The organism is Clostridium zeae, assembly GCF_017312485.1.
GTDB lineage: Bacteria > Bacillota > Clostridia > Clostridiales > Clostridiaceae > Clostridium_AR > Clostridium_AR zeae.
Map to the genome: position 1 here is coordinate 230,686 of NZ_BMBA01000002.1, position 57,671 is coordinate 288,356.

Genomic DNA, 57,671 nt, shown 5'->3' on the forward strand with positions numbered 1-57,671 from the left:
AGATCCTTCTTCTTTTCTTCTATTAAATAATCAATACCATAAAGTGCAACTCTTCTATAGTCACCAATTATTCTACCTCTTCCGTAAGCATCAGGAAGTCCAGTTAAAAGTCCTGCTGATCTAGCAGCTCTTGTTTCATCACTATATGCATCAAAAACACCTTGATTGTGAGTCTTTCTATACTTAGGGAAATTTTCAGTTATATCTTTATCTAACTCATAACCATACGCCTCTAAAGATTGTTCTACCATTCTAAATCCACCAAATGGATTTACTATTCTCTTAAGTGGTGCATCTGTTTGTAATCCAACGATTACTTCGTTATCTTTATCTATATATCCTGGTTCATAGTTATCTATGCCTGAAACTCTATCAGTAGCTACATCTATAATACCTTTTTTAATTTCTTCAACTATAAGATTACTTGAGATTTCCCAAACCTTTTTTGTTTTATCTGTTGGAGCAGCTAAAAAGCTTTTATCTCCTTCAAATAATGTATAGTTCTTTTGAATAAAGTTTCTTACGTCAATCTTTTCTTGCCATGTACCTGCTTTAAAATCATCCCATTGTTTATACATGAAAATCCTCCTTGCTGTAGCTTTATTGCTACATTAAAAGTTCTATTTATATCATAAAATATGTATTTGATCTTGTAAAAATATTATACCATATTAGTATACATTTGTTAAGAGATTATTTCACTTGATATGTATTTTCATTTACCTTTTTTATTATTTTATTTAATTTTAAGTTATATACATGATAATTTTAAAAAAATATCTCATATTTTATATTAAACAGATCATATATCGCTTAATACTTTGTTTATTTTTTAACGATATATTTTATAACAACTTCAAATTGTTGTAATAGTTATTATTTTAACACAAACATTTTTTGCTAATTTAATAATAAAGTTCGTATTTACACTTTAATAATAAATTATTAAATCAAATATTGCAAGAGAAAGAGGATACATTTTCTTTTAAAAATCGCATCCTCAATTGGAACTACTTTCATGATTATTTTATATTTCTACTTCCAGGCTTTATATATGGTATGCCTTCCTTACATAATGGGCATTCATCTTTCTCGTAAGACTCAATCTCTAATTTTATCGCACTATACATAGGATAATCAGTTACTTTTGATGTAGTTCTATCAACTATACATACCACCGCTACTACTTCACCGCCAAAACTTTCTACAACCTTTGCAGCTTCCTTGAAGGATTTGCCTGTTGTAACTACATCTTCTGTTATAACCACTTTTTGTCCAGGCTTTATAGAAAAGCCTCTTCTTAGTGTCATTTCCCCATTTTCTCTTTCTGTGAAAATTGCTGGTTTCTTCATTTGTCTTCCTAATTCATAGGCTACTATAACCCCTCCCATAGCAGGTCCTACAACTAAGTCGAACTCAATATTTGAAAGCTGATTCGCAACAACACTTAATACTTTTTCTGCTTTATCAGGATGTTGTAGTAACTTTGCACACTGACAATATCTATTAGAATGCTTACCCGATGAAAGTAAAAAATGTCCTTCTAGTAGTGCTTCAACTTCTTTTAATATTTCTAAAACCATAATTTCTTATCTCCTTTTAATTAAAAATTGTAACTAAAAAATATTTAACTTAATTTATTTATAATTTAAAAATTTTATCATCATATTAATTCTTTGCGTAAGCTCATTAAAGCATCGGATGTATAACCACTTAATTTCAAGTACCATACCCTTTAGATGATTCCTATTATCTCATTGATATTTTTAATTCCCTGAGCTTTTAGGAATTTCTCTATTTCTTCAATTATTTCTGGCGCTGCTGTTGGATTTACGAAGTTTACGGTTCCTATTTGAACCGCCTTAGCTCCTGCCATTAAGAATTCTATAGCATCGTTGGCATTCATGATTCCTCCTAATCCAACTACAGGTATATCCACTGCTTTAGAAACTTCATACACCATTCTAAGTGCAATAGGTTTTATTGCTGGGCCTGAAAGTCCTGCAAAAGTATTATTAAAAACTGGTTTTCTTTTATTTATGTCTATTGCCATGCCTTTTACAGTATTTATTAATGATAGTGAATCAGCTCCAGCTTTTGCACAGCTTAAGGCCATTTCAACAATATCTTCAGCATTTGGTGACAGTTTCACCATTAAGGGCTTCTTCGTAACCTTTCTTACTTTAGATACAACATCATATGCCACCTCTGCTTTAATACCAAAAGCCATACCTCCAGATTTAACATTTGGACATGATATATTTAGCTCAATCATATCTATATCAGTTTTATCTAGTTTCTCAGCACCTTTTTCATAATCTTCAACAGTACTTCCACCTAAATTAGCTATTATATTGGTATTCAAAAGTCTCATCTTAGGTAAAACTTCAGTTATAAATGAATCTACCCCTGGGTTTTGCAAACCAACACTATTCATCATACCAGCTTCCGTTTCAAACACTCTTATTCCATCATTACCTTGTCTGCTATTTAATGTTAGACCTTTAGAACTTATGCCTCCTAAAATTCCTACGTCATAAAAATCTCCATATTCTTCTCCAAAACCATATGTGCCTGAAGCAGCAATAATTGGATTTTTAAAATCTATCCCATTTATATTCACTTGTAGCATAGCTTCATCCTCCTAAAGTTCTAGATCATGACCATTAAACACAGGGCCATCTTTGCAAGTTCTTTTGTTACCTTCTTTTGTTTTGCAGGTACATACAAGACACGCTCCCACACCACAAGCCATATGTTTTTCCATAGATGCATATATATCTACATTATTTGCTTTTGCTCCATCAATTACCTTTTTCATCATTACCTCTGGTCCACAGCATAATACTGTATCGTACTTTGAGTAATCTATAATTTCTGTTACAAAGCCTTTGTGTCCATAGGTTCCTTTATCCGTAGCTAAGAATACTTCATCTACAAAATCATTTAATTCTTCAATTAAGTAAATGTCATCTCTAAAGCCTGCATATAAATCTATAATTTCTGAAATCCCTTTATTCTTTATAATCTTAGACAACTGAAGCATTGGAGCTATTCCTATTCCTCCAGCAACTAATGCAACCTTACCATACTGCTTATTTTCATCGAATCCGTTCCCTAAAGGACCAATTACCTCTATAAATTCATCTCTTTTTAGCTCTTTAAACTCTTCAGTACCTTTTCCTACTACAGCATATAAGAATGATATAACACCATCTCTTTTTTCACAGATTGATATAGGCCTTCCAAGAAGGGCTTTTTTAGGTTTTAACATATAAAATTGGCCCGAAACTATATCATCATCACAAGCTAAGGAAATCTTATAAATGTTACTTACTAAGTTTACATTATCTATTATCTTAACTTTTTTATAGTTAGCCTTCATTTTTAGCCTCCAATCCAAGCACTGCTGTCTTTATATCATCTCTCATTCTTATAGTTTCTTTCCTTGCGCTATCCTCAAAGTTGGTGAAATTTTCTTCTTCTTTATATGCAAGTAGTATCTTTCTTGAGGAATTTACCACACCACCATTGCCATTTTTCAGTGAAAGAGCAACATCTTCTGCCTTTCCACCTTGAGCACCATATCCAGGTATTAGGAAGTATGAGGATGCAAGGCTTTTTCTAAGCTTTCTTGCTTGTTCTCTATGAGTACATCCAACTACAACTCCAAGAGAACTGTAACCACTATCCCCTATATAATCTTTACCTAAGGTTTCTATCATACTACCTACATGTTCGTAAACTTCATCCTTACCTTCTATGATGCAGTCTTGTATATCACCGGAGCCACTGTTTGAAGTTTTAACTAGTGCAAAAATCCCCTTATTATGCTTCTCTAGATATGGTAAGTACGGTTCTATACTATCCATCCCCATATATGGATTTAAGGTTATGAAATCACTTTCAAATTCTCCTGTAAAATGTGCTTTTGCATACATTTTTGCAGTTGCAGCTATATCCCCTCTTTTTATATCTGCAATTGTAATCAAATCTCTACCTCTAAGATATCTTAAGGTTTTACTGTACGCTCTAAGTCCGCTCATCCCCAACGCCTCATAATAGGCAATTTGCAGCTTAAAACACGCTGCTACATCAGAGGTTGCATCAATTATTCTCCTATTATATTCAAAGATAGCATCCTCAATATTTACAAACTTGCTTAGTAGTTGCTGTGGGATGTAGCTTATATCTGTGTCTAAACCAACACAAACTACCCCATTTTTTTCTACCTTTTCATATAATTTATCAACTATTTGATTACTCATTTTTAGCTTCCTCCTGCCTATCAAAAATTATCTTTCCAGCTTTTATTGTCTTTTCGATTACTCCATAAAACTCCCATCCTAGAAATGGAGTGTTCTTACTTTTTGAGAGTATATCCTCTTCTTTAACTTTGAACTTCTTCTCTAGATCAAGTATTACTACATCCCCTTCATACCCAGGACAAATCTTACCTTTATTTAACTTCAAAAGTTCAGCTGGCTTTGAGCTCATCATCTCACTAAGCTTATTTAAATTTATATATTTTTCCTTTACAAGCTTGGTGTAACATATAGGAAAAGCTGTCTCAAGTCCAATAAGTCCAGGTGCACCTTTTTCTTTATCCTCATATGAATGAGGTGCATGATCAGTACCAATTACATCTACATCTCCATGTTCGATAGCCTTAACCAAGAAATTCACGTCTTCCATAGGCCTTATTGGAGGATTAACTCTGTAATTTGAAACATCATCACTTAATGCTATATGATGAGGAGTTACTTCGCATGTAACCTTTGTTCCATCACACTTTGCATCTATTACATATTTCATAGCCTCTTTTGTACTTACATGAGCCATATGAAGCTTAGCTCCAGTATACTTTGCAAGACTAACATCTCTCCAAGTCATCATATTTTCTGCAAGTCTCATATCTATATCAGAAAATTCATGACTTTCAGCATGAGATATTACAAGCCAATCCATTTCCTTAGCTTTCTTCATAGCTTCCATCATAATTCTAGAATCTGAAACTCCCTTACCATCATCGGATATGGCCTTCACTTCATCAGAGAATTCTTCTAAATGTGTTATTGTTTGTCCATCAAAATTCTTTGTTATAGACACACATTGATGAACATCTATTAGATTAGCTTCTTCATTTTTCTTATAAACATAATCTAGAACTTCCTTTGAGCTGCAAATAGGGTTTGTGTTCGCCATCAAATTAACTGTGGTATATCCGCCTTTGGCAGCTGTTCTCGATCCAGTGTATAAATCTTCTTTATAAATAAAGCCTGGTTCCCTAAAATGTGCATGCATATCAACAAATGCAGGCATAACAGTTAGTCCTTCAGCATCTACAATCTCACATTTTTTATCGCTTATATTACTAGATATTTCTTCAATCTTTCCGTTCCTTATATATATATCACCATAAAAACTATGACTAGCATCTATAATGTTGGCGTTCTTTATCAGCAAATCCATAATCTATTCCTCCAGTCTCATCGTAAGTTTATGTTCCTCATCACAATAACTACATCTATACGTACCCTTATCTCTGTTAGTCAGTACAAATTTTTGAGGGATATAATCCTCTACAGTAGTAATACATCTTGGATTTTTACACTTTATTAAATTTTCAACTACACTTGGAAGTTTGGGTTTAAGTTTTTTTACTATACTTTCACCTTCAACAATATTTATTGAAATTGAAGGTGATATAAGTCCTAATATCTCATAGTCGATATCTATTACATTATCAATCTTTATAATATCTTTTTTACCCAATTTTTTACTCTCCACGTTTTTTATAAGTGCTACAGAGTAATCTGCACTGTCTAAGTTTAGATATTTATATATGCTGTTTCCCATTCCAGCTGTGATGTGATCTATAACAATACCTTTTTTTATACTAGTAACTTGAAGCATTATCTCACCCCCAAAAGCTTTGCAATAAGTGCCATTCTTGCATACATTCCGAATTTAGCTTGTTTAAAATAACATGCTCTTTCATCTTCATCTATAGAATAGTCAATCTCATTTACTCTAGGTAGTGGATGCATTATCATAAGATCCTTTTTAGCCTTCTTTAATTTTTCTTTATCTAAAATATAGCTATCTCTAAGTCTTAGATATTCTGCTTCGTTAAAGAATCTTTCTTTTTGTACCCTAGTCATGTAAAGTATATCAAGCTGTTCCATTGAGTTCTCTAAAGTTTCCACTTCTATAAACTCAATATTATTCTTTTTTAAAACTTCTTCTCTTATATAATCAGGAATCTTTAATTCACTTGGAGAAATTAAGATATATCTATTATTGTCATATCTTGACATGGCTTTTAGTAAGGAATGTACTGTTCTACCAAACTTTAAATCCCCGCATATACCTATAGTCATATTATTAAAGGTACCTTTAAGCTCTTTGATAGTCAGTAAATCAGTTAATGTTTGTGTAGGGTGTTGATGACCTCCATCTCCAGCGTTGATAACTGGAACTTCGGAGTATATAGACGCTACCTTTGCTGAGCCTTCCTTTGGATGTCTGATTGCAATTATATCTGAATAGCAGCCCACAGTTCTTATTGTGTCTGCAAGACATTCACCTTTAGAAACAGAACTTGAATTAGGTTCTGAAAATCCAATTACTTTACCGCCGAGTCTCATCATAGCAGCTTCGAAACTGAATCTTGTCCTAGTACTTGGTTCGTAGAAAAGAGTTGCTAGTAGTTTGCCATCGCAGACTTTAGAAAATTCTTCTGGACATGACATTATGTCACTTGCTAATTTGAATATTTCTTCTAATTCTTCTTTAGATAAATCCATAGGATCTATTAGACTTCTGCCTTTTAACATATTCATCTCTCCTTTTTAACATCTCGGTGTTAATTTAAAGAAGGAAAACTATATAGAATGCTAATATTATTTTGCCCATCTGCCTTTTAAAAGTATAGTGTAGAAATTATGGCAGGCGACATATTCTTATTTTTTATTCTTTAACTTATATTATGTTTTAAGTCTGTTAGCATAATTTCCCACAGATCTCATCGAATTATAATTTCCTAAAGAATAAAAAAGCCTTCCTAAAAAGGAAGGCATAATATCGCTACGGTAGTAAACAGATAAACCCCAAATCACCTATGTTACATAAGGTACTTAACTACTTATAATTTTGCTTGGTTTATCCTAATTTTAGCATTAATATAACTTCCTTATTGATCTCTCTGGATCAAGTTAAAGGTTAATTGTTACACATAGGATATCACTTATTGCCTATACTGTCAACTTTTATTTAGGGGGTATTTTCGCTTACCTCAAAGCACTACAACCCGCATTCTATGAGTAACTTTTTAAATAGTTATATTTTTTTATTTTTAACTTTTTCCATATATAACATGGCAAATTTCTTACTTTTTAAACAGTTAAATTTTTTTCTTTCCTTACTCTTTTATTTGAAAATTTCTGAATTATACTTTAATACTATCCTTCACAACTTGTCCATCAAGTATATCAATCCTTCTGTTGCAATAGGCTGATATATTCTCATCATGAGTCACTATTATGACAGTCTTACCTCTCTTATTTATGTCTACTAACAGACTCATCACTTCTCTGCCGTTCTTTTGATCCAAGGCTCCAGTAGGTTCATCAGCAATTACTATCTCTGGTTCTGTCACCAAAGCTCTTGCTATGGCAACTCTTTGCTGCTGCCCACCAGACAACTGGTATGGATACTTAAATCTATGTTCCTTTATCCCTAGAGATTCTAGCATGTTTAAAACTCTTGAATTGATTTCCTTCCTTGAAAGCTTATCTTTTCTCTCAGAATATAAATTTTTATATATTAATGGAAGCTCTATATTTTCTTGAACAGTATAATCATCAATTAATGCAAATTGCTGAAAGATAAATCCTATACTATTATTTCTAGTATGCGCCATCTCTAAGGAACTTAAGCTTTCAACTTGTCTTTTATCAATATAATATTCTCCAGAAGATGGTTTATCCAAACAGCCTAAGATATTTAACATTGTGGTTTTGCCTGACCCAGAAGGTCCCATAATAGCAACCATTTCTCCTTGTTCTATGTTTAAAGATACATTCTCCAAAGCCATAGTCACAGTTCCATAAGTAATGTATTTTTTCACTACATCTCTGATCTTTATTTGACTCATTTAACTCACTTCCCTCCATTTAATTACATTTTAAGCTTCTCTAATTAACTCTATCGGTTCTAGTTTAAAGGTTTTAATAACTAATGGAATTACAGAAATAAGCATAAAAACTCCTGCAACAAAATATGCTATACCTACAACTTTTAAATCTATTAATATTTGAGGCACAAAATGCTCAACACCAAAAGCGCATAAGTAAGCAGCTACTCCAGATATGATGTACAATAATACCAGTTCTAATCCAAACATAATGGATAAATTACTTTTTCTAGCTCCTAAAGCAAATCTTACACCAATTTCTTTTTGTCGTTTTATTAAGGTTGAAAAAGAAACACTTAAGATCCCAAAGGATGATAGTAAAAGCATTATTATTACATAAAAAATTCCAGTATAATCTTTTTTAGCATACTGCTCTAATTTCGCATATCTATCTCCCACATTTATCATTGTAATATTATGAGTCTTTATCTTTTCAGTATATTCTTTTTGCATCGTCTCTACATCAGCATTATTTTTCAGCTTTAATAGCAATGTCTGAAAAGCCTCTCTAGTTCCATCGGCATATGCAGGTAATTTTGAGGAAATAACTACATATCCATTGTTTTGTAATCCCAATTCAATAACCCCATCCTGTTCTGTAGGCTTAGTTGGGTCTAATACTCCTACTATTTTATACTTTATAGGTTTATGAGTTTTATAATCCATCGCACCAGGTAGCTCAACAATAGAACCAATTGGATTTTTCTTTTCTAAAGGTGGTCCTATCAAAAGTGGTACTAATTCATCTTTATTTTCATTGTTTTTATAATAACTCTTTAAACTCTCTCCTTTTGTAACTTTATAATCATAAAAATCAACTGCATTCCTATCATCAAAAATAGTTAAGAGATTTAAAACGCTTGCTTTAAGTTCTCCTGGATTATTAGCATTAGGCCTTATAACATCAACATAAGTTTTTCCTATCTTATCTACTCTATTATCTTTCTCGAGTAATTTACTCAGTTCTAAAGTAGGCATCCTACTCCCTTTATCTTGTCCAATAAAACTGTTTTTTGTTAAATTATCCTCATTAACAAATTCCATCGCATCTTCATTTACTCTGAAAATCTCTGGGGCAATTACCTTTAAAGCTTCATCTACATATGAAAAACTATATTCAAGCCTGCCTAAAATTAATAGCATAATAAAAAAGCATAAAAACAGTTCAATTATCAATAATATATTTCTCTTTTTTTGTTTGAGGAATGATCTCCAAGTCATTTGCAAAATCTCCAATTATAAACCCTCCTTAATTAAATAGCTTTTATAGCATCTGCCGGATTCATATCCAAGGTTTTTTCTACAGGTATTAGTGATGCAAAGTACCCTATGAACAAAGCCAACCCTAAGCTAACGGTAAAATTTATCCAGGATAGATTAAATGTAAATTCATATTTATTAACCACTGGTTCAGCAAAATTTAATAATAGAATTTGTACTAAGAGTGCTAGCATCGAAGATATTACAGCAACTAAAAGCATATCTTTCTCTACACTCCTTTTTATATAAGCATCATTAGCTCCCAATACCTTCTTTATGGATATTTCCTTCTTCCTTCCGTCTATCCAAAATATAGATATATTAATAATATTAATTAATGCTACAATAAGTAATGGCAAGCTTATTACTACCACATCCATAAATACTTGACTAAAGGGTACCGTCAAATTAATATCGTTCTGCACATCATATCTGAAATTATTGTTAAATTTCCAACTCAAATCACTTAATACGTCTTTTATACGACTTTCATTTACTCTGAATAAAACATTTATACTAAGCTGACTTTTATCACCGTTTCTAGCTATTGTCTTTTCATTAAATTTACTGATATACTCTTTCGGCAGCGAACCGATAGGAATATATGTTACCCTATCGAAATTGGTATCCATATATTTTTTCCCTATTATACCTGTAACTATATATTTATTATTGTAAAAATCAATTGAATCTCCTATTTTAACTTTAAGTTCCTCTGCAATTGCACGGCCTAATACTACTCTTTTTGAGTTATCTTTGCATTCCTCTGGAGTAATAAATCTTCCAGAATATAAAGCCGGCTGCCAATCTGTTTTTTTCTCATAATAAAAAGGAACCACCTGTCCTTGACTAACTTTTTTATCTTTCACAAACTCTTCAATATCCAACTTCAAAACATCAATCTCTGAAGTTTTCCCTAATTCTTTTAATAGATTAATAGTATTGGTTTTATACACCCCATCATCTTCGTTATGTATATATATGGCCGTCCTATTCTCTAATTTACCAAAATTGCTTTGATTGTATTCGAAAGCCTTCTTCTGAATACCGCTTATTAATACCGATACAACAAGTATAGATATTACATATCCAATTACAATTATCACAAATTGTATTGGTCTCCGTTTCCAACTTCTTCGTGTATTTCTTAACATAATATTTCTCCAATTTACTTAAAATTACTTTGCTGATGATGCACCTACTATTATTGCGCATACGTTTGCACGATTCAAGAAATACCGTTCGTTTGTTTCTGACAAATATCACCATTAAATAATAATATGCTAGTTAAGTTAGAAACTCCATACATAATCCAATTTAAAAGCACTATACTTTTCTACGAAAAGATAAGCTTTTCACTCTATATTGTGAATGTTTTGCCTTAATACTGGCTCCTATACAAAAAGTCCTCTATATTCATAAATTTTATGAATATAGAGGACTTAAAATTTTTCATCTATTTAATATTTTATTATATGCGTTGTCAACTTATCGTATAAATTTATAGTTAATTTACTATTGACGACATCAAGTCAACTAATTCGCTTTCCTTTGGCATCCATATATTGTTTTCTTTAGTAAAGGTCAAAGTCATAGTCTTAGGATTTTCAACAAGAACACCATCAGCAATTTTTCCACCAACAATTTTAAAGGATTCTTGGTATATATCTTTCTCAGTCATAGATGGATTAGCTACATACTTTTTCTTAAGCTCATCTTCAGCTGTTTTTGCTATCTTCTCCATATCGAATCCATTTAATTTCACTTCTACCTTTGCAGTATCTTTATCTTCAGATATTTTCTTTACCTCATATTTTACTTTTTTTAACCCTGTAAGTATATCGCTTTTAAACTTATCTTTTACTTCGTTAGTTAATATGTTTTCATCCACCCCTGCAGATGAGATCCCCTTCATCAATCCATTTTCAAAAGCATCTCTTATACCAGTATATTCTTTTTCAGATATACCTACCTTATCTATACTACTCTTATCATCTTTTATCACTACATCCAAAATTATTTTCGCACTCTCTTCTGGAGTTGTTTTTGGTCCACCGCAAGATATTAAAGCTGCAGCTGAAAGCATGATGGTCAAAAATAGAATACTAATCCTTTTTAAATTTTTCATGTAGAGTCTCCTTATAAATTAATGATTTAAGTAAAAAACCACCCACTCAATTTCAACAATACTCTTAAAAATATCAATAAATTCAAGTAGGATTTTACCAAAGACTTTTACCTATTTCCCTAAGTAATTTATTTACTTAATCATTATATTAATATAAGGATAATGTGTTACTGAAAGTTAATTATAGTTTTAAAATTAGGGGATGTTTAATAATATTGTTGAAATTAAGCGGTTATGCAGGAGATGCTATATGAGCGAGCTATTAGAATTAAATGATTTTTTCAGATGGAATGGCTCTAAAAATCGCTAATTGTTCTTTATTAGTGATTTTTTTACGCATCTGCCTTTTCTGAACGTATGTGAAGAAATTCTGGCAGGCGATATATTTTTACTTTTTACTTTTTAATCAGATAGTATTTTTATTTTATTAAATTTAAGATATAAAATCTTTATAGAATGCGTGGATTTTTAAAAAGTAAAACTGTACTGTTCGAACGTAGTGAGTTTACAGTTTTAGCCATGGAATATGATAAAATCATATTAATTCTTTGCGAAGGCTCATTAAAGCATTGGATGAATAACCACTTAATTTCAAGATTCATTTTTAGAAAATAATTTCAGAAGGATATTTCCATTTGTTTATTTCTTCTAAACTTACCCTATCTGGTTCTTTTCCCAAATTTAGTATAAGAGCTCTATAATATATTTCTGCTAATTCCTCAACATAACTGGCTTTTAAAAGTGCCTCTTCTATATTCTCATCACAAGTAACAACTCCATGACTTTCTAAGAGAATTGCATCGGATATCTGAATTGGATCTATTACACTATGGGCGAGAGCTTTTGTTCCAGGTGTTGCATATGGCGCCACTGGTATAATTCCTTTTTTTAAACCTAGTACAGAGCACTCATATACAATAGCAGAGATTTCTTTATTTAATACAGCAAAAGCTGTGGCAAACTTCGAATGGGTGTGAACTACTGCCTTTACGTCATTTCTAGTTTTATATATCTGCAAATGCATAAGTAATTCACTAGTTGGTCTTAGGTTAGCCTTACTTTCAATAACATTTGCCTCTAAATCTACTACACAAATTTCATCGTAACTTAATTTATTACGATCTTTTCCTGCTGGTGTCACTACAACAAATCCTGTTTCTACATCGAAAATACTGAAGTTTCCAGACTTGTGCTTACAGAGCATAAGTCTATCTGCTTCTTGTGCCACCTTTAACAAATCTTCTTTTAACTTTTCTAACATCTTCTCTCCCTCTCATAAACAATGTTTTTATATTCTTACTTTACTAATTTAAAAAAAATTAGTAGCACGATTTATTTTTATATTATCATGCTACTAATTATATAAAGCTTTATCTACCCTCTATTTGATTGTCCATAATATGAATTAGCACCATGTTTTCTTAAGAAATGCTTGTCTAATAAATTGTTATCTATTGAACCTATATCTGAATTTAAATTCAAAGTGTCATAAGCCATCTTACAAACTTCTTCTAATATAACTGCATTATGAACTGCGTCATCGGCATTTTTTCCCCAAGTGAATGGTCCATGACTATAAACCAATACTCCAGGCATTTGATTTGGATCTATATCCTTAAAAGTTTCAACTATAACATTACCAGTCTCTTCTTCATATTGTCCCTTTATCTCAACTTCATTTAGCTCTCTAGTACAAGGTACTGTTCCGTAAAAATGGTCTGCATGAGTTGTACCAAGAGCCGGAACACTTTTTGTAGCTTGAGCCCAAGTAGTAGCCCATTGTGAATGAGTATGGACTATTCCTCCGATGTCTTTAAAACTTTTGTATAGAACTAAATGTGTAGGTGTATCTGAAGATGGTCTTAAACTTCCTTCAACTACATTTCCTTCTAAATCTACTACAACCAAATCCTCTTCAGTCATATCATCATACTCAACTCCACTTGGCTTAATTACAACTAATCCACTTTCCCTATCTATAGCACTAACATTTCCCCAAGTAAACTTAATCAACCCATACCTAGGTAAATCCAAATTTGCTTTTAATACCTTTTTCTTTAATTCTTCTAACATTATAATATACCTCCATTATCCCTCAAACTGTTGGTATCACTATATATTTATATAATTTTATATTTATATAATCATATATTGATATAATTTTATATCCATAAATTTTTATATTTTTATATTTAGTTGTGGTTAATACTATCCTTTAAATTAAGCGTTTATACAGGAGATGCTCTATGAGCGAGCTACTAGAATTAAATGATTCTTTAATCATTTATTTTTCATATTTTGCAATCTGTTCTAATCTCTTAGTGTGGTGTTTACCTATGAACTCCGTACGAAGCCAGGTATCCACAATCATAAGAGCCAATTCTTCTCCAATTACTCTCCCACCTAAGCACAGTACATTTGAGTCATTATGTTCTCTTGTCGCTTTCGCTGTAAAACAATCTCCAACTAAAGCGGCACGTATTCCTTTCACCTTATTAGAAGCTATTGATACTCCAACGCCTGTACCACAGCAAAGAATTCCTTTGTCATAATTTCCTTTAGCAACTTCTTCGCTAACATTTATTGCAATTTCAGGATAATCAACACTTTCTTCTGAGAAGGATCCAAAATCCTTATACTGAATCTTGTTTTTATCCAGATAATTTTTTATTATTTCTTTAAGCCTATAACCGCCATGATCACAACCTAACGCAATCATTAAATCATCTCCTTGACTTTCATATCTGTACAATCTAAATGTATATATTCTTCTAAAAAACTTTTAAGCCTATCTAGTATGATATTAATTCCTCCCTCATAATCGGACTCTATATTTAAAGGCAATACTGGTTCATGTAAGGAAAGCCTTAGTAAGAACCATCCATCACCATTAGCTTTATCACAGTTTACTCTTATCCCTTCGTAATTTACTGTATCTATGCTCCATCCAGGTAAGTCCTTTATACATGCTCTAAGTTCGGATATTATTTTTTCACCATAAGCCCTAAAATCTTCTGTCTTTATTTTCAATCGAATATCCGAACTCTCCTTAGGCTCCTTTAAGTCATTTATAAGATAAGAGATATCCTTTCCTTCTTCCTTTAACTTGGCCACTTTTATTAATATCTTAGCAATCAAGTAAGCTCCATCATCTAAAAAGTAATTTTCCTTTAAGGCTGCATGTCCTGAGGTTTCGATTGCCAAATGACATTCCTTACCTTCATTATTTAAATGTTTAGCTTCATTTATAACATTTTTGTAGCCTCGTTTAAATCTATGATGAACCCCTCCTAGGTCAGCTATAAATTCACTTAAGCCTGTGGAGGTAACTGAATCAGTGACTATATAGGATTTTGGATGTTCTTCAAGCACAATGGACGAGATAAGAGCTATCAATGCATTCTTGTTTACTTCTTTGCCAGTTTTACTCACTATTGCTGCTCTATCAACGTCAGCGTCAAATATTATTCCTAGATCCGCTTTATGCTTTAAAACAGCTTTACTCAAAGCTTCCATAGCTGCCTTATCCTCTGGGTTAGGTATATGATTGGGAAACCTTCCATCTGGATCAATAAATTGACTTCCTTCTGTATCTGCACCTAAGCTTTCTAAAACCTTACTTACAAAAAACCCCCCAGCTCCGTTTCCTGCATCCACAATAATCTTGCTTCCTGCTAAAGGTTTTTCCACTTTAATTTCAGTATTAAAAGCTACTTCCTCTCTTATTTTATTAACTAAGATCTCTGCATACTGGTCAATAAAGTTTATTGACTTTACTTCTCCAATATTTGAAACAGTACTTTTGAAGTTTGCTGCGAGTTTTAATATATTGGTTATGTCCTCTTTTTCACAGCCACCATTCACTGTAAAAAATTTAAGTCCATTATAATAATAAGGAAGATGACTGGCAGTTATCATAATTGCTCCATCACACTTATAAGACTCCACAATAGTTGTCATAAACATAGCTGGAGTTGTACACATACCGCAATCATAGACTTCACACCCAGACTGCTTCAATACTTCTATTAATGTAGTTTTTAAACTTGGTCCTGACAACCTGGAATCCATACCTACTGATATCTTTACTTTTATCTTTACTTTATCTTCCTTATTTGATCTATTACTTTTTATCCATGCCGCAAAACCATATCCGATAGCTCTTACTTTCTCAATTGTAAGGTTACACCTAAGATTGTCATATTCAATAGCTACACCTCTGATATCAGTGCCACTTTGAAGTTTTTTTAGTTCTTCTATCATAACAAATACCTTCTTTTTATTAGGCTATGTTTAAGAATATTGTCGAAATTAATCAGTTATACAGGAGACTCTATATGAGCGAGCTAATAGAATTAAATGATTTTTTCAGATGGAATGGCGTTAATAAACTGTACTGTTCGAACGTAGTGAGTTTACAGTTTTAGCCATGGAATATGAGAAAATCGTATTAATTCTTTGCGTAAGCTCATTAAAGCGTCGGATGATTAACTAATTAATTTCAACATAGTGCTTTAACAGCGCCTTTTATGAAAAATACTTAGATACTTTAACTAATTTTACTGTTAAATTGCCTTAGAGTTTCGCAGACATCGCCGTTTTCAAACATCGCAGACCCTACTACTATATCCGTACACCCAAGTTCAATAACATTACTTATATTTTCTAGATTTATTCCTCCATCAACTTGGATTTCAAGATCTAAACCATTGCTTAATTTAAGTTCATTTAATTCTCTTATCTTTTCCTTCATCCCAGGAATAAAAGCTTGCCCTCCAAATCCTGGCTCTACAGTCATTACAAGAACCTTGTTAACCATTTCTCTCACATGTTTTACAGTTTCTATTGGCGTAGCAGGATTTAATGCAATACCAGCTTTAATACCAAAGCTCTTAATTGTGTGTATGGTTTTATATAAATGAGTACAAGTTTCTACATGTACTGTTATTGTGTCGGCACCTGCTTCAACTAATGAATCAATAAATATCTCTGGATTTGCAACCATTAAATGAACATCAAATTCTAGAGTATTGCTTATCTTTCTTAACATTTTTATTTGATCTGGTCCAAAGGCTATATTGGGAACAAAATTACCATCCATAACATCTATGTGAATAGCTTTTATTCCACCTTCTTCAAGGGTCTTTATATCTTTTTCTAAATTACAAAAGTTAGCGCCTAGTATTGAAGGTGATATCTTTATATCCATCTCTGCTCTCCTTTACTTAAAGTTCTTTAACTGTAGTTACTATATTTTCAACAGTTAGCTTATAATGTTTTAATATTGCCTCAGGAGTTCCAGACTGACCAAAAACATCCTGTAACCCAATTCTTCTCATGGTTGTTGGGCATTGTTCTGATAATACCTCTGCTACTGCTGAACCTAATCCCCCTACAACACTATGCTCTTCTACAGTTACAACCCTTCCTATCTTTCTAGCCAAATTAACTATAAGTTCACTATCTAAAGGTTTTATAGAGTGAATATTTACAACTGTTGCATTGATTCCATCGCTTTTTAGAACCTCTGCTGCCTCTAGAGCTTTTGCAACCATTATGCCAGTTGCTATTATAACTACATGTTCTCCATGTCTAAGTATTTCACCTTTTCCTATTCTAAAGTTATAGTCATCTTCATGCATTACAGGAGTTGCCGCTCTTCCTAATCTTATATAGACTGGTCCATAATATTCTGCTGCTGCGAGTATTGCTTTTTTTGCCTCTACTGCATCAGAAGGACTAATGACAACCATATTTGGAATGCTTCTCATAAGTGAAATATCCTCAATTGCCTGATGACTTCCTCCATCTTCACCTACAGTTACTCCTGCATGAGTTGCTGCAATTTTAACATTCAAATTTGGATAAGCTACTGAGTTTCTTATCTGCTCAAAGGCTCTCCCTGCAGCAAACATTGCAAAGGTACTAGCAAAGGGAATCTTACCACAAGCAGCGAGTCCCGCAGCAGTTCCTATCATATCTCCTTCTGAGATACCCATATCAAAAAATCTCTCAGGAGCAAACTTTTTAAATTCAATGCTTTTAGTAGCCTTAGCTAAATCAGCATCAAGAACTACTATCTTTTCATTTTTACTTAACTCTTTTAAAGCTTCTCCATAAGCTTCTCTAGTAGCTATATTCATCGTTATTCTCCTCCTTTAAGTTCTTTTATTGCTTGATCTTTCTGTTCTTCATTTGGAGCAGTTCCATGCCAAGAAGCCTGATTCTCCATAAATGAAACACCTTTACCCTTAATTGTTTTACATATTACTGCTGTAGGCACATTTTTAGCCTTTTTCGCATTTTCCAAAGCATTTTTTATCTGCTCTATGTCATGTCCATCTATAACTTCTACATTCCACCCAAAGGCTTTAAACTTTTTATCTACTGGATTTACATTCATCACTTCTTCATTTGATCCATCTATCTGTAATCCATTTAGGTCTATAAAGGCTAATAAATTATCTAATTTATAGTGAGCAGAACTCATTGCAGCTTCCCAAATTTGTCCTTCCTGCAATTCTCCATCACCTATGATCGTATATATTCTGTAATCACTTTTATCCAACTTTGCTGCTAAAGCCATTCCATTTGCTGCAGATAATCCTTGTCCTAAGGAACCAGTTGACATATCAACTCCTGGAGTTTTCTTCATATCAGGATGTCCTTGTAACATAGATCCAAATTTTCTTAAGCCTTTTAATTCTTCCTTAGAAAAATATCCTCTCTCAGCTAAAGTGGCATATAAGGCAGGAGCTGAATGTCCTTTTGATAAAACAAATCTGTCTCTTTCTGCCCATTTGGGGTTGTCTGGATTTATATCCATTTCATTAAAATATAGTACTGTAAGCATCTCAACTATGGATAAAGATCCACCTGGATGTCCAGATTTTGCTTCTCCTATCATATCTACAATATTAATACGTATGTTTTTCGCAATATTTCTAAGAATCAATGAGTTCATTTTAATCACCTTTCTAACTAAAATTGTACTAACACTTTATTAAAGTAAATTTTTCTATTTGCCATGTCTGATAGATACTGACCAACCTCTTCAACTCCAATTTTATGTGATATCATTGGTTTAAACTTTATTTGCCCTTTTGCCATAAAATCAAGAGTCGCATGCCACGCTTTACCTGGGTATGGAGATGTATATGAATTCCATGAGCCTTGAATCTTTATTTCTCCACGTAATACTTTTTCTATTCCATTTTCCTTCAATGGTAGATCAGAATGTGAGATTCCTAGGAAGACTATTCTCCCTTTCTTTTTTGCTACTAGAATTGCCTGTTCCTGTGTAAACTTACTTCCAGCAGTCTCTGCCACTACATCTGCACCACCTTTTGTTATTTCAAGGATTGTCTTTACTGCATCACATTCCTTTGAGTTAACAGCTATGTCAGCACCTAACTGCTTAGAAAGTTCAAGCTTTTCACTGAAAATATCTACTGCTATAATTTTTGAAGCTCCAAAAATCTTTGCCCATTGAATAGTGAACTGACCTATAGGCCCACATCCCATAACAACTACAGTATCACCAGGCTTAATTTCTGCTTTTTCAAGACCATGATATCCTATAGTTGCTGGTTCTACTCCTGCAGCTGTTTCAAAATCTAATCCCTCAGGTATTTTTAATATGTGTTCCTTTGGAACTTTTGTATACTCGGCAAAGGCACCATCACTTCCTGTTCCTATTATGTTATAGTGCTCACATAATCCATAATTGCCCTCTTTACAGTACTCGCATTTGCCACATGGAATTAATGGTGCTACCACCACTCTATCTCCTATATTAAAATCATTAACTGCTTCTCCCTTTTCAGCTATCTCTCCACAAAATTCATGACCTAAAACCAATGGATATTTTCTTGCACCACTGATCATTGCTCTAGGTAAATCAGATCCACAGATACCTGCGTATTTTACCTTTACAAGCACATCATCTTCCCCTATTTTAGGAATGTCTATCATCTCAAATCTTATATCACCTATCCCATGTATAACCGACGCCTTCATCTTTCCATTCATCACAGTCATTTCTCCTTTCCTAAGATCCTTTTTTTAAAGTTTTTCTTTCGTTAATATATAAGCAAACTCTGTGCCAACCATAATCTATAAATTCTAAAGCCAATCAATGTACCTACTTTCAAGTAATAATAACTTTTTTCTTACATTTTCCTAAAATCATATATATTTCATAAAATGTTTAACACTTTTGTATGTATTTTTCTAATGGCTACGTTTGCGGATATTCTTGAAATTAAGTTGTTATACAGGAGATGTTATATGAGCGAGCTATTAGAATTAAAGCATCGGATGTATAACCATTTAATTTGACAGTTACTTTAACAAATCCAGAGCAAAAAATAAAAGCTGTACAAAGGATTTACTTAAAAACCTTCATACAGCTCATTTTTAATTTATCTTACTATACAGCTTCTTTTATTTCTTCTTGAACATTTTTTCCTGCTTGTTTTTCTAAATAATCATATACCACATTTTTATTCTTTCTAAATAAAATTAGTAGTACTGCATATACAGCAACAGCCAATGCTATAAAGATAGGATTTTGACTTAAGAATGCTAAGAATACTAGTCCCATTAGAGGCTTTCCTAGGATGTTAAAGCTAGTTATCATTAAAGCTCCTACTGGTAAAGATACTCCTACACCAACTGCTATTTGAGTAAATAGTGGTGCTGTATAAGTACACATATATAAACCTAATCCAAACCATATTATGCCGTTAACTACTGTCTTTGCTATATTACCATTTGTTAATGCAATTATTCCTTGTACCATGAATGGTAAGGCTAATAAGTCAACTACTGGAAGAACCTTATTTCCTGGTAATACCATTGCTACTATTACCATTATTGGTATTAAAACAACTCCACTTATTAGTGTTGCTGGTTCTCCATAACCAGTAGCATCATTTACGCCCAAGAACCAAGTACGATTTACATTTGTATCCTTTTTAAGTGATTTTCTTGCAGCTTCTGTAATTGGAAGGAACGCCTGTGCAAAAAGTCCAGCTATTCTTGGGAATATAGCCATGATACAGCTTGTTGCAATACCCATCTTGGCTATTTCTCCCCATGCACTTAATGTACCTAAACTTGTAAAGTTACCTAATATTCCTATAAAAATACCTAATAATAAACCTAAAGAGATTGGTTCACCAAAGAAACCTAATTTTTTCTGCAAAGTCTGTGGATTTAACTTTATCTTATTGAAACCTATTAAATTTAGTAAAGGATCTATTGCAGCAGTAAAGATTGCTGCTTCAATATTATGCATTGCAATAATAGTACAGTTAGGGTATCCATAATATGTTGACCATCTTTTCGCCATTAATTCTGCTACCAATAAGCTATACATATTAAGTAATATCATACAACCTAATGCTAATAACATATTGTGGCTTACTACAAACACCATTGAGCCCCAAACTATATATGAGTAGTTGTTCCATAAATCTGAAGGTTGGAATACATCTGTCCATTTTAATAAGAATAATCCTGTCTGAACAATCAAACCAACAGCTAGAAAGATCATACCAGGTTCAGTTGAGAATGCAACCAACGCAGTTGCCTGCCAGCCTACATCAAATACTGGTAGGTGAATACCTGTATTATTAACCATCTTCTGAACTACTGGTGATATTATAGGTGTAAATGAATTTAATAATAGCGTAAATCCTTCAAGTCCTACCCCTGCATAAAGTGCTGAGAAGAAAGCCTTTTTTGTTTTTACCTTTAATATTTTAGCAATAATAAAGATCATTATAGGTACAAATACAGGCGCTCCAAAGGTGTCAAATACTTGTTTTAAAATTTGAAAGAACATATTAATACCTCCTCTATTTTACTTTTTTGATAACTCTTTAATAACTTTCATAACTTCATCTAAAAATTCTTCTTCCCCAAAACCAGTCAAGAATCCAACAGCATTTATTGTAGGTATGCCATAGTCTGCCTTAGGCAATGGACTAGTATGTGTTATGAAATCAAATCCACCTCCTTGAGCAAGGTTTAAAGCCTCTGTTGGTTTAGCCTCTGTTGCTGTAATTCTTATTCCTCTTTCTTCTAATTCGTCTTTAAGCTTTTCCGCTATCATTGAAGAAGTAACTGTACCTGAACCACATACTGATAATACTCTAAAAGTTTTCATAATTTTATCTCCTCTTTTTTATATTTAAACTGATAGACAGTCTAATAAATTTCTTATTTCTTGCTTTGATTCTGCATTTTGGATACGAATTAATAATTCTTTGTTTTGAAATACTGACATTAAGGTTTTTAGAAGTGTGACTTGGGCATTAGGATTTTTCACCGCTAGTAAAAATACTAGTTTAACCTTAGTCTTTTGCTCAGGATCAATCATCATATTGAACTCTACTGGTCGCTCTAAAGTTGCTATTGCAATTGCAGACTCGTTTACATGTCCAGGGTCAGTGTGTGGAATAGCAACACTAAAATCATCGATTGGCAATCCTGTAGGAAGTTTTTCTTCTCTACTTATTACTGCATCAACATAACTTTCTAAAACATATCCCTTAGATTTCATATTGAAACCTAATTTTTCTATAACCTCTCTCCATGAACTTGCTTTTAATTTTAGTTCGATTAAATCTAAATCCAACATCTCTTATTCACTCCTTAAGTTAATTTAATGTGTAATATATTTTTTCTTTAAATTTTTCTAAGCTTTCTGTTGCCTTAAGTTCATCTATAAACCCTTGATTTAAAAATGGTTTAAGCATACTCTTTACAATCTTCTTGTCATTGATCATAAGCGTCGGCAAGCACACTATCTGCACATTACCAAATCCCCAATTTATTGGCCTTTTCAGCTTTACAAAGACTATAGATGATTTTTTAACCTCTGAATTATCTCCATGTGGCATTGCTACTCCGCCTTTAAAAAATGTTGGTACAACCTCTTCTCTTTTAAAAACAGACTTCATAAATTCTTTGTTTACATAGCCTTTATTAATTAGGAGTGAACACATTATTTCAATAAGCTCCTTAGAGTTTTTAATGTCTGGCTCAAAAAGTATTAGATCATCATCAAAAATTGAGCCTATATTAGATTTACTATGGTTCAATACAAACTCTAATTCTCTAGAACCATGATTCATATAAAACGGATCGTAGGGGATAAAGTTAATGCCTTCAATCTCTGGATTTATAGTTCCTACGATTGCGATGATTTTATAATTACACTGTATTTCCTTGATTTTATCTTTCAGTTTCTCATCCATCATTCCAAGCTGGAAGATTTTTAAATTCGGATATTTTTTTTCATAAGATTCTTTTATAAATAAAGCAGTACCATCACCTGTCAAACATAGCGTAACTATGGCTTTTGGTTTTGAAGTTTCTTCCACAATTAAATTTGTATAGTTTGTCCTTGACCTAACTAGGCTAAAATAAATTTCATCAAGATCACAATCCTTGAGAGATGCTTTTCTAACTGCCTCAATTACACTAAGCAAATCCACCCTATCTATTGTTCGAGTTTTTATTCCTAGCTTTTCTGTTACTAGTTCACCAACTTTAACTAAAGATCCCATGTCAACTAGGAATATTATTCCCTTTCCTTCATCAACAATTTTTGAAAGTACTAATGCCTTTTCATAGATTATGGATGGACTTTCACTCAGTGGCATATCTATGGCTATAGGAAAATCTACATTTAACAATTGTTTTGTCACTTTAATTATTTCGGTTGCGATTTGCCCGTGAGACAGAACAATTACTCCAACCTTACTTTGATTAGGCTTTTTCTCTGTAACAGCATTTATATACATAGCAATAAATCCGATTTCATCTTCAGGTACTTTTATGTTCTTTTTCTCTTCAAGCTTTTCTGAAAAATTAAGTGCTATCTCATACTCATTTTTCAATTCCTTTTTGATTTTTGTAAGATTTATATTTATAATTTGCTGTTTTAGTCTAATTCTTTTTATAGCCTCTTCCAGGTGAATAGCTAAATATATAAATACGTTTTCATTTGAGCTATAGTCTACATTTGCATTTATAATATTAAGCTTAAGCTCTTTAATTAGCTCAATTAATTCAGCATCTACAAAATTAACTAATTCATTTAGGGTTACTAAGTGATTTTTTTCATTCTTGAAGCCTAAATCTTTAAATTTGTTCATTATAAATGCCCATAAGATTTCTTCACACTGGTTTGACGCCATCTCCAACTTTAAAAGTTCGTTATATTTCTTTTCTATTTGAGAATAGAAATCTTCAAGCTCTACATCTTTGTGTTTTACCTCTTTGTTAATCACTTCAAGTTTACTTCCTGAATGTGGTATAAATATTATGTCTTTAATATACTTTCTGACTTCAACAATATTTATGTCTTCAAGCATCAAGCCATTATCTACAATATTAGATTCAAGAACTTCGTCATACCCTATATTGATTATGTCTTCTTCTCTATTAATGTGTTTCATAAAGGCTCTAGCACAAATCACCTTTACAAGACTTTTTAACTGACCTATATTACCACCAAATCTTTTTAAAGATAGAATCTCAATTACTCTTCCTTCAACATAGATTTTATAATTTATCCTGTCACACTCTTGCTGGAAAAACTGTTTTATCAGATCAATTTTTTCAACGAAAAATCTGTCTTTTAATGAAGGTATTGCTATAACCATAGGAATTCTTCTTCTAAAGGTTAGCAAAAGTTCTGATTCAATATTTTCTGTAGTAGCTCCTATGAACATAATATTTACTTTTCTTTCATTCTTAGTTTCACCTAGTCTCCTAAAAGTTCCCCTATCCAAAATAGAGAATAGAATTTCCTGTCCTTTAGGCGGCAATCTATGAATTTCATCTAAGAAAAGTATCCCATTGTTAGCTTGCTCTACAAGACCTTCACTATCAGAATCCGCTCCAGTAAAAGCACCTTTTTTATAACCATAAAGTAAAGATAGTATAAGCTGAGGGTTATCGCCATAATCAGCACAGTTGAATATAACAAGCGGCATATCATTTGTTTCATTTCTATAGACCTTAGCAAAATTATACATACATTCTGCAAATTGAGTTTTTCCAACTCCACTTTCTCCAGTTATCAAGGTTGGTAGTCCAAATGGAGGGTAAAGAATGGCTGACTTTGCCTGTGCAATTGCTCTCTTAAGACTGCCATTATATCCTGTTAAACTTTCAAAAGGATCTAAGTTTTCTTCTACATCACTTACAACTTCTATATTTTTACCGCTTTCCTCCAAGATTTCTTCTACAACATGCCTTGAAATATCAAAGCCTTCTTGCAATAGTAACCTGGTTATCTTACTTATATTTACTTTTGGATCCTTCTTTAATATTTCATCTATAGTGTCCTCTAGATATGGCTTTCTTCTTTCTCTTGAATTTCCAATATTAAGTTCTTTCCTCAAGGCAGTAATGTTCTCTCTTGAAGTGGCTAAGAGTTTAGCAAGCTTAACATCGGTATAAGGATCTTTCTTATTTTCATTTTTTATTAGATTTAAAAACTTTTCCTTCAAACTCATATCAAGTCCCCCTACGCTTATTATATTTAGCAATTGTCGTGCCAACCATATTTCAAATCTTAACAACTCCTTCCACATAGCTTATAGCGCCAACAAAACCATCATGTATACATTTTCAAAAAACTACTTACGTTTTCGTATATACATTTTCCTAAAATTAAAATACATTTTTTTATTTCTATTACTTATTGTTAAAAGGTGCATCAAGAAAACTTACGATATTCAGGTTCGAAAATCGTTGATGTATAAATTTTAGGCATGTATAAATTAATAATTACCCTTTGAACACTAAAGTTTTGTGAATTATTATAAATTTAAAAATTCTATTTGTTGTTTTATACATCCCCATTACTAAATACTGTAAAGAACCAAAAAATCCTTTGTAATTCATATATTTAATGAATTACAAAGGATTTTTATTATATATAATAAAATATATATTTAAGATAAAATTTAGTCTATTGTAGGTAAACTAACTTTATGATAAAATTTACGATTTAACAATTAACATTTCTGATTAACTTCACAGTAATTACTATATAGTTCTCTTATGTCTTCTATCTTTTTCTTATATGTTTCTCCATCGTTTTTAAACAAAGCTGAAGTCCCTAAAACAAATACATCTACATTTTGTTTTCTTAGAGCCTCCATCGTAGTTTTATTTATACATCCATCTACTTCTATCATTGGTCTTTTATCAATATCTTCAAATCGTTTATTTAGCTTTCCTATCTTCTCTATTACTTCATACCTGAACTTTTGACCAGCAAAGCCTGGATTCACTGTCATGACCAAAATCATATCTACTACCTCAAATATATATGGTTTTATAATCTCCACAGGAGTATCTGGACTTATTGCCAGTACAGGTTTAATATTTTTTTCATTCAGCAAGTAAATATCTCTTTCTAAATTACTGCTTGCCTCAATATGAAAGGACATGAATTCTGGTTTTAAATATGAATACATCTTGATATATTTTTCAGGATTCATTGTTGCTAAATGTATGTCCAAGGAAATATTGGTAGAATTTTTAATAGCCTCCAAAACATATGGCCCCATGGCTAAATTATTAACAAAAACTCCATCCATTACATCGCAGTGTAGTAAGTCTATCTTTGCTTCTTCAAGCTTTTTTAATTCTCTATCTAAATTTAATTGATTTCCACACATTATTGACGCTGCTAGTTTCATCTATTTGCACCTCCATAATTTACAACAGAATGTTATCATGTAGGGAAACTTGATAACTTAAAGAACTCTCAGGAAGTATATAATTCTAAGATAAAATAAGATTCTTATCTTTTTTATTCATACTACTTACTTCTGACAAATCCAACTGTTCATAATTCTTTAGAAATGATGTTAAAGCATTTAGTATAATACTAGTACCGCCTTTACAATCTGACTCAATATTTATAGGTACCACTGGTTCATGTAGTGACATTCTTAATAACAACCATCCATCACCGTTATCTTTGTCACAATTGATTTTTATTCCTTCATAGTTTTTAGCCTCAATACTCCATCCTGGAATATTAGGCACATAATTTCTTAGCCCACTTATAACTTGACTTCCATAGCTGCTAAACTCCTCAGCTTTTATTTTAACTCTAACTTCCGTACTTTCTAAAGGTTTTTTTAGATTGTTTATTAAACTTTCTATCTTCTTTCCCTGTTCCTTTAGCTTTGCCATCTTAATCAATATCTTAGCTATAAGATAAGCCCCATCATCTAAAAAGTAGTTCTCCTTTAAAGCAGCATGTCCTGAAGTCTCAATAGCAAGTTGACTGTCTAAACCTTCTTCATTCATTCTTTTAGATTCATTTATAACATTTCTATATCCTCTTTTAAATCTATGATGACTTCCACCAAGTTCTGTAATAAAGTCCCTAAGGCCATTTGAAGTTACTGAATCTGTAACTATTATGGAACTCGGATGTTCTTCTAAAACTATAGCTGAAATCAGTGCTATCAATGAGTTTCTGTTTATTTCAGTTCCATCTCCACTAACTATTGCAGCCCTGTCCACATCCGTATCAAATATTATTCCTAAATCTGCTCTTGATTTTATCACTGCATCTCTTATTGATTTCATCGCATCCTTATTTTCTGGATTTGGAATATGGTTTGGAAACATTCCATCAGGATTTAAAAATTGACTTCCTTCAATATCCGCTCCTAATCTTCTAAGCACCTTATTTGCAAAAAAGCCACCTGCCCCATTTCCTGCATCCACAATTATCTTTAGTCCTTGTAACGGATTATTATAATTTGTTTGTGAATTAACTTCATTCCTTATCTTATTCACTAGAATATTTGAGTATTCTTCTATAAAATCTATTTTATTCAAACTACCTTTTGTAGTATAGATAAGCTCTGCTTCACAAGCAATATTCAAGATTTCGCTTACATCTTCTTTTTCACAGCCACCCTGAGGAGTAAAAAACTTAAGTCCATTATAATAGTAAGGCAGATGACTTGCGGTAATCATTATTGCTCCATCACATTTATAGCTTTCATGTATTGTAGTCATAAACATAGCAGGAGTGGTACACATCCCACAATCGTAAACATTGCACCCAACATTGATTAGCAAATCTATTACCTCTTCCTTAATGGAAGGACCTGATAGTCTAGAATCTATCCCTACAGCTATATTAATTTTCTTATTATCAGCATTTTTATTTTTTAACCAATTAAAGAATCCATGTCCTATAAATCTTGCAACTATAGGTGTAAAATTTACGCTATGCTCTAAATTTTCAATAGCTATTCCTCTTATATCTGTGCCGTTTTGAAGCTTCTTTAATTTTTCGATCATAAAAATTCCCCCTAGCTACTTAAATATATTGACGTTTAATTTCAAACTTAGATAATATATTATGTTTTAAAAACTGTTCTTAATACATCATATTACTTATTGAAAACATACAAATTTTCAATAATACCACTTACTTTTTCTAATATAAATAGTTAAACTTCACCGCGCTCAATATTGTCAATCATAGCCAATCTATTGCTGTGTCTTCCACCTAAGAACTCAGCATTAATCCAAGCATCAACTATATCAAGGGCTAAACCTTCTCCAATAACTCTCTCACCTAAGCATAATATATTTGTATTATTATGCTCTCTAGTAGCTTTTGCTGAGAAAGTATCTCCTACTACCGCTGCTCTTACCCCTTTAAATTTATTTGCTGCTATAGACATACCTATTCCGGTTCCACAGCATAATATTCCAAGTTCACATTCTTTTGATACTACTGCTTTTGACACTTTAATACAGTATTCAGGGTAGTCTACGCTTGCATCATTGAAAGTTCCACAATCTTGAACTTCAATATTCTTAGACAATAAATGTTGTCTTATTTTATTTTTGAGATTTATTCCTCCGTGATCACAACCTATTGCAATTTTCATATCTATATCAACCTTTCAATATTTACTAAATTCATAATTGTTGTAAATCTATTAATGACGTAGTATAATCTATAAAAGAATAGGAGAATACTCGCAATATTCTCCTACCTTTTTTATTAAAACTGTGGGGGCTATGGGATGTTTTTAATTTCATTAATTACTTTGTTAAACAAGTCTATGTTTTCAGCTAAATCTTGTTTAAATAGTGATGATCCTATGACAATGTCTCTAGCTCCACAATCAATAACATCTTTAATATTGCCAAGTGTAACGCCCCCATCTACCTGAATCGTAAAGTCATAATTATTTCTCTTCTTGATTTCATTAAGCGCTTTTATCTTATCCAAGGTAAATGGTATAAATGATTGCCCTCCAAAACCTGGCTCTACTGACATTATCAATATTCTATTTGCTATTGGATAAATATGCTCTAAGCAACCTATTGGTGTTGCCGGATTAATCGCTACCCCTGCTTTAATGCCAAAACTTTTTAGGTAATGTATGCTCTTATACAGATGTAGTGCTGCTTCAGCATGTATTGTAATGCTGTTTGCTCCAGCTTCCACTAGTGCTTCTACAAACTTATCTGGTTCTGTTACCATCAAGTGAACATCAAATTCAATATCTGTTAATTTTCTCAGTGCTGCTACTTGGTCTATTCCAAAGGATAGATTCGGAACATAATGACCATCCATAATGTCTATGTGTATTGATTTGATATCTTTATTATTAAAAACCTTAAAATCTTCTCCGTAATTACATGCATTGGCTGACAACAATGATGGTGAAATTATTGTTTCCATAACTTACTCCCCCACTTTTTAATTTTATATATCTCGTATTTTTATTAACCTAAGATTGTTGCTATAACTTCTTCTTTTAAGTGTTCTTTTGTAAGTCCATAGAATTCCATTAAATCCTTTGGTTTTCCTGACTGTCCAAAAGTATCTTTCATTCCTAATCTTTTAACAGAAGCAAGATTTTTTTCACTAACAACTTCACATACAGCTGAACCAAGTCCACCTATTATGCTATGTTCTTCTATTGTTATTATTTTTCCTGTCTTTTTAGCTTCAGATATGATTAGTTCATTATCAATTGGCTTTAATGTTGCCATATTAATAACTGAAACATCTATACCATCTACAGCTAATTCTTTGCTTACTTCCAAAGCCATTTCAACAGTTATTCCTGTAGCAATTATAGTTGCTTTGCTTCCTGATCTAAGTAACTCTCCCTTACCGATCTTAAAGTCACAACCATTTGGATGTATATCTTCTACAGCCATTCTTCCTACTCTTATATATACAGGTCCATAGTATTCAGCAGCTGCCTTTATAGCTTGCTTAGTTTCTTCTCCATCACTTGGGTTAATTACTACCATACCAGGTATACTTCTCATTAAAGATAAATCTTCTATAGCTTGGTGAGACGCTCCATCTTCTCCAACAGTTATACCAGCATGACTAGCAACTATCTTTACATTTAACTTAGGATAAGCAACTGAATTTCTGATTTGTTCAAAAGCTCTTCCAGCTGCAAACATTGCAAAAGTTGATGCAAATGGTATAAGTCCACAAGTAGAAAGTCCTGCTGCTGTTCCTACCATATTTGCTTCTGCTATCCCCATGTTAAAAAATCTTTCTGGTGCAACCTTTTTAAAATCTGCACTTTTAGTTGATTTAGATAAGTCAGCATCTAGTACTACTATATTTTCATTAACTTTTCCTAATTCTGATATAGCTTGACCGTATGCTTCTCTAGTAGCCATCTTCATATTAATTACCTCCCTTGATTTCCTTCAATGCTGCATTTAGTTCTTCTTTACTTGGTGCTACTCCATGCCATCCTGCATTGTCTTCCATAAATGATACGCCTTTTCCTTTATGAGTTTTTGCGATAATCATTGTTGGTTTTCCTTTTACAGTTTTAGCTTCTTCAATGGCATTATTTATTTGTTCAAAATCATGTCCATCAATACATATTACATTCCAACCGAAAGCTTTGAACTTTTCATCTATTGGATTGATATTCATAACTTCTGAGTTTTTACCATCGATTTGTAGACCATTGAAATCAAGAAAAGCAGTTAAATTGTCTAATTTATAATGAGCTGCTGCCATTGCTGCTTCCCAAACCTGACCTTCTTGGCACTCACCATCACCTAAAATTGTGTAAACTCTGTAATCTTTATTCTTAACTCTTCCAGCTAAAGCCATTCCATTTGCTGCTGATAATCCTTGACCTAGTGATCCTGTTGACATATCTATTCCTGGAACTGCCTTCATATCTGGATGACCTTGTAGTATTGAATGTATTTGTCTTAACTTACCAAGCCATTCTTCTGACACTATACCTTTTTCCATCAAAGTTGCATATAGTGCAGGTGCTGCATGACCTTTTGCTAAAACAAATCTGTCTCTATTTGGATCTTTTAAATCATTAAGGTTTATATTCATTTGCTCAAAATACAAAACTGTAAGTATGTCAGCTATTGATAATGATCCACCTGGATGTCCTGACTGAGCTTCTGTTATCATCACTAATATTTTTTCTCTTATTTTTTCTGAATGTACCTTCAATAAATCTGCATTCATAACAACACTTCCTTCTACAAATTAAGATCTAATAACTACTTTTATTTCAGTTCCTTGCATTGCTGCATCGATTCCATCTCTCCAGTCATCAAGTGGAACTATCTTAGTTACAAGCTTTTCTGTATCAACTTTTTTATTTTTTAATAATTCTAATGAAGTTACCCATGAACTTGGTTTTTGTGATCTACAGCCTATATAGTTTATTTCTCTTTGAACTATGACTTCTTGATTCATTTCATTCATGCTTTTAGCAAATATACCAACTTGAACAAAGTCACCTTTTTTCTTTACAAGCTTCAATCCTTGATTAACCGCATGGATTACACCGGAACAGTCAAATGCCTTATTAACTCCATAATTATTTGTTTTTTCCATAACTACTTTTTCTAAATCTTCTTGTAGTATATCCACTACTCTGTCGATTCCAAGTTCAGTAGCCAAATTCATTCTTTCTTTATCCTTTGTTACACCTGCAAGAATTACATAAGCTCCTTGAGATTTTGCCACTTGGCTTACTAGTAATCCTATAGGTCCTGGACCAAAAACTAGAACTACATCATCTTTTACTACTGTTGTCTTTTCCAAGGCAGCATGTACACAGCAAGCAAGCGGTTCTGTTAAAGATGCAGAAAGTGATGATACTTCCTCTGGTAATACGTGAACACTTTCTTCTCTAGATATTACGTATTCAGCAAAACTACCATTTACCTGAGTACCTATTCCTTTTCTTGATGGACACAAGTTGTAGTCTTTGCTCTTGCAGAAATCACATTCTCCACAAGTTTCAAAAGTCGTTTCACTTGTAACTCTATCTCCAACCTTAACTTTTTTTACTTCAGAACCTACTTCTACAACCACACCAGAAAACTCATGACCTAAAACTACTGGAGTTTTTATATTAGCATACTCTCCTTTAAAGGAATGAAGATCTGAACCACATATTCCGCTAAACTCAACCTTTATTTTTACCAAGTCCTTTTCAGCTGTTGGTTCAGCCATGTCTAATAACTCCATATTGTCATAGCCTGGCTTAGTTTTTGTTAATGCTTTCACTTATAAATCACCCCTCTAGTCTTGTACTATCATTATTTTGTTATATTCTTCTTTTCTAGCTCCTATCATTTCAAAAGCTTTAGCTGTATCTTCTAGAGAAAATCTATGTGATATAAGTTGTTTTAATTTAATCTTCTTTTGTTTTACATACTCGATACTTTTAAACCATTCTTGTCCTGGGAATGGTGCAGAATATGAATTCCAGAAACCTTGGATAGTCAATTCTCTTCTAAAAATACCTTCAAATGCTGCTTCTGATAGCTCAATTCCTGCATGTCCTATACCTTGATAACCAATTTTCCCTTTTTTCTTAGTAACAAGTAAGCACTGTTCTTGAGTTATCTTTGATCCAGCACACTCTATACAGATATCTACTCCAAATCCATTAGTTAATTCCATTATCTTTTCTACTGGATTTTCTTTTAAAGCGTTTATTCCAATATCTGCACCTAAACTCATAGCTTCAGATATTTTCTTATCTGATATATCTACTGCAATGATTCTTTCAACACCAGAAACTTTAAGCCATTGAATTGTAAGTTGTCCGATAGTTCCTGCTCCAAGAACAGCTACCGTATCCCCAAGCTGAGGATTTATATTTAATACCCCATGAAGTGCTACTGCCAAAGGTTCAATCATAGCAGCTTCTTCATAATCAATATCATCTATCTTTAACACATTAGATGCTTTTACATTTACATATTCTGCAAATCCTCCAAAAGAAGTAGCACCTAACATATCGTAACTCTCACAAAGTGAAAATTGTCCTTTTTTACAATACTCACATTGATGACATGGTTCTAATGGAACTGCAACAACTCTATCTCCAACCTCAAAACCTTTAACATTCTTACCTACTTCAGCTATATATCCTGAAAATTCATGTCCTAATATAGCTGGTACAGGATATTTCCATTTCTTTAGTGCTCTTGGAGGATCTGACCCACATATCCCTGCTGCCTTAACCTTTATCTTAACTTCATCATCTCCATAAGGCTTTATCTCGATATTTTCATACCTTATATCTCCTACTGAGTGCAATACTGCTGCCTTCATAATTTCCTCCTCCTACTTTTATTATTTTTATTATTTTATATATTTAAATTTTTAGAATATCGCTTTAGCTAATTCAGCAAATTTTAATATTAACCAGTTAAATAAGTTACCACCCATATCTAAACTTGATATTTGAGTTGCACCGTTTGGCATATGGAAGTTTGCATTTGCCATCATTGATGTATGAACATCTGCAAAGTTTGTAGCCATGAATAATGATATAGCTATTAATATAGTTCCAGTGATTACTGAGTGAACGATATTTCCTTTTCTAAATCCAACTATAAAAGCCATGTAGAAAGGTATAGTTGCTAAATCTCCGAAAGGTAATACTTTATTTCCTGGTAGTATTACAGCTAAGAATAATGTAATTGGAACTAGGATTAATGCTGTAGCCATAACTGATGGATGTCCAACTGATACAGCCGCATCTATACCGATGTATAATTCTCTTCCAGCATATTTCTTTTGAAGCATTTTTTTAACTGCATCTGATATAGGAATTAAACCTTCCATTAATATTTTTACCATTCTTGGCATTAAAAGCATTACACCGGCCATTGATATACCTGTTTTAAATATAGCTCCTGGATCTTGTCCAGCTAGTGCTCCAAGTACACATCCAAGTATTAAACCCATCATCATAGGTTCTCCGAAGATACCAAATCTTTTTTGAATTGATTCAGGATCTGCATGTAATTTACTTATTCCAGGTATTTTTTCTACTACATTTCCTATTAAATATCCTAAAGGTGCAAAAGCTGCAGTTGATCCAGTTGGAAGTGATATACCATCTAGGTCATAGAAGTTTTTAACCATAGGAGCAGTTTTATCTGCTACAATTAAAACAATAATTTCATATAGTACTGCACAAACTATTGCAAACCACCAACTACCAGTTACTATATATCCAGTTGCTCCTGCTGCAACAAAGTGCCAGTAGTTCCAGATATCAATATCAAGTGTGTTTGTTAATTTAAAGAAAATCATTATTAGGTTAACAGCTAAGCATATTGGTATTAATATTGCTGCAACTGGTGAAGCCCAAGCTGCTGCTGCTGCTGCTGGCCATCCAGCGTCTATTACTGTTAGATTCAAACCAAATCTTGAAACCATATCTTGTGCTACAGGTCCTAATGTTCCTGTTAAAAGTCCAGCTACTAGATTTATACCTACGAAACCAATACCAATTATTATTCCTGATTTAAAAGCTTTTTTGAAACCTGTTCCAAATATTAATCCGATTACTAAGATTGCGATTGGCAATATTGCCGTTGGCCCAATTCCTAAGATGTACTGAACAATTCCCATAAGTTTATCCATTATACATACCCCCATAAATTAGATTTTATTTTTATTTAAACTGTCTTTTTACTTTTTATATAAAAAGACAGATTTAAAGCTTTTTTACTTTAGTTGATCTAGTATTTGCTGATCTAACTTTTCTGTACCAATTCCAGTTATATATGCTGTTGCTTTAATAGCTGGTATACTATAAGTTGTTGGTAAAATTGTAGTTGAAACTATTAAATCTGCCTGATCTTGTAATGATACTACTTCAGCTATCTTACATTGTCTTATTTCTGCATCTATACCATGTTCTTTAACTAAATTCTCAACTCTGTCACAAACCACCGTTGAAGTTGCAATACCTGCTCCACAAGCCACTAATATACGTTTTTTCATATTAAATTCCTCCTAAAATTTTATTTATACGTTTACTTAATTCATTGTATCTAACAACTTAATTACTTCTTCTTCATTCTTAGCTGATATAATTTTATTAATCACCTCCTCTTGTTGAATCAAATTCATTAATTCTTTTAGAGCTTCTAATTGACTATGTGGCTTATTTAACCCCAACATGAAAATTAGACTTACTTCAGTTTCTATAGTTTCATCATCCATTTGCTTAAAACAGATTGGTCTTTCTGGTACCACTACTGATATAAACTGATTATTAACATACTCTGCTTCAGTATGAGGAATGGCTACACTATAATTAGATAATTTTATTCCTGTTGGGAAAACTTCTTCTCTAGACATCAATCCTTGCAAAAAATCTTCTTTAACATATCCATACTTATAAGCTTCTTGGTGCATCAGTTGAAACAATTCATTTCTACTTTTACATGGTAAATTTAGTTTTATTAATTCTTTCTTAATATAACTGCTTATCTCCATTTCAATTCTCCTTTCCTACTCCAGTCACTATATTACTTAGCAATCTCCGTGCCAAGATTTTGGCATCTTTTGATTTTATGAAAACATTTTCTTCACTTCTATATTTGAAATCTTTGCAGATAGCTGATTTAAAAGGTTTTCATCTCTTATCATATTAAATAATTTTTTAATTTCTTCTCTATTATTTTCTTTTAGTGCCAACATAAAAACTAAATCTACCATTACATCTCCATCCCATTGAACTGGATTTTTTAGTTTGGCTATAGAAATTACTGGTTTTATAACATTTTCAGGAAGTCCATGAGGTATTGCAACTTTATTATTAAATATGCCACTACCCATTCCTTCTCTTTTATATACACTTAGAGCAAATTTATTATTTACATATCCATTACTTTCAAGTTCTTGAGTCATCTTATCAAGAACATCTTCTTTAGATAATGCATCTAGATCTAAATATATTAAATTTTCCTGTATTAAAGATTCCAGTGTTCCTTCTTTGACTTCTTCTTCTTTTTCAACTTCACTATATATATCCATTAATTTTTCTAATCTTGAAATACCTTGCCCACTTAAAAGACTTTCATATGAAATAAAAGGTACTCTCTTTAATTTTGGATTAATAGTTCCGCAAACTGCTAAAATCTCATATTCCATGGAAATTTTGTTTACTTCATCTTCTACATCATGCTTGTCTATAAACCCTATTGGAAATATCTCTATCCCAGAATTCATCCTCTTTAAATGATTTTGTAGGAATTTTTTTATACTTAAGGCATTACCATGTCCAGTCAAGCAAACTGTTACTAATGCCTTTTTTCTGCTCTTCAAATAATTAGCGTTTGACACCTCATCTTTAAAGGTTCCTTTGTACATTTTGGATTGGTTTAACTCTTCAACAATATTTTCTAAATTTGCACCTTCTATTGATGCCTTTCTTACTGCTTCCAAAGCTATAAGCGTATCTACTCTTCCAATTGTCTTTGTTGGAATTCCAGTTACTTTTTCTACTGCTGAAGCAAATCCACCTAACGATCCCATATCAACTAATAATAAACAACCTCTACCTTCATCAACCTGTTTTACAACCCTAATAGTTCTTTCCAATGCATCTTCAGGAGATTCATCTAGCTCTATTTCAATACCTACAGCATCATCTACTCCAAGAAGCTGATTGGCAACCTCGGCCATACCTTCTGCTACATGACCATGGGTAATTATTATAACTCTTACCTTTGGTTCTAGAATGAGTTCATCAGAGCAAAACTTATTAATATATAAAGCTATATATCCTGATTCATCCTCTGGTATTTTTAGTTTTGTAGCTTTTTCAATCATCTTTCTGATTTTTTCTGCAATTTCAAACTCCTGAGTTAATTTGTTCTTATTTCTATTAATATTTGATTTTATAATTTTTTTCCCAGTCAAAATTCTCTCTATTGTAAAATTAATGTGTATTGCTAATGCTATAAAGAAGCTCTTATTGATAACCTTGTACTTTCCTCTAACAAGCTCAAGTATACCTTCTGTAATATCAATCACTTCTGGCATAACAATAGTTTTAAGTTCATTAATATTAAGTAACTTAGCTATATTCTTATTACTCATTATCTTACCAAGCTTGTCTTCTACTTTTTCATGAAGAATTTCATCTATCTCTTCAACCTTTAAGCCTTGCTTTTCAAGTAATTGGAATTCATTTTCAATGTACTGATAAATCTCATTTTCATTGACATATTCGTTTATCTGGCTCTTAGAACTCTCCATATTTTTTATATCTATATATAAATCATCAGTAACTAAGTTCATTAATGTCTTATTAATTGCTCCGCCTTTTAAAAATGGACTTTTAATAAAATTATTTAAATCCTCCATTTCTATTAGTACTTCATCAGTATTTTGTGACATATATTTAACGTAACTCTTTGCACATATTACTTGAATATCACTTTTTAATTGTCCAATATTTCCTTGACAGTTGTATAACATTAGACTCATTAATACATCTTTAGAAACCAAAAGGTTTTTATTTATTCTATTAGCTTCTCTTATTAGAAACATAATTATTATTTCTAATCGCTCCGATAACGGTCTATCATTTAACTTAGGAAGCTCAATAAGCATAGGAATTCTTCTTCTGAAGGTTAATAATAGATTAGACTCTGGGTTTTCTGTAGTAGCTGCCAAAATTAAAACGTTTACGTTTCTTTCAGTGTTTGTTTCTCCAAGCCTTCTATATTTACCTTTATCTATAAGATAAAATAGTATCTCTTGCCCTTCAGGCGGGAGTCTGTGTATTTCATCTAGAAACAGTATTCCACCATCAGCTTTATCAACTAACCCTTCTCTATCTACGTTAGCTCCAGTATATGCTCCTTTTACCACTCCAAATAATTGAGATATCAATAAATTTGCATTCTCAGCATAATCTGCACAGTTAAATATAACTAAAGGAGCATCCTTAGGCTTGACCTTACTATGAATAGCAAACTCATACATACATTCAGCGAGTTCACTTTTTCCAACCCCCGTACCACCATAAATAAGTGTATGAAGTCCGTGAGGAGGGTATAATATTGCAGCCTTAGCTAAGTCAATCTTGTTTTTAAGGCTTCCACTAACTCCTATTAATTTATTAAAGCAAGTGTCTCTTCTATCAGTTTGTTTTTCAATAAATTCTCCAGCATTTATTATCTCTTTTTCATTTTGTGCCAATTCTTCAGCATGATCTTTCATCACTCTAGATATTATGTTTCTAGAAATTTCGTATCCTCTTTCAATCATTAATTCTGTTAGCTTTCTCTCAGATACATTAGGATTGATTTTTAAAACTTCTTTTAAATCCTTCAATAAAATATCTTTCCTTCTATCCCTTGAATCTGGAATATTTAGTTTATTTCTTTCAGCAATAATTTTTGCTCTTGGCATAGATAGCATTTCACTAAGTTCTTGATCAGTATATGGATTCTTTTTATCCTCAGTTTTAATAATCTCAATCAATTTATCCATAAATTACTCCTCCAATACATTTCTCTACTAAAAATGATAGACCTTATTACACCTCATCTCTAATTTTACTTTAAACATATGTATTATTATTTTATCAGTAAACTGGCATGTTTAGTTATGATTTTTGTTCAATCTTGGTTTGGTAAATTTGTAATAATAAGAAACTAATTATGTAATAAAACAATTTATGCCATATTATAATTTAAGCAATAATTGTGCCAATACATTATAAGCCAAGATATAGTTAATTATTTGACAATTACATTGATTTAATGTGAACCTTTTTTGTATATTTTCAGTATTTCATTTGTCTATTATTCTGTTTTTTCTAAGCATTTTTGGTTATTACAACTAAATACTTTGGTATTAATAAAATATTTTTCTTGAATTTTCTAAAAATTTTACTTGCCTTATAAAAAACTTTGTTATATTATTAACATGATAATTAAATTTTTAACAAACTTTTTTTGAAAGAGGGGATCTATAATGAAGGTTGTAAACAATGAAGATCTATTAAAAAAACTCGACGAGGTAAAAAAAGCACAAAAATTATTTGCCACTTACTCCCAAGAAAAAGTAGACGAGATATTTAGAAATGCGGCTATCGCTGCAAACAATGCAAGAATTAAATTAGCTAAAATGGCTGTTAATGAAAGCGGAATGGGAGTCCTTGAAGATAAAGTGATGAAAAATCATTTCGCCGCTGAATATATTTACAACAAATACAAGGATGAAAAAACTTGTGGAGTTATTGAGTACGATGAAGCTGCTGGTTTTAAGAGAATTGCTGCACCAATCGGAGTAATAGCTGCTGTTATTCCAACTACAAACCCTACTTCTACTGCAATTTTTAAAGCTTTAATAGCTTTAAAAACTAGAAATGGAATAATATTCTCCCCACATCCTAGAGCAAAAAATGCCACTATTGAAGCTGCACGAATTGTTTTAGATGCAGCTGTTAAAGCTGGTGCTCCAGAAGGTATAATCGGTTGGATTGACGAGCCTAGCATTGAACTTTCTCAAACAATAATGAGAGAAGCAGATATGATATTAGCTACTGGTGGTCCTGCTATGGTAAAGGCAGCTTATTCTTCTGGAAAACCTGCTATTGGTGTTGGAGCTGGTAATACCCCTGCAATCATAGATGATAGTGCTCATATAAAAATGGCAGTTAGTTCAATTCTTTTATCTAAATCTTTTGACAATGGAGTTATCTGTGCCTCAGAACAATCTGTTTTAGTTCTTGATTCAATATATGATCAAGTAAAAACTGAATTTGAGGATCGAGGTGGTTACGTCTTAAAAACCGCTGAAGCTGAAAAGTTAAGAAAAATACTTTTAGTAAATGGTAATATAAATCCTAATATAGTGGGACAATCTGCTATAAAAATAGCTGAACTTGCAGATATCAAAGTTCCTGATAATACAAGAGTGTTAGTTGCTGAAACAGAAATAGTGGATTTCTCTGAACCTTTTGCACACGAAAAGCTTTCACCTGTTCTTGCTTTATACAAAGTAAAAACTTTTAATGAAGCAGTTGAAAAAGCTGAATTTCTTATTGAGCAAGGTGGTCTAGGTCATACATCAATACTTTACATCGATACTTTAACTCAGAAAGAAAAAGTAGACAAATTTACTTCGGCTATGAAGACAGTAAGAACATTAATAAATGTTCCTGCAACCCACGGTGCTATGGGAGATGTGTTTAACTTCAGACTAACTCCTTCTTTAACTTTAGGCTGTGGTCCATGGGGCGGAAATTCAGTATCAGACAATATAGGACCTAAGCACCTACTAAATATTAAGAACGTGGCTGAAAGGAGAGAGAACATGCTTTGGTTTAAGGTTCCTCAAAAAATCTATTTTAAATATGGTTCTTTACCTTTTGCAATAAGAGAGCTTAAGGATATGAATAAGAAAAAAGCTTTCATCGTTACAGATAGAATATTAAATGAGCTTGGATATACAGATAAAGTAACATCAGTTCTTTCAGAAATAGGTGTTGATTATAAAGTATTTACTGAGGTTGAGCCTGACCCTACTCTTTCAACTGCAATAAAAGGCTCAAAAGAAATGCTAAATTATGAACCTGATGTAGTAATTGCTCTTGGCGGTGGTTCTCCAATGGATGCTGCCAAAATAATGAGAGTTTTATACGAACATCCTGAGATAAAATTTGAAGATGTTGCCATGAGATTTATGGATATAAGAAAAAGAATTTGTCCTTTCCCTAAGTTAGGAACTAAAGCAATGATGGTAGCTATAGCAACTTCAGCTGGTACAGGCTCTGAGGTTACTCCATTTGCCGTAATCACTGATGAGAAATCTGGTATAAAATATCCACTTGCTGATTATGAACTAACTCCTGATATGTCCATAATAGATGCAGAACTTATGATGAATATGCCTAGAGGGTTAACTTCCGCTTCCGGAATAGATGCCTTAACACATGCAATTGAAGCTTATACTTCTATCCAAGCATCAGAATATACAAACGGATTAGCTTTAGAAGCAATTAGATTAATATTCAAGTACCTACCAGCAGCATACAACGAAGGTACAACAAATATAAAAGCCAGAGAAAAGATGGCTCATGCTTCCACAATGGCTGGTATGGCTTTTGCCAATGCATTCTTAGGAGTTTGTCATTCAATGGCTCATAAGCTTGGAGCTGAGCATCACATACCTCATGGTATAGCAAACGCTTTGTTGATAAATGAAGTCATCAAATTTAATGCTGTTGACAATCCAAAGAAACAAGCTGGTTTCCCACAATATAAATATCCTAATATAAAAAGCAGATATGCTAATATAGCCGATCATGTGAAACTTGGTGGAAACACTGAGGATGAAAAACTACAATTATTAATAGCTGCAATAGATGATTTAAAATTAAAGATTAATATCCCAATGTCTATTAAGGAAACTGGAGTATCAGAAAGCTCCTTCTACAGAACTTTAGATGATATGTGTGAACAAGCTTTCGATGATCAATGTACTGGTGCAAATCCTAGATATCCATTGATAAGTGAAATTAAAGAAATGTATATAAATGCATTTGAAGGTGTTGAAGATACTAAAACTTCAAAATAATTTATACTATTCATAAAAACTTGGGGATGTTTAAGCACCTGTTGAAATTAAGCATAGCCAAAAACTTAAGCATATTTTAAATTTCCATCTACGATATTATTCACAATAAAAAATCAGTACATCAACAAGTTTAAGTTGATGTACTGATTTTTTCTATATATCCCATTTATATTTTTGCAAAATTATAACTCCTAGAAATCTAGGAGTTATCAAGAGCTTAAGGCTCAATGCCAATTATTCATTAAATTATCCCACATCATCTTACCACATTTAGCAAGAGTTATTGTTCCGTAAACACTGTTTGGTATATCCATAGACAATACTGAGAATGCAAAACTTCCTTTGCTTAATTCTATAAGCTCAGTATCATTTTCAACACCACTCTTATCTCCAGTTTTACTTGAAATATCATATTTCAAATCTTCTGGAATATAAAGTGCTAATTTATTTTTTATCTGCTGTCTTCTCAAGATGTCTACAAGCATTGTGCTATTTTCTTTATTCAAATAAGTAGCTTTATAAAGATGTTTCCATAGAAGACATAAATCATATGCACTAGTCATATTTTCAACATCTGAATGTTTGTGTCTCTCATCAGTAGTCTTTCTGTTTAATTCTGTATTCTTCAAGTCCATTTCTTTTAATATTTCATTTATTCTGTCCATTCCAATGATATCAATTATCTTATTTGCAGCAGTATTATCGCTTTGTATCAACATCGCAACTAAAAGTTCAAACACAGTATAGTCTCTATCATTAAATTCATGAATAATTCCAGTACCATAAACTTTATCTTGCTTTTCTATCTTTATTTTATCCAAAAAGTTAAGTTTTTCTAGCTCAACTTCTCTAATTAAAGCTATAGCAATTGGAAGCTTCATACAACCTGCTGCTGTCATTTTAACGTTTTCATTGTACCCATAAGTATACCCACTCACCAAATCCTCGAAGAAAAATCCATATGTTCCGATCCTTGTCTCTAAATATTTTTTTATCTCCTTCATAATACCCTCCAGCTTTCTATGTTTGATGTCTATACTAATTATAGCATATTTTCAGAATATTTAGAAGTATTTTATAAATATTCTTATTATTTCTATTTTAAGCTTTATAAAAGCACTAATTCATATGAATTAGTGCTTTTGATATTAATCTCCAAAGGAAATTCCTATTTTTTTAGCAACAGTTACTAGTTCTCCATCTGGATTTACATCCTTAGTCTTTCCAATAACATTCTCTAAGCTTTCGTAAGAAATAGTATCGCCTTTTAAGCAAACCATATTTCCGAACTTTCCTTCATTAATCAATTCAACAGCAGCTGCACCATATCTAGTTGATAATATTCTATCATAAGTAGAAGTATTTCCACCTCTTTGTATATGACCAAGAACAGTACTTCTTACTTCATGATTTTTTATTAAATTTTCTAAATCTATTGCTAATTTATTTGCAATTCCACCTAGTCTTATTGGATCAGGTGAGTCAGCAACAACTTTAGAAACAACTACTTCACCATTTAATGGTTTAGCACCTTCAGCTACTACGATTATTGAGAATGGTTTACCTTCAGCTTCTCTTTGTCTTATTTTATCTACTATCTTATTAATATCATATGGGATCTCAGGTATTAATATAACATCAGCAGAACCAGCGATTCCTGATTCTAAAGCTATCCAACCTGCATTTCTTCCCATTACTTCTAAAAGCATTATTCTATGATGTGATTCAGCAGTAGTATGCAATCTATCAAGAGCTTCAGTTGCAATTTCTATAGCAGTGTTAAATCCAAAAGTTACATCTGTAGCTTCTAAATCATTATCTATTGTTTTTGGAACTCCTATAACATTAACACCTTTTCTTGCAAAATCTCTTGCAGATGTAAGAGTTCCATCTCCACCTATTACTACTAATGTATCTATGCCCTCTTTTTTCAAGTTTTCAACTCCAACATCAGATACATCTTTTTTCACAAGCTTTCCATCTTCTTCAACTTGATAATCAAATAAATTATCTTTGTTTGAACTATATAAAATAGTACCTCCTCTGTGAAGAATTCCAGATACTGACTCAAGTGTTAGAGGAACTATATCGTTGTTATAAAGACCTCTATATCCAAACTTGTAACCATAAACCTCATAACCATACTGTAATATAGCAGTTCTAGTAACTGCCCTTATCACTGCGTTTAGCCCTGGGCAATCTCCTCCACCAGTTAATAATGCGATTTTTTTTACTTTTTCTGCCATCTCATATCCCCCTCTACCCGAATGTTCATTCTTTTATATATTTTGTGTAAATGTGTACATTAATTTCTATTTAATGATATCACATTAAAATCTTTGTGAAAAGTATATTTTTTTAATATTGAAAATTTTATAAAATATTCTCAAAATTTAATTTATTTCATCATTAATTCTTTATTTACTTCCTCGTATTTTTGTATATCTCCTGCATTCTCTGTTTTTCTCATGTTTCCATGCATCTCTAAATAGAAGCCTTTATCATCAATCAAATTCATATCTGTTAGTTTTTTCAAACTATCTATAGAAAATAGAGCTTCCCATTCTTCTTTTCCTATATATTCTTTATATTCGCTATATTCATCCTCTGTTAGTACTGTCTCATATTCACCATCGTAATATAATATGAGTTCGCCATTCATTTCCTTCAAATTTTCTACCTTTGCCCAAACTGGCTCATCTATAGTATTTCCCTTGATTATTACAATAAGTTGATTTTTAATTACAAGCAATTTACTTAGCTGTACCCATGATACATCTAAATCATTCTTACTCCATTTTTTCCTATCAAGTATAACTTTAATTCTATCTGCAGCTGTAGACATATCCTCACTCCATTCTTTTTATGTTATTATTCTCTTTAATATGTCTATTAATTCAAATATTAATTAGCAAAAACGGAAATTTTTCAAGTTTAATTATAAAGCTTTATAATTTTTGCCTTTAATAAAGTCTTCTATTAGCTTGCCCAGACAATTAAAATATTATAGTATTTAAAAATTCCAAAAAAAGTTGAGTACATATTAATTTCTCTTATGTACTCAACTTTTATGTTATATGTTCTTATTTTATTATTTTAGCTAGTATTAACGCTATTAAGATAAGTCCTGCAAATAATCTATAAACTGCAAAAACTCTCATAGGTTTCTTCTTTAAGAAAGCTATAAATCCATCTACAACAAGTAATGCAACTATAAATGCTACAACAAAACCTGCCACTAACGCAACTACTTGAGTAGAATTTAGCGTAGAGTAATTGAACTTTATCATTTTAAGAGCAGATGCTCCCATCATTATAGGAATAGCTAAAAAGAATGAAAATTCTGCAGCAACTGCAGTATTTAACCCAGAGATCCAGCCTCCAATTATTGTAGATGCACTTCTAGACATTCCAGGCCACATCGCTAAACATTGGAAAAGACCTACTTGTATAGCTTGCCCATAACTAATTTCATCAATATCTTTAACCGCTCTAGCTCTTTTAGCTTTCTTTCTAAAGCTATTTTCAGCCACAATTAAGAAAATACCACCAACTATAAATCCAATAGCAACAGTCTTAGAACTAAATAAATACTCATCTATCAAATCATTGAATAATACTCCTAAAACTAGTGCTGGAATTGTTCCAACTATTATTACTAACCAGAACTTAATTCCTTTTTTCTCAAACTTGAAGAAGGATTTTATCATTGTCCATATCTTATTCCAATATAAAACTACAATTGCAAGTATTGCACCTAATTGTATAACTATTTCAAACATTTTAGTAAATTCTGTTCCATTAAATCCAATTAAATCACCAACTATTATCATATGCCCAGTAGACGAAACAGGAATGAATTCAGTTATTCCTTCTACTATAGCAATTATTATAGCTCTTAAAATAAATAAAAAATCTAACGCCATATGCTCACTCTCTTTCACTTGTTATTTGACATACCACTTAATTATAAAATTTGGTAGTTATTTTGTCCATTAAAAATTAATTAAATTTAGTTTACATTAGTGTGAATTCTCATCTATGTTAAAGCACTGAAATTAATTGGTTAATCATCCGACGCTTTAATGAGCTTATGCAAAGAATTAATATGATTTTGTCATATTCCATGGCTAAAACTGCAAACTCACTACGTTCGAACAGTGCAGTTCCTTTACGCCATTCCATCTGAAAAAATCATTTAATTCTAATAGCTCGCTCATATAGCGTCTCCTGTTTAACCAATTAATTTCAAAAATCTTCTTAAACATTGCCCAAAAAAAATTCCAAGCTTCAGGAAGAGATAAGACCAAAACTTGAAGTTTAAGTCCTATCACTTCTTTACTCCTGGAATCGATAAATCTAAAACCTAAAATCTTTATTTTTTAACTACTTCTAATATTTCGCCTTCTACTTTTGCAACATCTGGTACAAAGCTCTTTAATAGTGAAAGACTTCCTGAAATTTCGTATTCTCCAAGATTTGCAGGAATGAATACACTATCACCTTTTTTAACAGGAATTTCACCAGCTGAGTACTTAATAGTACCTTTACCTTCTACACAAGTGAATATGTAGAATCTTTCTGCATCACTGGACTCCTTAACTGCCTTCTCTACATCGTACTTTATTATAGTAAAATAATCACAAAGAGCTAAGTATGTCTTGGAGAACCCATCAAGGTCTACTTTTAACCCGTTACTGTTTTCACCCTTTAAGCTGAAATCAATAACATCCAAAGCTTTTTCAACATGAATTTCTCTTCCTCTATTATAATCATACACTCTATAAGTTGTATCACTATTTTGTTGTATTTCAGCTATTACAACACCTTCTCCTATAGCATGAACTAATCCGCTTTTAACAAAGAAAAAGTCACCTTTCTTAACTTCAAGCTTATTTAAATATTCATCAAAGTTTCCAGTGTTAATTGCATTAATAAATTGTTCTTTTGTACAATTTTTAGTTCCTACAACTAAATTAGCACCTTCAAAAGCTTCAAGTACATACCAACATTCAGTCTTTCCTAAGTCGCCTTCTACTCTTAAACCATATTCATCATCTGGATGAACTTGCACAGAAAGTTTATCTTTCGCATTTATAAGTTTAACTAAAAGAGGAAATCTATTCTTATCGATTTTAGTACCAACTAATTCGCTTCCTAGTCTTTCTATAAGTTCCTTAAAGGAAGTTCCTTTATATTCGCCATTGGAAACTACACCAGTTCCATTTGGATGGCATGCTATATCCCAGCTTTCCCCTATTTCTCCTTCTGGAAGATTATCTCTAAAAAGTTCGAAGTCTCTTCCTCCCCATATCTTATCATAATAGATATTGTCAAAAATAATTGGATACATAATGTATTCCTCCTTTGTAGTACTTCTTAATATATTACAATAAATTAATGATATAATATAATATTTCAAAGTTCTAGTTTTGTATATACAAGTTTCGAAACAAAGATTTCGTTGTCATGATAGACTATATCTTAGTTTAATAAAACAATGTAAAGTCTGGAACCTTTATGCTAGAACCATCTTCCTTATTATACGCATCATAAACCTTCTTAGCTTTTTCATAATTTTCAGTAATTGTTTTTTTAGTATATTCATCGGTTGACTGTAATATTCCAGTATAAGCCGCCTTCAAATTAACCATACCTCTTTCAAGATCTCCGTTTATAGAAATATAGAAGCAACCAGCATTATTTAAAGTAAGGATATCATTTTTATCTGCCGCATATGCAAATCTTATCTCTTTTATAGCATCTGTATTCTTATTATCTCCTAAATATATAGTTCCAAGGGTTCTATGGTATTTTGGTTCAGATTCGTTTAATGCAATTGATTTTTTTAGTAATTCTACACAATCGTCCTTTTTATCTTGCTTAAGTTTTATAATAGCCATATTATAAACTATTTCACTATCATTAGGTTTAATTAATGATGCTTTATAGAAGAACTCATATGCTTTATTTAAGTCTTGTTCCGTATACCAATAGTAATTGGCTATATTTAAAAGTATGTTGTAATTGTACGGCTCTTTTAATAACGCTGTTCTAAAGAATGGCTCTGCCTCTTTATTTTTATTCATTTTTTTTAGAATTTCTGGCATTAAGAATCCATAATTATCAGGGTAGTCCTTATTCTTTAGGATACTGCTATTACAGTATTCTAGCGCCTTTTTATAGTCCCCTTTGTCTAGATAGTACCACGCAGCTGTGTGATAAACTCTGTAATCTTCTTTGTTACTAGCAATAACTTTATCAAGAAGTTCATCAGCTTCCTTAGTTTTATTTGTATTTTGAAGAGCCGAAGCTCTTATTAACTCAACAACAATTTTTCCTGTGTCCTTGTCCTTCAATGAATCTAAATATTTTATAGAATCCTCAGCAGTCTCATTAGTCATAGAATATACCTTAGCTAACCACATATTGTATGCTACATTATCATTATTTTTTTCTTTCAATGCTATTAGCTTTTCTAGTAATGTATCTCTATTATATGATGAAATCTGCGCAAGAACATCATATACTTTGTATTCATCTTTATCCAAATTCCATGCCTTTTCAAGATATTTAAATCCATCATCCCACTTATCAACAAGAATTTTCATTCTTGAATAATCAGCCATATCATAAGCAGATTTTTCATCTACTGGATAGGTATCAATTAAAGTCTTTGCTTTATCAATCTTATTGTTTGACATATAGGTGGAAAACATAGTTTTTATTAAAGGCTTATAATCTTTATATTTTGATAACGCTAATTCACCTTGTTTTAATGCCTCATCAAAATCTTTGTTCATAAAATCAGTAAAAACTATGTAATTAAGAAGATATTCATCTTTTTCTTTAAAGTCTTTCTTTTTTTCACCATTCTTTTCTATGTATTTATTTCTTTTATCTAAAGAGTTCTGGAGCAACTCTCTTGATTTTTCAACATTTCCTTCAACTGAATATATTTCAGCTATTTTTACATCCCAAAGAGGCCACGTTTCCTTTTCATTAAGTTTGTTATATTCCTCTATTGCTTTATCATATTCATTTTTATAAAAATACTGCTCTGCTTTGTTGGTAGCTATTTTTACAGTTTGGTCTTGAGCTTGTCTATAAAAATAATATGAAGTAGGCGCAGCAATAACCACTATGGCTGCAATTATTATTGCTGCTATTTTAACTTTTCTATTTTTAAAATTTAAATTCTTAAAATCTATTTTTCTTATGCTTGATAACATAGGAACTAATTTATTTTTATAAAACTTTTTAATAAAACTTAAGTCTAACTTTCTTAAACTAGCTAAAACGTTGTCAAAAATATTCTTTATGGATTCAGTAAACTTACTCATAATTCCTCCAAATTTTAAATTCTCCTCTTATTCTAGCAAAAACACTAAAAAAAATCTACTTTCATCATTTATTTAAATTGAATAAACTCAATTGACACTTATATATATTGGTGCAAATTTGATATTGTGATATACTATATTTTAGTTTATAAGGTAGGTTGTGATTAAAATGCACTTTTCCAGAAAAAAACTTGTTGATTTAATATTACTATTCTTACTTTTTGCTATTATTGGGATCATAGTATACTTCTATGTACCAAATATAAACTTAACACTGAATAGTATTTTATTTAATAACGCTTCTAATAAAATTGAATATAAAAAAGATAAAAATAGCGATGAGGTTAGTGAAATATATTTAACTCCAGTACCAATAACAAAAAATCTTCAACTAGTATCTACGCTTTTATCAACCAGCGATTTAACTTTTGGATATTTAGATAAGTCTGAAGATGTAGATATTGATTTCTTGAAAAAATTCGTAAATGATAAAGACATAAACTTGATTTTTTCAAAGGATAACCAGTTTGATACTCTTTCTAAGCTTGGAGTTAATCTTTGTTCATCGAAATCATATTTTCAAGCAAATTATCAGGGTAAAAGAATTAACTTTATCTATATCGACGTTGAAAATGAATCTACCGATAATTTCAATAGGATGATGAATGCAGTTGAAGACTTGAAAAAAAACAATTTACCAGTTGTAATTTATGTTGATTCTTCAAAGCCATTGAATGATGAATACATAAATGTTCTTTCAAAAACTGGAGCAAATTTAGTTCTAGCAAGCAGCTATGACAAATATAAATTTAAACTTATAAACAAGACTGTTTTTGTCAATAATTGTAACAATACAGAAATCAACTACATCCCTCAGTTTTCTTTTATATTTTATAAGAACTATTCAGTATCTATAGGTATAAAGCTTATAATAACTGACTATGAGAAAAAAGATTCTGTAATAAAAGATTTGAATGAAAGAGCTTATAACATTCCATTTAAGATTAGTGAAAAATTCAACTATATTGATTACTAGTTGATTAGCAATCATTTCATAAGTATATAATTAATTATAAAGGTGGTGTCTTAAATTAAAATTAAATCTTTAATCAGTATAATAGCAGCAAAAATAACATTATTCTTTTCAAAGAAATTATTTAAAGGTGGCAGTAATTTTCCTGGCAAGATAGCTTTAAAATTTGATAGTTCCATACTCGAGACCATAACAAATAATTATAAAATCATCATGATCACGGGAACTAACGGGAAGACAACTACCACTAGTATGATCTACAACATTATAAAAGAAGCTGGATATGACGTAATAACAAACAGTACCGGTGCAAATATGTTACCTGGAATTACTTCATGTTTTATAGATAACTATAAATTTGGCAGTTCAAAGGAAAGATATGCCGTAATTGAAGTAGATGAAGCTAATCTAAAATTTATAACCAAGCATTTAACTCCTTGGTCTATAACAATAACAAATTTATTTAGAGATCAGCTCGACCGTTACGGAGAAGTGTACACTACTCTATCAAAAATAATGGAAGGCGTCACTCTTGTTCCAAATACAAAACTAATATTAAATGGTGATGAATCACTTCTCGGAGATTTAAAAGTTCCAAACCCTATAACTTATTTTGGTTTTGGTCTATCCCCTACCAATGAAAAAGTTATAGATATTAATTCAGATGCAAAATTCTGCAAGTTTTGTAAAACAAATTATGAATATAATTTTATATCCTATAATCATCTTGGAGATTTTTATTGCCCAAGCTGTGGTTATAAGAGACCAGAATTGAAATATACACTTACAAGTGTACTTGATATAACTTCAGACAACTCTTTAGTTGAATTTAATAATCACGAATTCAATGTAACTCAATCTGGAGTGTATAATATTTATAATGCTCTTTGTGCATATGCAATAACAAAAGAACTTGGCATTGATGATAAGACAATAAATACTTCCTTAAACAAACAAGAATCCAGTTTTGGGCGCCAAGAAGTTATTAATGTTGATGGCAAGGAAGTTAAAATAATTTTAGTTAAAAACCCAGCAGGTTATAATCAAGCTATTGACACCCTTTGTCTTAGCAAAGATAGTCTATCAGTAGCATTCTTCTTAAATGATAATTATGCGGATGGAAGAGACGTATCTTGGATATGGGATGTAAACTTCGAAAAACTTGCAGCATTAGATTTAAAAGACATTCTTATATCTGGTGAAAGAATGTATGATATGGCAGTTAGATTAAAAACCGCTGGTATTACAACTGATAAATTTAAGATTAGTGCTGAATTCTCAAATATAACTGATTATATTAAAGCTTGTAGTGGTGAAAAAATATATATTCTTGCAACTTATACAGCTATGATAAACTATCGAAAATATCTACACTCAAAAGGTTATATAAAAAAATTATGGTAAGAGGTGATACTATGGAATTAAATATATGCCATTTATATCCTGATCTATTAAATGTCTACGGAGATATGGGAAACATACTTATACTTAAGCATAGAGCAGAAAGTAGAGGTATTAAAACTAACATCGTTAATGTTTCTATTAATGATCCATTTGAAGAAGATAAGTATGATATTGTGTTTTTTGGTGGTGGTCAAGATTATGAACAATCTATAGTGTCTGATGATCTTATAAATACAAAAAAAGATTCAATTCAAAAGTATATAGAGAGCGGAAAAGTTTTTATTGCTATTTGTGGTGGATACCAATTATTAGGAAAATATTACACTACCCCTGAGGGTGAAAAACTTGAAGGGTTAGGGATTTTAGATATATACACTGAGCCTGGAGACACAAGATTCATAGGTAATACAGCAATTATCAACGAAGAGTTTGGTGAAACCTATGTTGGTTTTGAAAACCATTCTGGACGTACTTATATAAACAATCATAAGCCTTTAGGTAAATGCCTACATGGTTATGGCAATAACGGTGAAGATGGTAATGAAGGTTGTATTTATAAAAATACTTATGGTTCATATTTTCATGGATCTCTTCTATCAAAGAATCCTGAATTTGCGGATAGGATGATAAAAACAGCCTTAGATATACGCTATGGTGAAATTGCTCTAGATGTTTTAGATGATTCTTTAGAATATAATGCAAAAAATGCAATTCTTAGCAGATTAAATAAAAATAGTTAAGAAATAAACTAGATAAAATCTTATAAATTTATGCAAAATAAAAAATAATCAGTTCTCACTGATTATTTTTTATTTATAACTCTTACCTTCTTTAGATACTCATACTCTTGAGTAGTCATTTCACTTAACACTTTAAAGCTATAACCTTTTCCTTTATAAAAGTCAATTATTTCTGGCAACGCATCAATAGTTGAACTTTTATAATCAGCATCATGCATAAGAACCACTGCAATTCTATATATATCACCTTGTTTTTTTACATTGTCAACCAGTTGTTCCTTACTTATATTTGAGCCTATTGCATCTCCTATGCTAACATTCCAATCTATATAATCAACATTACCTTTTTCCAGCCTATTTTTTATACTTTTTAAAATATCTGATCTACAGTATGTATTCAGTGATCCACCTGGCAATCTCACAAAAAACCTTTTATTTTTATATACTAATCCTTTAGTATTATTTATGTATTTATTGAAATCTTCAAAATAGCTTTCTTCACTTTTATATAGAGAGTCATAATGATGATCGTAACAGTGTGGGTATATATCCATACCACTTTCATATAGACCTTCAACAACTTCAACAGTATCCTTCTTTATATTTTCACCAACAATAAAGAAACTAGCCTTAACATTTTTTTGCTGAAGTATATTTAAAATTCTCTTACTACTTAAACGTCCTGGTCCATCATCAAAGGTTAAAAAAACAACTTTTTTATCACCACGGTCTACATACAATTCATCTTTATCACAATTAACTATTCTATTATTCAATGGAGCAGCCAATACTGGTTTACAAAAAATAATAACAAAAAGTAATATTGTTATTAAACTCTTCTTTGCAAAATTCACCCCTGATTCCCCATATTTATTCCCCCCTTTTAAGAATTAACTTCAAAATTGTACTGTTTGTATCTTCAAATAGTTTATCCTCCATTCAATATAATATTTCAGCCAAATTTTGCTATTTCATCGTTATATAGCACTTCATAATTAAATTTATATTTTTAATATTACCTATACTCTCAAGCTGTTTATAATCCCCCTCCTCTTAAAATCCTTCGTATATATTTATATTTAAAGTTTAAAATAAATTGTACACAAAAATTAAATGGAGGAATACAAATGTTTAAATGGTCAAAACCTAGAATAGTTGTAAGTAAGTGTCTTGGTCCTACTCCGTGTAGATATAACGGCGAAGCATCCACCTTTGATTTATATATAAAACTTCAACCATTTATAGAATTCAAAGAGGTATGTCCTGAAAGTGCCATAGGACTTCCAACCCCTAGGGAAGTCATAAGATTAGTTAAAAGTAATGATAATATTAGATTAATTGAATATTCCACACAGCGGGAATATACTGAAGATATGATTAAATTCTCTGAAAGCTTTATTAATGATTTAAATGGAGTAGATGGCTTTCTTTTAAAAAGCCGTTCACCATCATGTGGTACTAGAGATGTTAAAATATATAATGGCACTGAAAAAGGAGCCTCTAGTTCAAAGGGAAAAGGGATATTTGGTGGAATGATACAAAACAACTTTAATTATCTACCTATTGAAGAAGAAGGTAGATTAAAGAATTTCTCCATTCGCGATCGCTTTCTCTCTAGCATCTTTACTCTTGCAGAATTTTCCGAAGTAAAAACTAATAAAGATTTATCATCGTTAGTTAAATACCATAGTAGACATAAGCTGCTTTTCATGTCCTACAATCAAACGGAATTAAAAAAGCTTGGTAGAATAGTTGCAAATCATGACTTGTTAAATATTGATGAGCTTATTGAGTCCTATAATATAGGATTATTAAAACTTCTCTCAAGAACTCCAAGGTATACATCAAATATAAATGTGTTAATGCATGCATTAGGATATTTTAGCGAGTATCTGAATTCTAAAGAAAAAGATTTTATGCTTTCAATAATAGACAAATATAGATTAGGAAAGATACCTTTAAGCGTTCCCATTAATGTAGTAAAATCACAGGCTATAAGGTTCAATAATCAATATCTTTTAGACCAGAGTTTTTTAGAACCCTATCCTGAAGAATTAATCGATATTTCAGACTCAGGAAAAGGTATTAGTAGGTAGAGCTTTGTTTAAGAATATATAGAGTTCCTAGATCAACTATTAATTTATACATGCCTAAAAATCGCCAGAAGCCGCAATTTTCGAACATGTATGAATTAAATATCGGTATAGGAACTCTTTAAAACTCACAAACCTTAACTTTTAATCAGCTTTATGAGTTTTATAATTGTTATTTATACACTTACTATTGTATTACCCTTGAGTTTTATCTTCTCTTATAAAGTCCACAAATTCTTTTATTATTCTAGCTGTAAATCCCCAAATAACATAATCCTCATATTTGTAAAAATACTGTTCCATTTTCCCTTTAGCGAAATTATAGTCTTTCCCTCCATTTATCAAGTGATAAGGAAAGTCCTCACTTATTTTAGGTACAACTGCAATTTCATGTCTTAAAGGTTCATTTTCTTGAAAAAACTTTATAGGAACCTTAAATATATGATCAACTTCATCAATACTAGGTTTTTTTGGAAATACCTTAAGCTGAGCAACAAAAGGATAAATAATAGATCCATAGGGAGAAATAAAAAAGTCCATCGGTCCAAAGTAATCAATATCCTCTTTTTTTATGTTGAGTTCTTCTATAGTTTCTCTAATGGCTGTTTCTCTTCTATCTTCTCCTGGCTCCACCTTTCCTCCTGGAAAACATATATCGCCAGGTTGACTTCTAAGTGTAAGAGCTCTCTTTTCAAATATAAAAAACATTTCATCATTTTCCTCGTACATAGGTATAAGCACTGAACTTTCTCTATATGTTCCTAAGGGTTTTTCCTTATGTGTAGAAAATAGTTGTTTAAGTTTATGAAAACTCATAAAACACCCTCCTATCTGCCATAAATGTAACTTTATCTTAATTGTTATTATAAACTATTAATGTTATACTTGAAATGTTATAAAAAAATATTACAAGGGTTATATTTTCTAACTTAGTTTATACATGTACAAAAATATTATTGATACCAATTTACAAAATAGCTTCTTAGAAATTTACACCTTAAGACTAGTGCTTAAGGTATTAAATCTTTGCTAAGAGGCTAATAATTAAATAAGGTCCAAATATTTTCGCGCATATATAAACTATCAGTTTGGTATAATCCTAAAAACAGGAGAGATGAGATTTGAAACGCAAAGGATTAATTACTTCACTTTTACTCGCATTTTCTATCAGCATGTTTTCACCACTAACTGTAAAAGCTGCGGAAAATACAACTTCAAAACTTCCAACTATTGTAGGTGAATCCGCAATAACCATCGATTATAATACTGGCGAGATAATCTATTATAAGAGTGGTGATACAAAAAGATACCCTGCTAGTACAACAAAAATGATGACTGCTCTGCTTTTTAGTGAAAAAGCAAAAAAGTCAGATGAAATACCCTATAATGAAGATGCAAAAAAGCAGCCTGAATATTCTTTAAATGTCAATTTTAAGCCAATGACTGTAAATGATAAAATGACTGCTGAAGATGTTATGAAAGCTCTACTTATGTATTCTGCTAACGATTCAGCCTACATGATAGCAGACTTCTTAGGAAGTGGTGACTATCATAAATTTGTAGATATGATGAATGATAAAGCAAAAGAGTTAAATCTAAAAAACACTCACTTTGCTAACCCAAATGGATTGCATGACCCAGATCACTATACAACTGCTTATGATTTATCAGTTATAGCTCGTGAAGCATACAAACAGCCATGGGTTGAAGAAGTTATGACTACAGCTAAATCTTCAATTAAAATAAACAATAGTACCGTTATTAACTTAGAAAACAGAAATAAAGAACTAGGTAAGAATGGTAATGTTGGAGGAAAGACTGGATATACCTCACAATCTGGTAGATGTCTTGCTACCATATATGAAAGAGATGGTCGTAAAATAGTAGGAGTTGTTCTTAAATCTAATTATGATGCACAAGATCAAACTGTATTTAATGATATGAATAAAATCATGGATTATAGCTTTGCCGCTAAGAAATCTACTCTACTTAAAGCTGGTAGTGAGATTAAAAAAGTAGATGTAAGCTACAAACCACTTAAATTTTTTGGTCCTACTAAGACAATTCAAGTACCTCTTGTATTACAAGAAGATGTAACTTATTATGATAATGAAATAAACAAAAAAGAAGTTACTGAAAATGTTAAGCTTTCAAATGCTGATGCTTGGAGTTTAGCAAAAGATAATTCATCTGTTAAACTTACAGTTGCAGAAAGAAACTACAGCAAAGACTATGCAGTAAAAGCAAACATCTCAACTTCTGAATTAGTAAAATCTAGCTTAGGCCTTTATTTCGGTATGGCAGCTGCAGTAATAGTAGTATTGATTTTATTAGGATTAATTATATCTATAGTAAATAGATTAAAAAGAAAACGTAGAAGAAATAAAAATATATTTTAATTAAAACTGTGAAATTTAGTTGTCGCTACCTCCGATACTTGATGATCTTCACAAAGAATTAATATGATTTTCTACAATTACATAGCTAAAACTGTATAACTCACTACGTTCGGACAATACAGTTTCTTAACGCTATTTCATCTTCGAAAATCATTTAATTCTAATTATTCGCTCATATAGTATCTCCGTAGCAACAACTAAATTTCAATAATATTATTAAATATAAAATAATTAAAGCTACATAAAATTAACTAAGTTACATTTTATGTAGCTTTTTTATGTTTAACACATCGAATATTATTGAAAATATCTAAGAAAAGTGGTATAAGTGTAAAGTAAATTATATAGAAATTAAGCAATTATTTTTGACTATTTATGATTTATTAATTTTTAAAAATATAATATTTAGAATCAGGAGCATTTAGATGAAAAAAGTAAAATTTAAAGGTAGTGCTATATTGAATCCAGTACCTGCAGTACTGATAACTTCAAAGAATAAAGAAGGAAAAGTTAATGTATTTACAGTGGGTTGGACAGCTACAGTGTGTACCCGACCACCAATGCTTTCAATCTCAATTAGACCTGAAAGATTATCTTATGAATATATAAAAGAATCAATGGAGTTTGTAGTGAATTTACCTTCTTCAAATCTTACAAAAAAAGTTGATTTCTGCGGTGTTAGATCTGGAAAACAAGTTGATAAAATTAAAGAAATGGGATTTACTCTTGGTGATGGTGAAAATATAGAAACTCCTCATATAGAAGAATGTCCTGTTAACATTGAATGTAAAGTTAAAGACATCATAGAATTAGGCTCTCACCATATGTTTATCGCTGAAGTTGTGGGTTCACAGGTAAATTCTGATTTATTAGATGAAGGTGGCAAAATCCACTTTGAAAAAGCCAATCTTATTTCATATTGCCATGGAGAATATTACCCACTTCCAAGCAGACCAATAGGTAAGTTCGGATATTCAGTGCAAAAAAAGAAAAGAAAAAAATAGGATCTAGTCCTATTTTTTTCAATTAAGCAACATTTATATTTTTAACAATCTCTACTAATTGCTCTGGCGTCTTAATAAAATAGTTTGGTTGTTGGTTAACCAAGGTTTCAATTGGAA

General features: G+C 31.6%; 52 protein-coding genes (2 of these 52 only partly in view). 7 read left to right on the top strand and 45 right to left on the bottom strand.

Going from position 1 to position 57,671, the window contains the following annotated elements; all coding sequences use genetic code 11:
- The 36 genes from pflB to J3477_RS10550 form a co-directional block, all read right to left on the bottom strand.
- A protein-coding gene (gene pflB / locus J3477_RS10375; protein WP_206869889.1) for a formate C-acetyltransferase crosses the window boundary here: on the bottom strand, window positions 1-578 show its start. Its footprint begins 1,648 nt before the window's first position; only the first 578 of its 2,226 coding nucleotides appear in the window; it begins with the start codon at window positions 576-578; its stop codon lies off the left edge, out of view.
- A 444-nt stretch (window positions 579-1,022) separates the two neighbouring features.
- A complete protein-coding gene (gene pyrE, locus J3477_RS10380; protein ID WP_206869890.1) occupies window positions 1,023-1,583 on the bottom strand; it encodes an orotate phosphoribosyltransferase in 561 nt (186 codons plus the stop codon).
- A 152-nt stretch (window positions 1,584-1,735) separates the two neighbouring features.
- On the bottom strand, window positions 1,736-2,632 hold the full coding sequence (locus tag J3477_RS10385) for a dihydroorotate dehydrogenase (protein ID WP_206869891.1): 897 nt from the start codon (window positions 2,630-2,632) through the stop codon (window positions 1,736-1,738).
- Window positions 2,633-2,644: 12 nt separating this feature from the next.
- Window positions 2,645-3,385, bottom strand: a complete 741-nt coding sequence (locus J3477_RS10390; protein WP_206869892.1) for a dihydroorotate dehydrogenase electron transfer subunit — start codon at window positions 3,383-3,385, stop codon at window positions 2,645-2,647.
- A complete protein-coding gene (gene pyrF / locus J3477_RS10395; protein WP_206869893.1) occupies window positions 3,375-4,268 on the bottom strand; it encodes an orotidine-5'-phosphate decarboxylase in 894 nt (297 codons plus the stop codon). Before pyrF ends, J3477_RS10390 begins: the two co-directional genes overlap by 11 nt.
- Complete coding sequence (locus tag J3477_RS10400) at window positions 4,261-5,472, bottom strand: dihydroorotase (protein ID WP_206869894.1); 1,212 nt, start codon at window positions 5,470-5,472, stop codon at window positions 4,261-4,263. The genes pyrF and J3477_RS10400 overlap by 8 nt, the downstream gene beginning before the upstream one ends.
- 3 nt (window positions 5,473-5,475) lie before the next feature.
- The gene (locus tag J3477_RS10405; RefSeq protein ID WP_206869895.1) at window positions 5,476-5,916 is read right to left on the bottom strand and encodes an aspartate carbamoyltransferase regulatory subunit; all 441 of its coding nucleotides are present in this window, start codon (window positions 5,914-5,916) and stop codon (window positions 5,476-5,478) included.
- On the bottom strand, window positions 5,916-6,839 hold the full coding sequence (gene pyrB / locus J3477_RS10410; protein ID WP_206869896.1) for an aspartate carbamoyltransferase: 924 nt from the start codon (window positions 6,837-6,839) through the stop codon (window positions 5,916-5,918). The genes J3477_RS10405 and pyrB overlap by 1 nt, the downstream gene beginning before the upstream one ends.
- A gap of 611 nt (window positions 6,840-7,450) precedes the next feature.
- On the bottom strand, window positions 7,451-8,158 hold the full coding sequence (locus J3477_RS10415) for an ABC transporter ATP-binding protein (protein WP_206869897.1): 708 nt from the start codon (window positions 8,156-8,158) through the stop codon (window positions 7,451-7,453).
- Between the two features lie 30 nt (window positions 8,159-8,188).
- Window positions 8,189-9,433, bottom strand: coding sequence for an ABC transporter permease (locus J3477_RS10420; RefSeq protein ID WP_206869898.1), 1,245 nt, complete (start codon window positions 9,431-9,433; stop codon window positions 8,189-8,191).
- A gap of 17 nt (window positions 9,434-9,450) precedes the next feature.
- Entirely contained in the window at window positions 9,451-10,611 is a 1,161-nt protein-coding gene (locus J3477_RS10425) for an ABC transporter permease (RefSeq protein WP_206869899.1), read from the bottom strand.
- 353 nt (window positions 10,612-10,964) lie between these two features.
- On the bottom strand, window positions 10,965-11,585 hold the full coding sequence (locus tag J3477_RS10430) for a DUF5105 domain-containing protein (protein WP_206869900.1): 621 nt from the start codon (window positions 11,583-11,585) through the stop codon (window positions 10,965-10,967).
- A 604-nt stretch (window positions 11,586-12,189) separates the two neighbouring features.
- Window positions 12,190-12,846 carry a class II aldolase/adducin family protein gene (locus J3477_RS10435; protein WP_206869901.1) on the bottom strand — a complete coding sequence of 219 codons (657 nt, stop codon included), beginning with the start codon at window positions 12,844-12,846 and terminating at the stop codon, window positions 12,190-12,192.
- Window positions 12,847-12,959: 113 nt separating this feature from the next.
- Entirely contained in the window at window positions 12,960-13,658 is a 699-nt protein-coding gene (gene araD, locus J3477_RS10440; protein WP_206869902.1) for an L-ribulose-5-phosphate 4-epimerase, read from the bottom strand.
- A gap of 211 nt (window positions 13,659-13,869) precedes the next feature.
- Complete coding sequence (gene rpiB / locus J3477_RS10445; protein WP_206869903.1) at window positions 13,870-14,304, bottom strand: ribose 5-phosphate isomerase B; 435 nt, start codon at window positions 14,302-14,304, stop codon at window positions 13,870-13,872.
- On the bottom strand, window positions 14,304-15,848 hold the full coding sequence (locus J3477_RS10450) for a phosphohexomutase domain-containing protein (protein WP_206869904.1): 1,545 nt from the start codon (window positions 15,846-15,848) through the stop codon (window positions 14,304-14,306). The genes rpiB (J3477_RS10445) and J3477_RS10450 overlap by 1 nt, the downstream gene beginning before the upstream one ends.
- Before the next feature lie 286 nt (window positions 15,849-16,134).
- Complete coding sequence (rpe, locus tag J3477_RS10455; protein WP_206869905.1) at window positions 16,135-16,794, bottom strand: ribulose-phosphate 3-epimerase; 660 nt, start codon at window positions 16,792-16,794, stop codon at window positions 16,135-16,137.
- A gap of 16 nt (window positions 16,795-16,810) precedes the next feature.
- Complete coding sequence (locus tag J3477_RS10460; protein ID WP_206869906.1) at window positions 16,811-17,728, bottom strand: transketolase family protein; 918 nt, start codon at window positions 17,726-17,728, stop codon at window positions 16,811-16,813.
- Between the two features lie 2 nt (window positions 17,729-17,730).
- Window positions 17,731-18,549 carry a transketolase gene (locus J3477_RS10465; RefSeq protein ID WP_206869907.1) on the bottom strand — a complete coding sequence of 273 codons (819 nt, stop codon included), beginning with the start codon at window positions 18,547-18,549 and terminating at the stop codon, window positions 17,731-17,733.
- A gap of 17 nt (window positions 18,550-18,566) precedes the next feature.
- Complete coding sequence (locus tag J3477_RS10470) at window positions 18,567-19,616, bottom strand: galactitol-1-phosphate 5-dehydrogenase (protein ID WP_206870722.1); 1,050 nt, start codon at window positions 19,614-19,616, stop codon at window positions 18,567-18,569.
- 400 nt (window positions 19,617-20,016) lie between these two features.
- On the bottom strand, window positions 20,017-21,435 hold the full coding sequence (locus J3477_RS10475; protein ID WP_206869908.1) for a PTS galactitol transporter subunit IIC: 1,419 nt from the start codon (window positions 21,433-21,435) through the stop codon (window positions 20,017-20,019).
- Between the two features lie 18 nt (window positions 21,436-21,453).
- Window positions 21,454-21,759 (bottom strand): PTS sugar transporter subunit IIB, encoded by a 306-nt coding sequence (locus J3477_RS10480; RefSeq protein ID WP_206869909.1) that lies wholly within the window; start codon window positions 21,757-21,759, stop codon window positions 21,454-21,456.
- 24 nt (window positions 21,760-21,783) lie between these two features.
- Window positions 21,784-22,233, bottom strand: a complete 450-nt coding sequence (locus tag J3477_RS10485) for a PTS sugar transporter subunit IIA (RefSeq protein WP_228731265.1) — start codon at window positions 22,231-22,233, stop codon at window positions 21,784-21,786.
- A gap of 19 nt (window positions 22,234-22,252) precedes the next feature.
- A complete protein-coding gene (locus J3477_RS10490; protein ID WP_206869910.1) occupies window positions 22,253-25,123 on the bottom strand; it encodes a sigma 54-interacting transcriptional regulator in 2,871 nt (956 codons plus the stop codon).
- 504 nt (window positions 25,124-25,627) lie between these two features.
- Window positions 25,628-26,317: a ribulose-phosphate 3-epimerase gene (locus tag J3477_RS10495; RefSeq protein ID WP_206869911.1), complete on the bottom strand. Its 690-nt coding sequence runs from the start codon at window positions 26,315-26,317 to the stop codon at window positions 25,628-25,630.
- Window positions 26,318-26,402: 85 nt separating this feature from the next.
- Window positions 26,403-27,947 (bottom strand): phosphohexomutase domain-containing protein, encoded by a 1,545-nt coding sequence (locus J3477_RS10500; protein WP_206869912.1) that lies wholly within the window; start codon window positions 27,945-27,947, stop codon window positions 26,403-26,405.
- A gap of 152 nt (window positions 27,948-28,099) precedes the next feature.
- Entirely contained in the window at window positions 28,100-28,546 is a 447-nt protein-coding gene (gene rpiB / locus J3477_RS10505) for a ribose 5-phosphate isomerase B (protein ID WP_206869913.1), read from the bottom strand.
- A gap of 131 nt (window positions 28,547-28,677) precedes the next feature.
- Window positions 28,678-29,349 (bottom strand): ribulose-phosphate 3-epimerase, encoded by a 672-nt coding sequence (rpe, locus tag J3477_RS10510; protein WP_206869914.1) that lies wholly within the window; start codon window positions 29,347-29,349, stop codon window positions 28,678-28,680.
- Window positions 29,350-29,393: 44 nt separating this feature from the next.
- Window positions 29,394-30,329, bottom strand: coding sequence for a transketolase family protein (locus tag J3477_RS10515; protein ID WP_206870724.1), 936 nt, complete (start codon window positions 30,327-30,329; stop codon window positions 29,394-29,396).
- Window positions 30,325-31,143, bottom strand: a complete 819-nt coding sequence (locus J3477_RS10520) for a transketolase (protein ID WP_206869915.1) — start codon at window positions 31,141-31,143, stop codon at window positions 30,325-30,327. The genes J3477_RS10515 and J3477_RS10520 overlap by 5 nt, the downstream gene beginning before the upstream one ends.
- A 21-nt stretch (window positions 31,144-31,164) precedes the next feature.
- On the bottom strand, window positions 31,165-32,196 hold the full coding sequence (locus tag J3477_RS10525) for a zinc-binding dehydrogenase (protein ID WP_206869916.1): 1,032 nt from the start codon (window positions 32,194-32,196) through the stop codon (window positions 31,165-31,167).
- 15 nt (window positions 32,197-32,211) lie between these two features.
- Window positions 32,212-33,252, bottom strand: coding sequence for a galactitol-1-phosphate 5-dehydrogenase (locus J3477_RS10530; RefSeq protein ID WP_206869917.1), 1,041 nt, complete (start codon window positions 33,250-33,252; stop codon window positions 32,212-32,214).
- A gap of 51 nt (window positions 33,253-33,303) precedes the next feature.
- Window positions 33,304-34,575 (bottom strand): PTS galactitol transporter subunit IIC, encoded by a 1,272-nt coding sequence (locus J3477_RS10535; protein WP_206869918.1) that lies wholly within the window; start codon window positions 34,573-34,575, stop codon window positions 33,304-33,306.
- An 84-nt stretch (window positions 34,576-34,659) separates the two neighbouring features.
- Complete coding sequence (locus tag J3477_RS10540) at window positions 34,660-34,938, bottom strand: PTS sugar transporter subunit IIB (RefSeq protein ID WP_206869919.1); 279 nt, start codon at window positions 34,936-34,938, stop codon at window positions 34,660-34,662.
- 36 nt (window positions 34,939-34,974) lie between these two features.
- A complete protein-coding gene (locus tag J3477_RS10545; RefSeq protein ID WP_206869920.1) occupies window positions 34,975-35,436 on the bottom strand; it encodes a PTS sugar transporter subunit IIA in 462 nt (153 codons plus the stop codon).
- 75 nt (window positions 35,437-35,511) lie between these two features.
- A complete protein-coding gene (locus J3477_RS10550) occupies window positions 35,512-38,445 on the bottom strand; it encodes a sigma 54-interacting transcriptional regulator (RefSeq protein WP_206869921.1) in 2,934 nt (977 codons plus the stop codon).
- Window positions 38,446-38,931: 486 nt separating this feature from the next.
- Here J3477_RS10550 and adhE point away from each other — a divergent pair, with 486 nt between their 5' ends.
- A complete protein-coding gene (adhE, locus tag J3477_RS10555; protein ID WP_206869922.1) occupies window positions 38,932-41,538 on the top strand; it encodes a bifunctional acetaldehyde-CoA/alcohol dehydrogenase in 2,607 nt (868 codons plus the stop codon).
- A 224-nt stretch (window positions 41,539-41,762) separates the two neighbouring features.
- On the opposite strand, the gene J3477_RS10560 is transcribed toward adhE, so the two are convergent.
- The 6 genes from J3477_RS10560 to J3477_RS10585 form a co-directional block, all read right to left on the bottom strand.
- Window positions 41,763-42,542 carry a serine hydrolase gene (locus J3477_RS10560; RefSeq protein WP_206869923.1) on the bottom strand — a complete coding sequence of 260 codons (780 nt, stop codon included), beginning with the start codon at window positions 42,540-42,542 and terminating at the stop codon, window positions 41,763-41,765.
- A 144-nt stretch (window positions 42,543-42,686) separates the two neighbouring features.
- Window positions 42,687-43,784, bottom strand: coding sequence for a 6-phosphofructokinase (locus J3477_RS10565; RefSeq protein ID WP_206869924.1), 1,098 nt, complete (start codon window positions 43,782-43,784; stop codon window positions 42,687-42,689).
- A 152-nt stretch (window positions 43,785-43,936) separates the two neighbouring features.
- Window positions 43,937-44,383, bottom strand: coding sequence for a hypothetical protein (locus J3477_RS10570; protein WP_206869925.1), 447 nt, complete (start codon window positions 44,381-44,383; stop codon window positions 43,937-43,939).
- A 238-nt stretch (window positions 44,384-44,621) separates the two neighbouring features.
- Window positions 44,622-45,464 (bottom strand): undecaprenyl-diphosphate phosphatase, encoded by an 843-nt coding sequence (locus tag J3477_RS10575; protein WP_206869926.1) that lies wholly within the window; start codon window positions 45,462-45,464, stop codon window positions 44,622-44,624.
- 449 nt (window positions 45,465-45,913) lie between these two features.
- Window positions 45,914-46,891: a mannose-6-phosphate isomerase, class I gene (gene manA / locus J3477_RS10580; RefSeq protein WP_206869927.1), complete on the bottom strand. Its 978-nt coding sequence runs from the start codon at window positions 46,889-46,891 to the stop codon at window positions 45,914-45,916.
- Between the two features lie 136 nt (window positions 46,892-47,027).
- Window positions 47,028-48,881: a tetratricopeptide repeat protein gene (locus J3477_RS10585; RefSeq protein WP_206869928.1), complete on the bottom strand. Its 1,854-nt coding sequence runs from the start codon at window positions 48,879-48,881 to the stop codon at window positions 47,028-47,030.
- A gap of 169 nt (window positions 48,882-49,050) precedes the next feature.
- Here J3477_RS10585 and J3477_RS10590 point away from each other — a divergent pair, with 169 nt between their 5' ends.
- From J3477_RS10590 to J3477_RS10600, 3 genes are read left to right on the top strand one after another with little or no spacing between them, the layout of a single operon-like run.
- Window positions 49,051-49,917 (top strand): hypothetical protein, encoded by an 867-nt coding sequence (locus J3477_RS10590; protein ID WP_206869929.1) that lies wholly within the window; start codon window positions 49,051-49,053, stop codon window positions 49,915-49,917.
- 54 nt (window positions 49,918-49,971) lie between these two features.
- Complete coding sequence (locus J3477_RS10595) at window positions 49,972-51,318, top strand: Mur ligase family protein (protein WP_228731285.1); 1,347 nt, start codon at window positions 49,972-49,974, stop codon at window positions 51,316-51,318.
- Window positions 51,319-51,329: 11 nt separating this feature from the next.
- The gene (locus J3477_RS10600) at window positions 51,330-52,058 is read left to right on the top strand and encodes a type 1 glutamine amidotransferase (RefSeq protein ID WP_206869930.1); all 729 of its coding nucleotides are present in this window, start codon (window positions 51,330-51,332) and stop codon (window positions 52,056-52,058) included.
- 62 nt (window positions 52,059-52,120) lie between these two features.
- Here J3477_RS10600 and J3477_RS10605 read toward each other — a convergent pair whose 3' ends face one another.
- Window positions 52,121-52,912 (bottom strand): polysaccharide deacetylase family protein, encoded by a 792-nt coding sequence (locus J3477_RS10605; protein ID WP_206869931.1) that lies wholly within the window; start codon window positions 52,910-52,912, stop codon window positions 52,121-52,123.
- A gap of 273 nt (window positions 52,913-53,185) precedes the next feature.
- On the opposite strand from J3477_RS10605, the gene J3477_RS10610 reads away from it, so the two are divergent.
- Window positions 53,186-54,154, top strand: a complete 969-nt coding sequence (locus tag J3477_RS10610; protein ID WP_206869932.1) for a YbgA family protein — start codon at window positions 53,186-53,188, stop codon at window positions 54,152-54,154.
- A gap of 192 nt (window positions 54,155-54,346) precedes the next feature.
- On the opposite strand, the gene J3477_RS10615 is transcribed toward J3477_RS10610, so the two are convergent.
- On the bottom strand, window positions 54,347-54,967 hold the full coding sequence (locus tag J3477_RS10615) for an NUDIX hydrolase (RefSeq protein WP_206869933.1): 621 nt from the start codon (window positions 54,965-54,967) through the stop codon (window positions 54,347-54,349).
- 305 nt (window positions 54,968-55,272) lie between these two features.
- On the opposite strand from J3477_RS10615, the gene J3477_RS10620 reads away from it, so the two are divergent.
- Entirely contained in the window at window positions 55,273-56,550 is a 1,278-nt protein-coding gene (locus J3477_RS10620; protein WP_228731266.1) for a D-alanyl-D-alanine carboxypeptidase family protein, read from the top strand.
- Between the two features lie 425 nt (window positions 56,551-56,975).
- Window positions 56,976-57,554, top strand: a complete 579-nt coding sequence (locus J3477_RS10625) for a flavin reductase family protein (protein ID WP_206869934.1) — start codon at window positions 56,976-56,978, stop codon at window positions 57,552-57,554.
- Between the two features lie 22 nt (window positions 57,555-57,576).
- Here J3477_RS10625 and ppaX read toward each other — a convergent pair whose 3' ends face one another.
- On the bottom strand, window positions 57,577-57,671 hold the final stretch of the coding sequence (gene ppaX / locus J3477_RS10630) for a pyrophosphatase PpaX (RefSeq protein WP_206869935.1). It continues 553 nt past the right edge of the window; the window shows 95 of its 648 coding nt (coding positions 554-648); its start codon lies beyond the right edge, outside the window; the stop codon is at window positions 57,577-57,579.

Bases quoted from the DNA above. Each gene is read 5' to 3' on its own strand.
- pyrE (WP_206869890.1), bottom strand. From the start codon at position 1,583: ATGGTTTTAGAAATATTAAAAGAAGTTGAAGCACTACTAGAAGGACAT.
- J3477_RS10385 (WP_206869891.1), bottom strand. From the start codon at position 2,632: ATGCTACAAGTGAATATAAATGGGATAGATTTTAAAAATCCAATTATT.
- J3477_RS10390 (WP_206869892.1), bottom strand. From the start codon at position 3,385: ATGAAGGCTAACTATAAAAAAGTTAAGATAATAGATAATGTAAACTTA.
- pyrF (WP_206869893.1), bottom strand. From the start codon at position 4,268: ATGAGTAATCAAATAGTTGATAAATTATATGAAAAGGTAGAAAAAAAT.
- J3477_RS10400 (WP_206869894.1), bottom strand. From the start codon at position 5,472: ATGGATTTGCTGATAAAGAACGCCAACATTATAGATGCTAGTCATAGT.
- J3477_RS10405 (WP_206869895.1), bottom strand. From the start codon at position 5,916: ATGCTTCAAGTTACTAGTATAAAAAAAGGTATTGTTATAGATCACATC.
- pyrB (WP_206869896.1), bottom strand. From the start codon at position 6,839: ATGTTAAAAGGCAGAAGTCTAATAGATCCTATGGATTTATCTAAAGAA.
- J3477_RS10415 (WP_206869897.1), bottom strand. From the start codon at position 8,158: ATGAGTCAAATAAAGATCAGAGATGTAGTGAAAAAATACATTACTTAT.
- J3477_RS10425 (WP_206869899.1), bottom strand. From the start codon at position 10,611: ATGTTAAGAAATACACGAAGAAGTTGGAAACGGAGACCAATACAATTT.
- J3477_RS10430 (WP_206869900.1), bottom strand. From the start codon at position 11,585: ATGAAAAATTTAAAAAGGATTAGTATTCTATTTTTGACCATCATGCTT.
- J3477_RS10435 (WP_206869901.1), bottom strand. From the start codon at position 12,846: ATGTTAGAAAAGTTAAAAGAAGATTTGTTAAAGGTGGCACAAGAAGCA.
- araD (WP_206869902.1), bottom strand. From the start codon at position 13,658: ATGTTAGAAGAATTAAAGAAAAAGGTATTAAAAGCAAATTTGGATTTA.
- rpiB (WP_206869903.1), bottom strand. From the start codon at position 14,304: ATGATTGCGTTAGGTTGTGATCATGGCGGTTATAGGCTTAAAGAAATA.
- J3477_RS10450 (WP_206869904.1), bottom strand. From the start codon at position 15,848: ATGATAGAAGAACTAAAAAAACTTCAAAGTGGCACTGATATCAGAGGT.
- rpe (WP_206869905.1), bottom strand. From the start codon at position 16,794: ATGGATATAAAGATATCACCTTCAATACTAGGCGCTAACTTTTGTAAT.
- J3477_RS10460 (WP_206869906.1), bottom strand. From the start codon at position 17,728: ATGAATATAGCTACTAGAGAAGCTTATGGAGAAGCTTTAAAAGAGTTA.
- J3477_RS10465 (WP_206869907.1), bottom strand. From the start codon at position 18,549: ATGAACTCATTGATTCTTAGAAATATTGCGAAAAACATACGTATTAAT.
- J3477_RS10470 (WP_206870722.1), bottom strand. From the start codon at position 19,616: ATGAATGGAAAGATGAAGGCGTCGGTTATACATGGGATAGGTGATATA.
- J3477_RS10475 (WP_206869908.1), bottom strand. From the start codon at position 21,435: ATGTTCTTTCAAATTTTAAAACAAGTATTTGACACCTTTGGAGCGCCT.
- J3477_RS10480 (WP_206869909.1), bottom strand. From the start codon at position 21,759: ATGAAAACTTTTAGAGTATTATCAGTATGTGGTTCAGGTACAGTTACT.
- J3477_RS10485 (WP_228731265.1), bottom strand. From the start codon at position 22,233: ATGTTGGATTTAGATTTAATCGAACTAAAATTAAAAGCAAGTTCATGG.
- J3477_RS10490 (WP_206869910.1), bottom strand. From the start codon at position 25,123: ATGAGTTTGAAGGAAAAGTTTTTAAATCTAATAAAAAATGAAAATAAG.
- J3477_RS10495 (WP_206869911.1), bottom strand. From the start codon at position 26,317: ATGAAACTAGCAGCGTCAATAATGTGTGGAAATCAATTAAATTTAGAT.
- J3477_RS10500 (WP_206869912.1), bottom strand. From the start codon at position 27,947: ATGATCGAAAAATTAAAGAAGCTTCAAAACGGCACAGATATAAGAGGA.
- rpiB (WP_206869913.1), bottom strand. From the start codon at position 28,546: ATGAAAATTGCAATAGGTTGTGATCACGGAGGAATAAATCTCAAAAAT.
- rpe (WP_206869914.1), bottom strand. From the start codon at position 29,349: ATGGAAACAATAATTTCACCATCATTGTTGTCAGCCAATGCATGTAAT.
- J3477_RS10520 (WP_206869915.1), bottom strand. From the start codon at position 31,143: ATGAATGCAGATTTATTGAAGGTACATTCAGAAAAAATAAGAGAAAAA.
- J3477_RS10530 (WP_206869917.1), bottom strand. From the start codon at position 33,252: ATGAAGGCAGCAGTATTGCACTCAGTAGGAGATATAAGGTATGAAAAT.
- J3477_RS10535 (WP_206869918.1), bottom strand. From the start codon at position 34,575: ATGGATAAACTTATGGGAATTGTTCAGTACATCTTAGGAATTGGGCCA.
- J3477_RS10540 (WP_206869919.1), bottom strand. From the start codon at position 34,938: ATGAAAAAACGTATATTAGTGGCTTGTGGAGCAGGTATTGCAACTTCA.
- J3477_RS10545 (WP_206869920.1), bottom strand. From the start codon at position 35,436: ATGGAGATAAGCAGTTATATTAAGAAAGAATTAATAAAACTAAATTTA.
- J3477_RS10550 (WP_206869921.1), bottom strand. From the start codon at position 38,445: ATGGATAAATTGATTGAGATTATTAAAACTGAGGATAAAAAGAATCCA.
- adhE (WP_206869922.1), top strand. From the start codon at position 38,932: ATGAAGGTTGTAAACAATGAAGATCTATTAAAAAAACTCGACGAGGTA.
- J3477_RS10560 (WP_206869923.1), bottom strand. From the start codon at position 42,542: ATGAAGGAGATAAAAAAATATTTAGAGACAAGGATCGGAACATATGGA.
- J3477_RS10565 (WP_206869924.1), bottom strand. From the start codon at position 43,784: ATGGCAGAAAAAGTAAAAAAAATCGCATTATTAACTGGTGGAGGAGAT.
- J3477_RS10570 (WP_206869925.1), bottom strand. From the start codon at position 44,383: ATGTCTACAGCTGCAGATAGAATTAAAGTTATACTTGATAGGAAAAAA.
- J3477_RS10575 (WP_206869926.1), bottom strand. From the start codon at position 45,464: ATGGCGTTAGATTTTTTATTTATTTTAAGAGCTATAATAATTGCTATA.
- manA (WP_206869927.1), bottom strand. From the start codon at position 46,891: ATGTATCCAATTATTTTTGACAATATCTATTATGATAAGATATGGGGA.
- J3477_RS10585 (WP_206869928.1), bottom strand. From the start codon at position 48,881: ATGAGTAAGTTTACTGAATCCATAAAGAATATTTTTGACAACGTTTTA.
- J3477_RS10590 (WP_206869929.1), top strand. From the start codon at position 49,051: ATGCACTTTTCCAGAAAAAAACTTGTTGATTTAATATTACTATTCTTA.
- J3477_RS10600 (WP_206869930.1), top strand. From the start codon at position 51,330: ATGGAATTAAATATATGCCATTTATATCCTGATCTATTAAATGTCTAC.
- J3477_RS10610 (WP_206869932.1), top strand. From the start codon at position 53,186: ATGTTTAAATGGTCAAAACCTAGAATAGTTGTAAGTAAGTGTCTTGGT.
- J3477_RS10615 (WP_206869933.1), bottom strand. From the start codon at position 54,967: ATGAGTTTTCATAAACTTAAACAACTATTTTCTACACATAAGGAAAAA.
- J3477_RS10625 (WP_206869934.1), top strand. From the start codon at position 56,976: ATGAAAAAAGTAAAATTTAAAGGTAGTGCTATATTGAATCCAGTACCT.